The sequence below is a fragment of the Nonomuraea sp. NPDC050783 genome, assembly GCF_040802095.1.
Taxonomy (GTDB): domain Bacteria; phylum Actinomycetota; class Actinomycetes; order Streptosporangiales; family Streptosporangiaceae; genus Nonomuraea.
This window is the reverse complement of record NZ_JBFAHK010000001.1, coordinates 334,825-392,495: the sequence shown is the minus strand read 5'-3', so window position 1 is coordinate 392,495 and position 57,671 is coordinate 334,825. Positions and strand designations below refer to the sequence as shown.

Sequence of the window (57,671 nt, the reverse complement as noted above, 5' to 3'; positions counted from 1 at the left end):
CTGCACGCGGTGCGGGAACAGCGGCGGACGGGGCTCACGGAGGGACCGTATCTGGTAAGAGTGCGAGGCGCCACTATCTGAGCGCTCTTAACGAGCGTGTCGCCACAATTCGGACACCTGTCGCAGCCTTTCCACCCACATGCCCCGATGACGCCACCCCGCGCCACCTGCCGGGACGACGAACCGCCCGCCGCCAGGGGTACACAAAAGGATCACCAGAACGCTACCTTCCCGCCCGCCCGCCGCCCGCGCCGCCCGGCCCACGCGAGGATCACTCACGGAGCCGGCCCCGTCACCCGGAGATCCGGCGGCCGGTCCCTTTACACTTACTGGGTGACATCACAGCGCGGTCCCCGACGGCGCGATCGCCACGGCCGCGGGCTCCGCGGCCCGCTCGCCCCCTCCCACGTCCCCATGGCCCGATCGCGCAGCGAACGCTTCGACGACCTCGTCCTCGACGCCGTCGATCGCCTCCGCCCCCGCTGGGAGCGGCAGCTGTCGGCGGTGGAGTTCGCGGTGGAGGAGGTGCCGCCGCTGAGCGAGCTCGACGACGGGCCGCACCTGGGCTCCGACCCGATCCCCCTCGGACGCGCCGACGCGGCCGACGGCCGGCACCCGGCGTCGGTGGTCGTCTACCGCCGCCCGCTGGAGGCCCGGGCCCGCGACCGCGACACGCTGGGCGCGCTGGTCCACGACACGGTGGTGGAGCAGGTCGCCACCCTGCTCGGCCTCTCCCCCGAAACCGTCGACCCCGGCTACGACGACCGCCGCTGACCCCACGGGCCCGCCGCGGGCCCACCGATGAGTTCGCCCGCCTCCTCCCGTCTGCCTCCGTGAGAACCGACGACAGGAGGCCCGTGGTGGGCGAGCGAGTCAGCAGGGCGATCACCGGTGTCAGGACCGTCGGCGTTCCCGTCGCCGACCAGGAGCGCGCGATCGCGTTCTACGTGGGCGTGCTCGGCATGGAGAAGCGGCTGGACCTGCCACTCGGGCGGCTCGGCGGGCGGTGGATCGAGGTGGCGCCGGCGGGGGCGGGCACCACGATCGCGCTGGTGCCGGCGTCCCCCGGGGCGGGAGCCGGCGTGGAGACGGGGGTGCGGCTGAGCGCGGCGGACGCGGCGGCCCTGCACGAGGAGCTGGCCGCGCGCGGGGTCGAGGTGGGCGAGCTGCTGCGCTGGGAGGGCGTGCCGCCGATGTTCACCCTGCGCGACCCCGACGGCAACGCGCTCACCGTCGTGGAGTAGGCCGGCTCACGGCACGACCACGAGCGGCGTGTCCGTGAGCGGGGGCAGCAGGGTGAACGCGCGGGCCGGGGCCAGGGGCTGGACGGTGAGCAGCAGGCCGTCCTTCAGGCGCTCCTCCAGCACCCGGCTCCCGTACACCTCCCCGGCCACGGGCGTCACGACCACCGCGAAGTCGCCGCGTGCCTTCAGGCGGACCTCGCGGGTACGGCCGGCGGGCACGTCCACGTCGAAGGGCGGCTCGGCGGCGCCCTCGCCCGGCACCACCTGGACCCGCACCTTGCCCGGCGCGGCGCCCACGGCCGAGAGGACCAGGCGGGAGCCGGCGCCGTTGCGGGCCACCGCGCTGCCCAGTTCCAGGGACGGCGTGCCGGCGGTGAAGGCGGCGTCCTGGTGCTCGCCGGTGCCGGTCATGACCAGGCCGGCCACGACGGGCACGTCCGAGGTGAGGACGAGGGCCGCGGCGGAGGCGGCGAGGCCGGTGGTGACGTCCGCCGAGACGACGCCACCGGCCGGGACGTCCAGCGACTCGCGCCCGCGCATCGCGTACTCGGCGTCCTCGCTGACCGCCCGCACCTTCACCACCGCGTCCCGCTCGCCGGGCGCGGCGACGATGAGCTCGCGGAGCCCGCCGCCGCCCGGGATGCCGGGGACGACCACGCGGGTGGCGGGCGCGGCGGCGGCCGGCAGCCAGTCGACGCCGCCGGTCTCCAGGACGGCGCGGGCGGCGACGGCGACGCGGCCGAGGACCGTGGTGACGCTGACGGCCGCGATGTCGGCCGACGGCGCCAGGGTGCGCAGGTCGATCGCGCGCTGCTCGCCGGGCGCGATCTCCAGGCCCACGCCCTTGTCGCCGGAGACCGGGCCCTCGGGGGCGTGCACCTGGACGTCCACCAGGGCGGGGGCCTTGTCGGCGTTGGTGAGGCGCAGCACGACGCTCGCGCTCGCCGGGCCGGGGCCGAGCAGCCAGGTCGCGGGGGCCGGCTCGGTGCAGCGGACGCCGGCCAGGCCCCGGGCGGCGCCGCGGGCGGCCCGGGTGGTGTAGCCGGCCTCCAGCGCGCCGGGGCCGCCGGCCACGTACGGCTCGCCGCTCTTCATGGTCTCGTGGGACAGCGTGCCGGGCAGGTAGACGCCGACCTTCTCCCCTTTCGTCCCGGGGCAGACCGCGGTGACCGCCTCGACCGGGACCTTGCGCGGCGCGGCGGAGGCGGGGGCCGCGGAGGCCGCGGGGGCCGGGCGGGTGACCCAGGCGAGCCCGTACAGGGCCGCCAGCACCGCGACCACCACCGCGAGCAGGCCGAAGCGGTTGTCGATGAAGGCTCTCACGACGCCCTCGCCGTCCTCGCCGTCCTCGCCGCCCTCGCCGCCAGGAGGGGTTCGGCGGGGGCGGGCTCGGCGGGGAGGTCCTGCGGGCTCTCGCGCCTGCCGGGGGCGGCGAGGACCGTCATGACCAGCACCATCAGGCCCTGCGCCCACAACCACGGCTTGTGCAGGGCGCCCTCCGGCCGGGCGGGCACCCGGGTGACCGGCTCGGCCAGCCGCCACAGGCCGCCGGCGTCGGACAGGCTCAGGCGTTCCAGGGACGGCTGCGAGTCGAGCATCCTGGCCAGCCGGTCCTGGACGGGCGGCACCACGGCGACCATGGCGATGCCCTGCTGCGCCAGGGTGGCGGCGTCGCCGCCGCGCCCGCCGACCAGCCCCTGCGCGGCCGTGGCCACGCGAGCGGCGGCCTCGGCGGGCACGGGCAGCTCCGCCTCGCCGAGCAACGGCGTGCGGCCGTGCAGCACGGTGAACGCCGCCCCCTCGACCACGAGGGTGCGCTCGCCGTGCTGGGAGCGGGCGGCGGCGAGGGCGGGCAGCACGTCGGGCGCGTGCCCGGTCAGCGGGCCGCGTACGCCGGTGGCCACCCACCAGCCGGCGGCCAGCAGCGGCGTGCTGAAGGCCACCGCGACCACCGCCGTCGCCCCGAGCCTGCGCAGCCCGCCCGCCGCGCGCAGCCCGCTCAGGCGGTGGGCGGTGAGCGCGACGAGCACCACCAGCCCGGTGCCGGCGAACGCCAGCGGCACCCCGGGCCAGCCCCGCGCCCCCTCGACCGGGACGCGGCTGACCAGCAGCGCCACCAGCATCCCGTACAGGGCGACCCCCCACCCGACGGCGACGACCGTGCGCTGGCGGCGCATGAGCAGCGCGGCCAGCGCCGTCACCAGCAGGCCCGCGCTCACCCAGGGCGGCGGCAGGCCGGGCCCGCCGGGGCTGAGCGCGAGCAGCGACTCGGGCGCGAGCGAGGGGTCCACGAGGGCGGGGTCGTGCAGCCCGGCCTCCAGCAGGATCCTGCCCGGCTCCGCGACCACCGTGACCAGCCAGGGCAGCAGCAGCGCCACCGGCACGAGCAGCACGATCGCCACGGACGCGACCAGGCCGGGCCGCCGCCACAGCGCGAGCGCGACCCCGCCGAGCACCGCGACCATCGGGTACGTCAGCGGCACGAACGCCGTCCCCACGGCCAGCAGCAGCCCGAGGGCCCAGGCGGCGCGGCGGGCGCGGCGCGGCTCGGCGGACAGCACGCTCACGCCGAGCGAGGCGTAGACCGGCACCAGCACGAACACCACCGCCGTGCCCAGCCGCCCGGCCGCGATCGCGCCGGTCGCGACGGGCAGCAGCGCGTACGTCCCCGCCGCCCACGCCCGCGCCGGCACCGCCGGGACGACGTGCCGGGTGGCCAGGTACGCGGTCGCGCCGGCCAGCGGCACCGAGCCGAGCAGCAGCACCGACACGGCCAGCCAGGTCTTGCCGAGCGCCAGCGTGGACAGGGCCGCGACGACCGCCACGTAGGGCGGGGCCCAGGCGTCCGAGCCGAGCCCGGCGCCGTCGTGGAAACCCTCGGTGTAGAACGTCCAGAGGTCGCCCGCGCTCCCGGTCACCGGCACCAGCGCGCCCCCGCCGAGCCGGTCGCCGAGCAGCAGGGACCGCTCGGCGACCAGCGCGACGGCGGCCAGGGCGAGCATGAGGACGACGCCCGGCCGGGACAGGAAGCGCTTGACCGCGCCGCTGTCGTCCGGGGCGAGCGCGTGCTCGTCGTCCTCCTCCGGCGAGGCGGCGGCGTGGTGGTGGCGGCCGGTGGCCTCCATCGGGGTCTCGCCGGCGAGGAAGCTCTGGACCAGGTCGACGAGCCGCCGGTAGGCCGCACCCGGTGGCGTCATCAACCGCTTTATACGCTTGTATCCCTTCTTACGGCCATGCCGGCGTGCCCGCCGCGCCCGCGCCAGCCGCAGCGGGTGCACCAGCACCGACCCCATCGCGGCCAGCTCGTCCAGCGCGTTCGCCGGCTGCTTGCCGACGACGAACAGCAGCGTGCGGAGGGCCGAGCCGAGCACGTTCCGCAGCAGCGCCCAGAGCATCGCGCGGAAGGGCAGGTTCGCCATCACCACGAAGATCGCGTTACGCCGGTCGAGCCTGCGCGGGTGGTCGCCGCTCACCGTGATGCGCCGCCGGCGGCGGGCCGCCGCCTCGGCGTGCCAGGCCACGGCGGTGGTCGCGACCAGGACCTTGTGCCCGGCGTTGCGTACGCGCCAGCACAGGTCGAGGTCGTCGCGGAACAGCGGGAGGAACGGGTCCAGCCCGCCCGTCCGCTCCCACACGTCGCGGCGGACCAGCATCCCGGCCGTGGAGACCGACATGACCTCGCGGACCCCGTCGTGCTGCCCCTGGTCGAACTCGTGCGGCTCCAGCCCGGTGTCGCGGCGCCCGGTGCGGCCGACCGTCACGCCCACCTCCAGCAGGCGGCGGCGGTCGAGCCAGTCGCGCAGCTTGGGACCGATCACGGCGGCCTTGGGGTCCCGGGCGGCCGCGTCGAGCAGGGCCTCCAGCGCCCACCGGTCGGGGGCGCAGTCGTCGTGGAGCAGCCAGACCCACTCCTCGTGCCCGGCGTGCCCGGCGGAGGGGAGCCGGTCGAGCGCCTCGGCGACGGACTCGGCGAAGGCGGCCGAGCGGGGCTGGGAGATCACGTTGCCACGGCCGAGCGCCTGGGCGAGCAGGTCGGCCGAGCCGTCCCTGCTGCCGTTGTCGACGCCGATCACGCGGTCGGGCCTGCGGCTCTGGCTCGCCAGCGCCCGCAGCGTCTCCCCCAGCCATCGCCCGCCGTCGTGGGCGACGACGATCGCGGTGACGTAGGGACGGGACATGTGCAGGTGACTCCTGAGGGGGGTTGGTCAGGCGGGGCCACCATACATGTCGAAGTGGTCAGAAGATGCGAAAAAGGGCCACATGGTCGTCCCACGTGGCCCTTCCGCCTCCACCGTCAAACGGCTTGGCGCTTGATTCGCCTGCGCTCCCGCTCGGACAGCCCACCCCAGATGCCGAACCGCTCGTCGTGCTCAAGCGCGTACTCAAGGCACTCGGCCCGGACCTCGCACGATCGGCAGACCTTCTTGGCCTCTCGGGTGGAACCACCCTTCTCCGGGAAGAACGCCTCCGGATCGGTCTGCGCGCACAGCGCGCGTTCCTGCCAGCCAAGTTCTTCAGCGTCAAGCTGATCCTGTGCGATGACCGGATCGGTCACTGCACACCTCCCTGCCGCCCGCCCGCAATGGAGCCCCCCATGGACGCCTTCCTTAGTACCCACCCACGGGAAGGCGTAACAACATGGTTGTAATTACACGCGCGTGCGCTGTCCGGCGTCAAGCGGCATGCAGGTATCCGGGGAAAGACCAGATCTCGCCCCGGTGTGCTCGGCATGTGATGTTCTCGCCCGGACGAACCCCCCGCTTTCCTGGGCCCGGCCTAGGGTCGTTCAACCCGTCAGCGGTCCGAACCGTATCAGGGCGGGAAAGACGCCCGCCCGCGGCCCGCCTTCTCTCTATCCGTTCATTACCGGTCCGTTACCTGCGTGGCTCATTGGGGGTGTATATGGCGGTGGGGTGGATCGGGTCGTCGCCGGGGCGCGGCTGCTCGCTGTCGAGGGCGTCGCCCCGCACCGCGGCCCCCGGGTCCAGGCGCACCGTCGACTCGCCCTGGGCGTCGCTCCAGCCCGGCGCGGGCGGGGCGGGCGGCACGGGCGGGGCCTGGTGGGACGGCTGGTACGGGCGCGGCTCGTAGCCGCCCTGCTGGGGCTCGTACGGGCTCTGCGGCGGCTGCTGGGAGTGCTGGGGGTGCTGCGGGTGGCCGAACGGGTCGTCGTACGGGTGGGAGGTGCCCGCGGCGTAGTCCGGGACGCGCAGGTCCGGCGCGGTGCCCGCCGCCGACTGGTACGTCTCCGCCTGCTGGTAGGCGTCGAGGAGCTGCTGGGAGCGCGGGTCCACGGGCGGGTCGGGCTCCTGGTACGCCGGCGCGGGCGGGACCGGGGCGGCGGGGACGGGAGCGCCGGGGGCGGCGAACTCGGCGCCCGAGTAACCGGTGAACGGGGTGCCGCCGTGCTGCGGCTGGTCGAACGCGTTCTGGCCGTAGTAGGGCTGCTGCGGCGGCTGGGCGGGCTGGGCCGACGGCGGGAACGGGACGCTCGGGGAGGTGTCGCCCGTCGGGTAGGACTGGTCGGCGGGGGTGGCGAAGGGGTCCTGGGAGGCGTACGGGTTCGGGCTCGGGTGGCCGTAGAGGCTCGGCTGGCTGTCGGCCGGGACGTACGGGGCGGGCTGGTACTCGGCGGCCGGGGTGTTGTACTCCTGCGGCGCCGGAGTGGCGTAGTCCGGGGCCGGGGTGTGGTAGTCCGGGGCCGGGGCCGGGGTGTGGTAGTCCGGGAGGGCGGTCGGGGCGGCCGGGCGGTCCACGGTGGGGGTCGTGTCGGCGGGCGTGTAGGAGGCGTGCTGCCCGAACGGCTGCGGTTGCGGCGGGCTCTGGCCGAAGCCGGGGTTCGTGCCGTACCCGGTGTCCTGGCCGGCGCCGCCGAAGCCCTGCGACGGCGGCGCGTAGGGCGAGTCGGGCTGCCCGCCGCCGAAGCCCTGCTGGGGCTGGGCGTAGGCGGGCTGCTGGGGGTCGGCGTAGGCGGGCTGCGGGTCGGCGGGCGGGGTGTACTGGCCCGGCATCGCGTGCTGGCCCGACAGGGGCTGGGCCGCCGGGAGCCGGCCGGGGGCGGCGTGCTGGCCGGACGGCGGCTGCTGCCCGTAGGCCGGCAGGTGCTCGGTCTGGGCGGGCACCGACTGCTGGCCGGAGGGCGGCTGCTGGCCGTAGGCGGGCAGGTGCTCGGGCAGGGCGGGCAGGTGCTCGGGCACCGGCTGCTGGCCCGAGGGCGGCTGCTGGCCGTACGCGGCGGGCGCCGGCTGGTCCTGCGGGCCGTAGCCGGGGGCGGGCTGCTGGCCGGACGAGGGCTGGCCGGGAGGGGGCTGGGCGGGCGAGGGCTGGCCGGCCGGGGGCTGGCCGTAGGCGGGAGCGGGGCCGGGCTGGGGCTGGGGCTGGCCGAGCTGGGGGTGGTGGTAGACCTGCGCCACCGGCCGCGCGGGCAGCACCTGCGGGACGAGGTACACCAGCGCCACGGCGACCAGCGCCAGCCTGGGCGCGCCGAGCAGCACGAACTCCACGGTGTCCCGCGCCCCGTCCCCGGCGAACAGCCCGAGCAGCAGCGACAACATCCCGAACACCGCGGCGAGCAGCAGCCCGACCGCCGCCCCGTACGTGACCGGCCTGGCCTTGGCCGACGGCTCGCCGACCTTGGTGAGCAGCAGCACGGCCCCGAGCAGCAGGGCCGCCGTGACCGGACTGGTCAGGTCGAAGAAGGTGGAGGCCGCGCGACCAGTGAAGGTCGAGCCGGACGGGCCGATCAGCAGGTGACCGACCGCCAGCAGGACGCTCACCAGCCCGGAGACGAGCATGATCCAGGCGGCCGGCTCCCGCAGCCGCGCCACGTCAAGTTTGCTCATAAGTACCCCCATCGGACCCTTTGGCCCGAAGGGAGTTTGCCACATCGTCAAGTCAGGCGTCGGGCGTCCCACCAACCCCTTACATCTCAATTCGGCCTATACCAGCAAGTACGCGGTTGCAGCCGGTGAAAGTTCACTCCCCCGCCCGGGCTTGCCGGAGGCCGGTGAAAGACTGAGGCCCATGCACATCGTGTCACTCGCCGGCGGCATCGGCGGCGCCCGTTTCCTGCGCGGTCTGCGCGCGACCGAGCCGGACGCCACGATCACCGTGATCGGCAACACGGGGGACGACATCACGCTGTTCGGGCTGCGCGTCTGCCCCGACCTCGACACCGTCATGTACACCCTGGGCGGCGGCATCGACGAGGAGCAGGGCTGGGGCCGGGCCAAGGAGTCCCACGTCGTCAAGGAGGAGCTGGCCGCGTACGGCGTGGAGCCGCAGTGGTTCGGGCTCGGCGACCGCGACTTCGCCACCCACATCGTGCGCTCGCAGATGCTGGAGGCCGGCTACCCGCTCTCCCAGATCACCGAGGCGCTGTGCGCGCGCTGGCAGCCGGGCGTGCGGCTGCTGCCGATGACCGACGACCGCTGCGAGACGCACGTGGTGATCGAGGACGAGCGCGGCCGGCGCGCCGTGCACTTCCAGGAGTGGTGGGTGCGCCTGCGCGCCTCGGTGCCCGCCCAGTCGTTCGCCCTGGTGGGGGTCGACACCGCCCGGCCCGCGCCGGGCGTGCTCGACGCCATCGCGCAGGCCGACGTCGTGATCCTGCCGCCGTCCAACCCGGTGGTGAGCATCGGCACCATCCTCCAGGTCCCGGGCATCCGCGAGGCCCTGCTGCCCAAGACCGTGGTCGGCGTGTCGCCGATCATCGGCGGCGCGCCGGTGCGCGGCATGGCCGACGCCTGCCTGACGGCGATCGGCGTGGAGACGACCGCGCAGGCCGTCCTGGAGCTGTACGGCTCCGAGCTGATCGACGGCTGGCTGGTGGCCGAGGAGGACGCCGGGGTCGCCCTCGACGGCGTCCGGGTCGTGGCCCGGCCGATCCTCATGCACGACGCCGGGGCCGCCGCCGACATCGCCCGTACCGCCCTCGACCTGGCCCTGGAGCTGTCCCGATGAGCGTTTCCCGGCAGACCCCCTCCGTCTCCCGGCAGACCCCCTCCGTCGAGGTGATCCCCGTCCAGGGCATCGGCGAGGTCCGCCCGGGTGACGACGTGGCGGCCCTGCTGTCGGCGGCCCTGCCGTCGGCCGCCACGGACCGGGGCGCCCTGCGCGACGGCGACATCGTGGTCGTCACCTCCAAGATCGTGAGCAAGGCCGAGGGCCGCGTCCGCAGCGCCCCCGACCGCCGCCAGGCCATCGAGGACGAGACCGAGCGCGTGGTCGCCCGGCGCGGCGACACCGTGATCTCCCAGACCCGGCACGGCTTCGTCATGGCCGCGGCCGGCGTCGACGCCTCCAACACCGAGCCGGGCACCGTCCTGCTCCTGCCGGAGGACCCCGACGCCTCGGCCCGGCACATCCGGGCGGGCCTCGGCGCCCGGGCGGGCGCGCGGGTGGGCGTGATCGTCTCCGACACGTTCGGGCGGCCGTGGCGCCACGGGCTGACCGACGTGGCGATCGGCGCGGCCGGCGTGCGCCCCCTCGACGACTTCCGCGGCCGCTCCGACGCCTACGGCAACGAGCTGAGCGCGACTGTGACGGCCCTCGCCGACGAGATCGCCGCGGCGGCCGAGCTGGTCAAGGGCAAGCTCGACGGCGTGCCCGCGGCGATCGTGCGCGGGCTGGCCCACCTGGTGACCGACGAGGACGGGCCCGGCGTCGCGCCGCTGGTGCGCCCGGCCGACGAGGACCTCTTCCGCTACGGCTCGCGTGACGTCGTGTTCGCGCGCCGGACGATCAGGGAGTTCGCCGACCGGCCGGTCGATCCGCAGGCCGTGCGCAGGGCGGTGGCGGCGGGCATCGCCGCGCCCGCGCCGCACCACACGACGCCGTGGCGGTTCGTGCTGGTCGAGTCGGCCGAGACGCGGGTCAAGCTGCTCGACGCGATGCGCGAGGCGTGGATCGCCGACCTCCGGGGCGACGGGTTCGGCGAGGAGTCGATCGCCAGGCGGGTGCGGCGGGGCGACGTGCTGCGCAACGCGCCCTACCTGGTGGTGCCGTGCCTGGTGATGGAGGGTTCCCACACCTACCGCGACGAGCGGCGCAACGCGGCCGAGCGGGAGATGTTCGTGGTGGCGACCGGCGCGGGGGTGGAGAACTTCCTCGTCCAGCTCGCCGTCGAGGGGCTGGGGTCGGCGTGGGTGTCGTCCACGATGTTCTGCCGCCCGGTGGTGCGCGAGGTGCTCGACCTGCCCGGCTCCTGGGACCCGATGGGCTGCGTGGCCGTGGGGCACGCGGCCGCCCCGCCCCGCGACCGCGCCCCCCGCGACGCGGCCGACTTCATCCTGACGCGCTGATCGGCGGGCCGTACCGGCCCGCCCCGGCGGGCCCGTCCGCCCTGATCCGCTGACCGGGGGCTCCAACCCTGCGTCAGCAGAACCATTTACCGTTAGGAAAGTTTCCTTTACATTTGGACCATCCCCCCATGTGAAGGAGCGCTTTCATGAGAAGGATGCTCACGTTGGTCGCCGTGGCGGTGATCGCCACCGCCACCGTGGTCTTCAACACGGCCCCCGCCCTGGCCCACGGCTACGTCAACGCGCCGCCCAGCCGCCAGGCGAACTGCGCCGCGGGCAAGGTCCCCGACTGCGGGAACATCATCTACGAGCCGCAGAGCGTGGAGGGCCCCAAGGGGCTGCGCAGCTGCAACGCCGGCCTGCCGCAGTTCGCCCAGCTCAACGACGACAGCAAGCCGTGGCCGGTCGCCTCGGTGGGCACCACGGTGACCTTCACCTGGACGTTCACCGCCCGGCACGCGACGGCCAACTACGAGTACTACATCGGCAACACCCGGGTGGCCGTCTTCGACGGGGGCGGCAAGCAGCCCCCGGCCACCGTCTCCCACACCGTGAACCTGTCCGGCTACTCCGGCCGCCAGAAGGTCCTGGCGATCTGGAACATCTCCGACACCGCCAACGCCTTCTACTCCTGCATCGACCTGCAGGTCGGCGGCGGCGGCAACCCCGACCCCACCCCGACCGCGACCCCGACCCGCACGCCCACCCCCACCCCGACCGCCACGCCCACCACGAGCCCGTCGGGCACCTGGCGGGCCGGCGTCGCCTACTCCCCCGGCAACACGGTGACCTACAACGGCGTCACCTACCGCTGCCTCCAGGCCCACACCTCGCTCGCCGGCTGGGAGCCGCCGAACGTCCCGGCCCTCTGGCAGCGCGTCTGACCCCCTGACCGGGCAGGAGGGAGCGTCCCCGCCGCGGGGGCGCTCCCTCTCCGCGCGCGGGGGCTCCCGCGTCCGGCCTCCCGCGCCCGGCCTCCCGCGTCCGACCTCCCGCCCCCGGCCTCAGGCGGCGGGCTTGCAGGTGGGGTGGCACAGGCGGCGGGCGAGGGCGGCGAGGAAGACGTCGATGATCTCGTCCGGCCGCTGCGCCTCGTGCAGCGACCCGTTGGTGGCGGCCGTGATCTGGCCGAGCGCCGCGCGGTCCACCCCGCCGCCGAAGGCGATGACGACGATCTGCACCGGCCGGTCCGGCCGCCACTCGCGCCGCAGCGTGTCCACGAGCTGCGCGCGGCTCGTGCCCTTGCCGTCGTCCTTGCCCGCCGTGATGACCAGCAGCGAGTTGTTCATCTCCTCGCGGTACTCGCTGCTCACCCGGCGGAAGCCGCTCAGGATGGCGTCGTACAGCGAGCTGTCGCGGCCGGGGTGGGCCGTGACGGTGGAGGTGGCCTCGTCCAGGCGGCTGCGCCGGATGACCTGGCCGGTCTCCGGCTCGTTGATCGGCCCCAGCCCGACCAGCTCCCGGTAGCCCTTGATCCGGCCGAGCCCGTCGGCGAACTCCCACAGGCCCATGTGCGTGGAGTCGGGGAAGAGCCGGAGCCCGATCTTGGCCGCCTCCAGCGCCACCTGCACCCGGGTGCTGCCCTTCAGCGGCTCGGCCATGTGCCTGCTGGTGTCGGCGAGCACCAGGATGTTGGTGGGCGGGGCGAGCCGGCTCCAGGCCCGCAGCGCCTCGTCGATGTCCTGCGGGGTCACCGACGTACGCACCCGCGGCGGGGCGGCGGGGATCTGCGGCCCCGGCGAGATGGGCCCCCGCGTGCCGTCGCCCGACCGGAACCCGGCGCGGCGCACGATCTCCTGCGCCTGCGCGCCCTTCAGCCAGTCGGCGAACGCGGTGGACGCCTCGGCCACCGCCGGGTCGGTGGCGGTGACGACGTACGGGTAGTCGAGGTTGATCGTGCCCTCGCGCGGGTGCAGCGCCACGACCGGGTCGGACGAGGGCCGCAGGTTGTGGTTCCACACCGACTGCTCCGGGACGATGACCACCGGCCGCTGCCAGAACGTGCGGTCGTCCACCGCCGCCAGCATGCTGCGGTAGTCGGGCGCCGATCCGGCCTGCGCCCAGCGCACGAACGCGGTCAGCGCCTTGTCGGCCTCCGGCCCGGTGCCGACGACGTCCCGGGCGGCGGCCACGGTCGCGATGCCCGCCCCGGCCAGCGAGGGGTCGGGCACGCGGACGACGTCCGGCTCGCCGGCCGTGGGCGTCAGCCGCCCGCGCACCGTGGACGGGAACACCATCCGCCAGTTCATCTCGGTGCGCCCCACCGAGAAGCGCTGCGCCAGCGACGCCCGCGTGGCGAACACCAGCGGCGAGGTCGCCACCACGCTCTCCCCGGCCGGCAACGAGCTGGCCCCCTGCTGCCGGGCCAGCCGGATCCAGGCCGAGGAGTCGGCGATCCACCCGTCGGGCCGCTCGCGCAGCACGCCGGCCCGGTCGCCGATGAGCGTGCGCAGGACGGTGGCCGGCGGCTGCTCGGTCACCTGGACCAGCACGCACCGGCCGCCCACGGACGTCTTGGTGTCGTTGAAGCGCCCGGCCGCCTCCATCACGGCCGGCGCCACGTCCACCGCCGCCGCGACGCTGACCAGAACAGGCTCTCGTGTGGAGCACAGCGCACCGGCCCCGCCGAGCACGACCGTCAGCGCCCCGGCCATGATGGCCACGGCGGCGAGCCCCGCCAGCATGCCCCGTCGCAGCGCCTTCCTGCGCCGCTGCTCGGGGGAGAGCGCGGCGCGGTGCCGACCCAACCGCACGGGACGATTCTTCCAGGGTCCGCGGGGACCGGCGCAAGGCGTTGTTAGAACAAGTTACAACTGCACGGTCGGCAGTGCCCTGCGCACGCTGAGGCACACGCCGTCGCTGGCCGCCGAGGCCGCCAGCCGCTCCTCGGACGGCACGCCGTACCCGGTGGTGCGCTGCCGCACCGGCCGCCCGGTGACCTCGACCATCGCCCGCAGCTCGCTGATCGTCTTGTAGGAGCCGTTCTCCGAGCCGGCCATCCGGCTGATGGTCTCCTCCATGAGCGTGCCGCCGAGGTCGTTCACACCGCCCTGGAGCACCTGCCGGCACAGGTCGTCCTGGAGCTTCACCCAGGAGCACTGGATGTTGGCGATCGCGCCGTGCAGCAGGATCCTGGCCAGCGCGTGCACGGCGCGGTTCTCCCGCGCGGTGGGCCCGGGACGGGCGATGCCGGCCAGGTAGATCGGCGCGCTGGTGTGCACGAACGGCAGCAGCACGAACTCCGAGAACCCGCCGGTCTCCTCCTGGAGGCGGCGGATCAGCTTGATGTGCCTGACCCAGTGCAGGTGGTCGTCCACGTGGCCGTACATCATGGTGGACGTCGTCGGGATGCCGACCTTGTGGGCGGTGGTGACGACCTCGATCCACTCCTTCGTCGGCAGCTTGCCCTTGGTGAGCACCCAGCGCACGTCGTCGTCGAGGATCTCGGCCGCCGTGCCCGGCAACGAGTCCACCCCGGCCTCCTTGGCGGCCTCCAGCCACTCCCGGATCGACAGGTCCGTCCGGCTGGCGCCGTTGATCACCTCCATCGGCGAGAAGGCGTGCACGTGCATGTCCGGCGTGCGGGCCTTCACCGCCCTGGCGATGTCGAAGTACGCCGTCCCGGGCAGGTCGGGATGGATGCCGCCCTGCATGCACACCTCGGTCGCCCCGGCCTCCCACGCCTCCTGCGCCCGGTCGGCCACCTGCTCCAGGCTCAGCGTGTAGGCGTCGGCGTCGGTGCGGCGCTGCGCGAACGCGCAGAACCGGCAGCCGGTGTAGCAGACGTTGGTGAAGTTGATGTTCCGGTTGACGACGTAGGTCACGTCGTCGCCGGCCGCCTGCCTGCGCAGGTCGTCGGCGATGGCGGCCAGCTCCTCCAGGGCCTCGCCGTCCGCGCCGAGCAGCGTCACGGCCTCGCCGTCGGTGAGCCCCGCCGGGTCGGCCGCGGCGCGGCGCAGCGCCTGCCGCAGGTCGCCGGGGGTGGCCGGCACGGCGGCCCCCAGGCGGTCCTTCAGCGCCTCCCAGTCGCCGTAGACGTGGTCGAAGTCCGCGCGCCGGTCGGCCGCGCGCCCGGCGGTGTCCACCTCGACGTGCAGGTCCACCCGCCCGGCCGGGACGAAGCCGCCGTCCGGCTCCTGCCACGGGCGGCCCCGGAGCACGGCGTCCTCGCGGGCCAGCCCGGTCGCCGGGTCGGCGAGCGCGGCCACGTGGGCGGACAGGCGCGGGTCCAGCCAGGGCTCGCCGGCCAGCACGTACTCGGGGTAGATGGTCAGCCGCTCGCGCAGGGTGAAGCCCGCGCCGGCGGTGCGGCGGGCCAGCTCGTCGATCTGCGGCCAGGGCCGCTCGGGGTTGACGTGGTCGGGGGTGAGCGGCGACACGCCGCCCCAGTCGTCGATGCCGGCCCGGATCATCAGCCCGTACTCGGCGTCCACCAGGTTGGGCGGCGCCTGCAGGCGCGTCCTCGGGCCGAGCACCAGGCGGGCCACGGCGATGGTGGCGGCCAGCTCCTGGAGGTCGGCGTCGGGCATGCCGCGCATCGCCGTGTCCGGCTTGGCGCGGAAATTCTGGACGATGACCTCCTGGATCCCGCCGTACTCGCGGGCCACCCGGCGGATCGCGAAGATCGACTCGGCCCGGTCCCGGACGGTCTCCCCGATCCCGATGAGGATGCCGGTGGTGAACGGCACGTTGCTGCGCCCGGCGTCCTCCAGCACCCGCAGCCGCACCGCCGGGTCCTTGTCCGGCGAGCCGTAGTGGGGCTGCCCCTTCTCCTCGAACAACCGGCGCGACGTCGTCTCCAGCATCATCCCCATGGACGGCGCGACGGGCTTGAGCCGTTGCAGGTCCCGCCAGCCCAGCACCCCCGGGTTGAGGTGGGGCAGCAGCCCGGTCTCCTCCAGCACGCGGATCGCCATGGCGCGCACGTACGACAGCGTGTCGTCGTAGCCGTGGGCGTCCAGCCACTCGCGGGCCTGGTGCCAGCGGTCCTCGGGCCGGTCCCCCAGCGTGAACAGCGCTTCCTTGCACCCCGTCGCCGCGCCCTGCCGGGCGATCTCCAGCACCTCGTCCGGGCTGAGGAACGGCGCGTCCAGCTTGTGCGGCGCGGTGGCGAAGGTGCAGTAGCCGCACCGGTCCCGGCACAGCCGGGTCAGCGGGATGAAGACCTTCCTGCTGTAGGTGACGACCCCGGGCCGGCCGGCGGCCGCGAGGCCGGCGTCCCGGACGCGGGAGGCGTGGTCCAGAAGGGCGTCGAGGTGCTCGTCCCGCGCGTGCAGCAGCACGGTCGCCTCGGTGACGTCGAGGGTCTTGCCGTCGCGGGCACGGGCGAGAGCGCGGCGGAGCGCGGAATCGGTGACGAGATCCATACAGGCACAGTACGGCGCGCTGAGTTCGACACACGCACCCAGGGCCGGTCAAAACGCCCGATAGTCGCGAACCGGCATGCGCGGCCCCCGCGCGGGCGGCCGCAGCCCCGACAGCCACACCAGCACCGTCGCCCGGTGCCGATGCCCCTGGTAGGGCTCCAGCAGCCGCAACATGCCGGGGTCGTCGGTCTTCTCGCCGGTCAGCGCGTACCCCACGAGCTTGGCCAGGTGGAAGTCGCCCACGCTCACCGCGTCGGGGTCGCCGAACACGCGCTGGCGCACCTCGGCCGACGTCCACACCCCGATGCCGGGCAGGGCGCGCAGCAGCCGGTCGAGCTCCTGCGTGGTGCGGGCGGCCTCCAGCTTGGCGGCGTGCCAGGCGGCGGTGGCGATCGTACGGGCACGCACCGCCTCGGCGCCCGAGCGGTGCCAGTGCCAGGTGGGGATCTGCCGCCACACCGCCGGCTCCGGGACCACCCGCATGCCCTCGGGAGCCGGGCCGGGAGCGGCCTCGCCGTAGCGGCCCAGCAACCACCGCCAGGCCCGCCAGGCTTCCTGCCCCACCACCTTCTGCTCCAGCACGGCGGGCACCAGGGCCTCCATGACCCGGCCGGTGCGGCCGAGGCGCAGCCCGGGGTGGCGGCGCGCGGCGTCGGCCAGCACCTCGTGCCTGACCGTGAACCCGGACGGGTCGTCCTCGGCCCCGAGCAGCGCCGGCAGGGTCTCCAGCGCCCACTCCGCGCCGGGGCCCCACGCCTGCCCGTGCACCACGCCGTCCTCGACGCTCACGCGGAGCGTGCAGGGGCCGCCGGGAGCCCTGGAGGTGCGCCACACCGCGCCGTCAGGGGTGCGCCGCCAGGTGGGGTCGCCGCCGCCACGCAGGTGCGGCCGCAGCGCCAGCTCCACGTCGATCGGCCATCCGGGCGCCCACCTGCGCTCCATCACGGGACCGGGCGGCGGCTCAGACGTCGCTGGAGTAGCGCAGCGCCCGCTCGGGCAGCTCGACCCCGGGCCAGACGCGCACGCCGTGCTGCAACTCGTTGCCGGGACCGACGACGGCCCCGTCGCCGATCACCGCGTCGCGCACCACCGTGCCCGCGCAGACGCGCGCGCCCCTGCCCACCACGGAGTCGGTGACCAGCGCGCCCGCCTCGACCACGCAGTCGTCGCTCAGCACCGAGCCGGTCACCACGGCCCCGGCCCCGACGACCGCCCGCGCGCCGACCGCGGTGCCGCCCTCGACCTTGGCCGACGGCGACACGCTCGCCCCGGGCAGCGCCAGGTGCTCACCCGCCGGCCCCGGCATCGCCGGCGAGCGCAGCCGGCCCAGCACGAGGTCGCGCGAGCCCTGGACGTAGGCGGCGGGCGTGCCGACGTCGAGCCAGTAGGTGCGGGTGGCGTAGCCGAGCACCAGCTCGCCCGAGCCGATGAGCCCGGGGAAGGTCTGCCGCTCCACCGACACGACCTCGTCCTTCGGGATCGAGTCGATGACCGAGCGGGTGAAGACGTAGCAGCCGGCGTTGATGCGGTTGGTCACCGGCTCGGGGGTCTTCTCCAGGAAGGCGGTGACCCGCCCGCTGTCGTCGGTCGGCACGCAGCCGAACCGCGAGGGGTCGTCGACCTCCGTCAGATGGAGCGTTACAGCGGCCCCGCGCTCGCGGTGCAGGCGCACCTGCTCGCCGATGTCGTGCCCCGACAGGATGTCGCCGTTGAGGATGAGCACCGGATCGGACGGGCCCCCGCCGAGCGCCTCGGCGGCATTGCGGATCGCCCCGCCGGTGCCGAGCGGGGTCTCCTCCGTCATGTAGGTGAGCGAGAGCCCGAACGCCGCGCCGTCGCCGAAGGCCGGCTCGAACATGGACGCCTTGTAGGAGGTCGCGAAGACGATCCGGCGCACGCCGAACGATCGCGCACGGGCCAGCTGGTGCGCCAGGAACGGCACCCCGGCGGTGGGCAGCAGCGGCTTGGGCGTGCCCAGTGTCAGCGGACGCAGGCGCGTGCCCTGCCCCCCGACCAGGAGGATCGCCTCGAGGTCTGGCAAAGAGCTCTCCATCACTCCGTGAGGTTACCGAACTATTCGATGGCGCGTTGATAGGAGCTGAGGTGCGCCTCCGCCGAGGCGTCCCAGGTGAACTCCCGGGCTCTCGCCAGCCCGGCCTCCTGGAGCTGCTTCCTCCGCTCGGCGGAGGCGAGCAGTTGCCCGAGCGCCGTGGCGATGCTGTCTGCGTCCGGCTCAGTGTAGGCGACCGCGTCACCGCCGACCTCGGGCAGCGAGGTGCGGTAGGTGGTGAGCACGGGCGCGCCGCAGGCCATGGCCTCCAGCACCGGCAGCCCGAACCCCTCGCCGCGCGAGGGGAAGGCCACCACGAGCGCGCCGCCGAGGAAGCCCGGCAGGTCGGGGCCGTGCAGGTAGCCCGGCCTGATGACCCGGACCGTGGCCTCGACCTCGCGGCAGGCGGCGTCCACGTCGTCCTCGTGCACGCCGCCGCCGATGACCAGCGCGGGCGGCGTGTCCAGCGCCTGCACGGCCGCGGCGAACCCGCGGATGAGGTTGGGCACGTTCTTGCGCGGGTCGAGGTTGCCCAGGAAGGCCACGTACGGCTGCCCGTGCAGGCCGAGGCGCAGCGCGGCGCGGCGGATCTCGTCGTCGCTCGGCGGATGGAACTGGTCCAGGTCGACGCCGTGGTAGGCGACGTCGATACTGGTGGGATCGGCGGACAGCACGCGGACCAGCTCGTCCCTGGTCGCCTTGGACGGGACGATCACCCGCTTGGCGTGCCGCACGGCGGTGCGGGTGGCCGAGCGGAAGAACGACGCCCGCGGGCTGTCGCGGTCGGGCTCGGTGAACCAGGTCGCGTCGTGCACCGTCACGACGGTCGGCACCCCGGAGCCGAGCGGGATGGAGTAATAGGGCGCGTGGATCACGTCGGCGCCGGTCTGGCGGGCCAGCAGCGGCAGGCCGGTCTGCTCCCAGGCGAGCCTGGCCGCCCTGTTGGTGATCGACGCGGGCCCTGGGATCACGGTCGCGGAGGGCGCGAGGCTGCGGTAGCGCTCCGCCTCCGCGCGCTGGCAGGCGACGGCGACCTCGGCGCCGGCCCTGTCCAGGGCCACCACCAGCCCGTCCACGTATCGGGTCAACGCGCCACGGTCCGCGGGGACGGCCGCCGCGTCGACGAGCACACGAGGCATACGAAGATCTTCTCCCCTCAAGATCAACGTGGGACCGGACGTCCCCCTCTGAAGTTCAGCTTATGACCAACGTCCCCTGAATCGTGGGGCAAATCACACCGAGGAACGCCTTGCCGCGATTCCGGCCAGCCCGGCGCAGATGAGATCACCACAAATGATGACAATCCTGGACGAAAGTGCCACCGCGATGGCGGCCCCTCCGGCCACGTGCGGCGCCAGCACGGCGACCATGGCGACCTCTCGCACCCCCGCCCCCGCCGGGACCACGAACGTCAGGATCCCCAGGCACCACGACAGCGCGAACACCCCGATCGCGAACAGCAGCCCGCCCTGCGGCGCGACGAAGTACAGGTGCACCCCGTAGGCGATCCAGCCGGCCAGCGCCCAGCCGAGCGCGGCGAGCATGCCGCGCCGGGTGAGCGGCCGCTCCAGCGGCTCCCGCTTGAGCCTGCGCAGCCCGAACCCGATCACCGCGTTGATCACCTTGGGCTCCAGCAGGACCAGCAGCACCGGCAGGGCCAGCAGCAGCCAGCCGTAGCGGTGCCAGCCCAGCGTGCCCAGCGTCACCAGCAGGCCGGTGGCGAGCTGGATCGGCATCATCAGGAAGAACGCCGCCGCGCTGCGCGAGCGGGGCACGCCGAGGTCGCGGCCCATCTCCATCTGCGCCAGCACCGGCCAGAGCGCGCCCGGGATGTACTTGCCGAGCTGCCCCACGAAGAACACCTTGGCCGCGGGCCGCAGCGGCAGCGGCGAGCCCAGGTCGGCCAGCAGCGTGCGCCAGGTGAGCATGGCCCCGAGCAGCGCGGCCACCACGGCCGCCAGCGACCCGGCCAGGGCGGGCACCGACAGCCGGGCGAACCCGGCCACCACGTCGTCCCACTGCCTCGCCACCGCCCATCCGCCGAACCCGAGCGCGACCAGCAGGAAGACGATCCGGACCAGCCCGCGGGCACGCCGCGGCCGCCCGGCCGCCCGCCCGGCGGTCACGGCGGTCTCCTCGGCGGTCTTCCCCGCAACCTCTCCCGCAGTCTCCCCCGCGGTCCCTCCGGCGGTCCCCCCGGCGGTCCCCCCGGCGGTCACAGCGGGCGGACCCGCTCGGGCGGCTGCGGCAGCGCCGCGCCCACCGGCCGCGCCGGCCGCTTGGTCGCCACCCACAGGTAGGTCGGCACCACCGGCAGCAGCAGCCGCAGCACCTCGCGCGGCGCCCGCGACAGCACGGCCCTGACCACCCGCCCGAGCACGCCGGGGAACAGCTCCCCTCCGGCGAACCTGGTCGGCGTGGCCAGCACCGGGAAGGTGTAGTCCCAGACGTGGAAGGCCCGCAACATCCGGCGCAGCCCGCGCCGGGTCCTGAAGCGCTCGTAGTAGTGGTCGGCCCGGCCGAAGGCGCGTACGTAGTAGTCGGCCAGCGCGGGCGGCAGGTAGGACAGGAACGGCAGCTTGTAGTGCGGCTCCATCACCCCCAGCCGGTTGCCCAGCCCCAGGTAGAGCACGCCGTCGTCGGACAGCACGCGGTGCATCTCGGCCACCACGGCGTCGGGGTCGACCACGTGCTCGTAGATGTGGTTGAACACCAGCACGTCCACCGAGCCGTCGGGGAACGGCAGCGCGGTGCCGTCGCCGCACACGAACGCCACCCGGCCGCCGAACCGGTCGGCCGCCCTGCGCAGCCCCGGCACGTCGATGTCGACGCCCAGCGTGTGCTTGGCGCCGGCCTGGGCCAGCTCGTCGGCGATGAACCCGGCCGAGCAGCCGATGTCGGCCACGGTCAGCCCGCCGAGCGGCCCGCGGAAGTGCTCCAGCACGGCGATGATCTTCGCCGCCTTCCGCCGCCGCTTGCCCTCGTCGAGCATGGCGGACTGGATCTCCGAGTATTCGAGCTGCGCGACGCGTTGCTTCCCCACGGGGCCCCACAGTACCCACCTTCCGGCGGGCATGACGTCGAACACCTGATCCCTGGCCTTACCAGGCGCGACCCGCGTAGCCTGAGCCAATGCTGCGACGGCTGCTGCGCATCGTCCTCGCCCTGGTCGCCCTCGGCTTCCTCGGCTACAGCCTGGCCCGCAACTGGCACGACACCACCGCGGCGCTGGCCGCGCTGTCGCCGTGGGCGGTGCTCGGGTCGTTCCTCGCGGTGATGCTCGGCCAGTTCCTCATGCTGGTGGCCTGGCGGGAGATCATGGCGGGGCTGGGCACGCGGCTGCCGCTGCGGGTCGCCGGGCGGATCATGTTCGTGGGGCAGCTCGGCAAGTACATCCCGGGCGCGGTGTGGGCGTACGCGGCCATGATGGACCTCGGCCGCGACCACGGCAGCCCGCCGCGGCGCACGTTCGCCACGATCTCGCTCGGCCTGGTGATCAACCTCGGCGTGGCGATCTCGGTCGCCGCGGCCACGCTGGGCTCGCTGGAGGCGGTCCGCCAGGCGTGGTACCTCGTGCTGCTGGTGCCGGTGATCATCGTGTGCCTGCACCCGAAGGTGTTGTCCTGGGGGCTCAACCTGGCGCTGCGCCTGGCGCGGCGCGAGCCGCTGGAGAGCGTGCTGCCCGGCAGGACCGTGGTCGTCGCGGTGGCCTGGACGGTGCTCGGCTGGCTCGTCTACGGCGTGCACATCTGGCTGCTCACCGGCCGGGGCGACCTCTACCTGGCGGGCACCGGGGCGTACGCGTTCGCCTGGGCGACCGGCATCCTCACCGTCGTGGTGCCGGCCGGGGTCGGCATCAGGGAGGGCGCGCTGGTGCTCGTGCTCGGGCCGGTCATCGGCACCGCGCCGGCGCTGGCGGTGGCCGTCGTGTCGCGGCTGGCGTTCACGCTGGCCGACGCCGCGCTCGCCGGGATCTCGTTCCTGCTCGGCCGTCACGCGCCGGCGAGCAGCGCCCCCGCGTACGCCGACCAGAACGGCTCGGGATCGACCGCCTTGACCCCCGAGCGCAACCTCTCCGGCTCGCCGGAGGCGTAGAAACGCTCGATCGCCGCGCGCAGCGCGCCGGCGTCGCCCGGCTCGACGAGCAGGCCGTCCACGCCGTCGGTGACGTGGTCGGCGAGCGCGCCCACCCGGGTGGCGATCACCGGGACGCCGTGCTCGTGCGCCAGCCACACGTTCTGGCTGGCCGTGGCGCTGCGGTAGGGCAGCACGAGCGCGTCGGCGGCGGCGAACAGCCGCGGCACCTCCTCGGCCGGCACGTAGCCGGGCCGCAACTCCACCCGGTCGCCGAGGCCCAGCTCGGCGACCAGCGCCTCGGTCTCCTCCAGCCCGCCCCAGAACTCCCCGGCGACGGTCAGCGAGACCCCCTCGGGCAGCGCGCGCAGCAGCAGGTCGAGCCCCTTGTAGGGGCGCACCATGCCGAAGAACAACAGCCGCCGGTGCACCTCGGCGGCCCGCTCGCCGGCCCCGGTCACGGGCAGGTGCGGCGGCAGGCCGGCCACCCGGACCGGCGTGCGGGCCAGCCCCCGGGCCAGCCCGGCCTGCTCCTCGGAGTGGGCGAGCACCGCGTCCACCCGCTTGAGCAGGGCTCTCATCAGCGGCTGGTCGTAGGGCTTGCGCTCGTGCGGCAGCACGTTGTGGCAGAGCGCGACCGTGCGCGCCCGGCGGCCGAGGCCGTACAGGATGCCCAGGTAGGGCGGGACCTGCACCGGGCTCAGCACGGCCAGCACCACCAGGTCGGCCGAGCGCAGCCGCCGCCCGGCGGCCACCCACCCGCCGGGGCGGCGCCAGTCGAGGCGGCGGGCGGTGCGCGGGTAGGGCTCGCCCTCCGGCACGGAGATCGTCTGCTGCCCCGGGTAGAGGAACGACGGGTACTGCGCCCGCCAGGACTCGATCACCACGTCGTGCCCCAGCGCGGCCAGGCGGTGCGCCAGCTCGGTGGTGTGCTGCGCCCCGCCCCCCTTGTACGGGTACGTCGGCCCGATGATCGCGATGCGCACGCCTACTCCCCCCGCGAGCGCACGATCAGGTCGGCCAGCAGCGCCACCGACCCGATCAGCATGCCCGACAGGAAGATCATGACGGTGTTCAGCGGGAAGTAGAACGGGTGCTTGACCATGTCCCAGACGCCCTTGACGAACCCGATGCCCACCAGCCACAACGCGGGCGGCATGAGCACCTTGAGCGGGTTGAAGTACATGATCATCCGCAGCACCTGCAGGATGTAGCGGTAGGCGTCGGAGACGAAGCTGAACTTCGACTTGCCCGCCCGCTTGGCGTACTCGGTGGGCAGGTAGTAGATGTCGTGCTGGTTCATCAGGAACGACAGGGTGATCGTCGTGACGCACGAGAACCCGGGGGGCAGCAGCCGCAGGTAGGGCTTGGCCACCGACTTGCGGAAGGCGCGCAGCCCCGAGTTGAGGTCGGGGATCTTCTGTCCGGCCAGCACCTCGGCCACCTTGCGGATCACCCACTTGGCCGGCACGCGCAGCAGCTTGTGCGAGCCCTCCTCGCTGGTGCGCGCCCCGACCACCTGGTCGATGGTCGGGTCCTTGTCGAGGATCTGCACCAGCTCGGGGATGCGCTCGTTGGCGTAGGACATGTCGGCGTCGGTCCAGACGACGATCTCGCCCCTGGCCTCCTGCGTGCCGATGCGCCGCACGGTGCCGGAGCCGCCGTTGCGGTGGAAGGCGCGGATGCGCAGGTGCGGGTAGGAGGGCGCCGCCTCCTGGAGCCTGGCCAGCGTCCGGTCGGTCGAGCAGTCGTCCACGGCGACCAGCTCGTAGGTGTAGCCGCTGGAGTCCATGGCCCGGGTGATGCGCTCCACCTCGTCGATGACATGGTTCTGCTCGTTGTAGCAGGGCAGGACGATGGTGACGTACGGCGCTTCTTCCACGGCGGGTCCACTCTTCGGGCTCTCGGGCGTGCTCACAGGGATCGAGGTTACTGTGCCCGCCTGGGAGAAGCGCGCACATCGGCTCAGCCGGGCACCCGGGCTCAGGCGGGCACCCCGGGCTCAGGCGGGCAGGGCCATCCACACGTTCATGGTCAGCGACCAGGTGCCGTTCGGCGGGTCCACGAGCGAGCGCTCGTCCTGGGGGACGGAGAGCCCGAGGACGTGCACCGGCGTCCCGTACCTGGCGACCTGGTCGCCGTCGGCGGCCAGCACGACCGGCACCCGGCCGGCCGCCCGTACCCGCGCCGCGAGCCGCCACGTGTCGTCGTCGCGGGCGACGTCCGCGCCCGGCGGAACGCGTACCTTCGCCGTCGGCACGCCGCACGTGCCGCGCACGACCTGCGTGAACCGGTCGCCGGTGACCCGCTCCACGATCAGCGCCGACGCCCGCCTCGGCAGGCGCGCGCACATCGCCGCGACGGCCGCCGCCTCTCCCCGCTCGACCGGGGTGAACGCGGTGCCGATCGAGGTCACGGCGGGCGGCACCAGCACGGCCAGGACCGCCACCGCCGCCACCCAGCGCCGCCCGCCGGCCCGCCCGCGCAGCCGCTCCAGCCCGTACGCGGCCAGCACGACCAGCCCCGGGATCACCACCGGGACCAGGCGGCGGGCGGCCCACGGATGGTCGGGGGTGATCTCGGGCCGCAGCAGCGTGGTGACGGTGGTCCAGCCGATCACCGCGAGCGGCGCGAGCCAGGCGAACGGCGTGCCGTCACGCAGCAGCCGCCGCGTCAGCAGCGCCGCCGCGGCCGTGGCCAGCACGAGCGCGGGCAGGCCGAGGTACCAGGCGACCCAGTGCAGGGAGTTCTCGAAGTACAGGCGGGTGCCGTCCACCGGCAGGACGTTGGCCCGCTGGATGGCCTCGATCATCTCGAACGTGCGCCGGTCGTCGGCGGTGACCGGGGTGCGGGTGACGGTCTGGAACCACGGGCGGGCGTACAGGGCGGCCATGAGCGCCACCACCAGCCCCGCCCCCGCCGCCGGCGCCCACCCCGGCAGCCGGACGCGGGCCAGCAGCGGGGCGGCGGCCGTGCCGGCCGCCGTGAGCACGAGCACGGCGGCGCACACGGCCAGCAGCGGCCGCACCGAGCCGGACAGGTAGTCCAGGTAGGACCGGGCCAGCAGGTACGCCGCCAGCAGCCCGAGCCCCGCCCCGGCCACCAGCCCGGCCAGCAGCGGCGGCCCCAGCGCGCCCTCCCGCCGCCCGGCGCGCCGCATCGCGATCAGCAGCCCGGCGAACGCCAGCACCGGCAGCGCGTCCCGCAACGCGTCGATCCTGACGAGCACGGCCAGCCCGAGCACCAGCCCGGCCAGCGCCCCTCTGATCCACCCGGACCCTCCAGGGGCCGCCCGCTCCGGCGCGTGGTGGGCCAGCGCGTCGTGGGCCAGCGCCAACCCGCCGAACAGCAGGATCAGCGACGGGATCTCGCTGAACGTCGTCCGCGAGGTGTACAGGACCGGCAGGCAGACCGCGAACGCCGCCGCCGCGACCGGCACCCAGCGCGCCCCCGCCAGCCGCGCCGCCACCCCGGCCACGGTGAGCACCGCGAGCGCCCCCAGCACGGCGGGCACCACGAACGGCGCCCCCAGCCAGTGCCCGGCGGCGAACACCATCGGCGCGCCCGGCATGAACTGCGGCTCCACCCCTCCGCCCACCGCGTAGAACCCGACGCTGTCGAAGACCAGGGCCGGGTCCGCCCCGCCGAACGCCTCGGCGTTCACGCCGATCGGCAGCGAGCCGTGGCGGGCGATCCAGGTGGCGTACTGGGCGTAGGTCGCCGGGTCGCGCCGGACGGCGACCTGCTCGCTGTGCAGGACGGCGTTGAACACCCCCGAGGCCACGGCGATCCCGAGCACCGCCACGACCTGCCACCACGCCGCCCCCGGCGCCTCGTCCGGCTGCCCGCCCGGTTGCCCGCCCGGCCGTCCTGCCGGCCGCCGGAGCCCGGCCCAGCACAGCAGGGCGGCGGCGGGCACGCCGAGCAGCAGCGCGGGCACCGGCGCGAACCGGCCGAGCAGCAGCAGCGGCAGCCCCGCCAGCAGCCAGCCGGCCACGGCGAGCGCGGGCGCGGCCGAGAGCGCGGCGAGCACCCGGCCGGGGAGGAGACGTTCCATCGGTGAGTGAGCGTATCCGGTCACGCGGCCAGGAACCGGTACCGTACGCACGTGCCGGAGAAGCGACGCGACCGGGAGGGTCGGGGGTGGCGGCGGGTGCCGCGCGATCTGGGGCCCCGGGTGCGGCGGCACCGCTGGTTCCTGGCGGTGCTCGCGCTCGGCACGCTGCTGCGCGCCCTGGCCGTGCTCGGTTACCGCCCCGCCCTGTGGTTCCCCGACACCTACACCTACGTCGTCACCGTCTTCAGGCCGCGCCCCGACCTGGTCCGCCCCGCCGGCTACTCGATGTTCCTCAAGCTGCTGGAGCCGCTGCACTCCTTCGCCGCGGTGACGGCGGTCCAGCACCTGATGGGCCTGGCCGCCGGCGTGCTGGTCTACCGGGCGGCCCGGCGCGCGCCGCGCTGGGCGGCGACGCTGGCCGCGGTGCCCGTGCTGCTCGACGCCTACCAGGTCGAGCTGGAGCACCTGCTGGTGTCGGACACGTTGTTCATGTTCCTGGTGGTCTGCGCCGTCGCGCTGTGCGCCACCCGCAGGACCGGCACGGTCGCCGCCGTCGGCCTGCTGCTCGCCGCCGCCACGCTGACCAGGACCGTCGGCCAGCCGCTCATCGTGGTCCTCGCGGCCTGGTTCGTGCTGCGCGGGCGGTTCCGGAGCGCCGGGGTGCTCGTGGCGGCGGCGCTGGTGCCGGTGCTCGCCTACGGGGCCTGGTTCTACGCCACGTACCAGCGGGTCGGCCTGGTCGGCGCGAACGGCGTCTTCCTGTACGCCCGCACGATGTCGTTCGCCGACTGCGCGAAGATGGACCCGCCACCGGACCTGCGGGTCCTGTGCGACCCGCGCCCGCCGGAGCAGCGGCCGCCCTCGCAGGAGTACATCTGGGCCAAGGACGCCCCGATCGTGCGGCTGCCGGGCATCACGTTCACCAAGGAGACCGACGACCTGGCCGCCCGCTTCGCGACGCGGGCGATCACGAGCCAGCCGCTCGACTACGCCGCCTCGGTCCTGGCCGAGCTGGGCCGCACGTTCCGCTGGGACCGGCCGGTCTATCCCGACCACGAGATCTACGGCTACTACGAGTTCCCCGTCACCCCTCCGGACCCGCCTGGACGCTATCCCGCACAGGTCGGCGCGGAATATGCGAAGCTCTATGAGCGGGGTGCGATCGGTACGGAGATCGTCGAGCCCTACGCCGGATGGCTGAGGGCCTACCAGAGCATGGCGCGGCTGCCCGGCCCGCTGCTCCTGGCGGCTCTCCTGGTGCCGCCCGTGGCGGCCGTCAGGCGCAGGCTCGCGGCGAGGCGCCTGACGGGAGTCCCGCACTGGGCGGTGCCCTGGGCGGCGGCCGTTGTGCTGTTGCTCACACCGGCCGCGGCGGCGGAGTTCGACTACCGGTACGTCCTGCCGGCCGTGCCCCTGGCCTGCCTCGCCGCGGCCTTGGGCATCCGTCCTGACCTGCGGGAAGGGCTCGGGAAGCAAGAAAGAGTTCAGAGATGATATTCCACCTGATGTCCGGCCCTGAGTATGCTTTCCGGCGGAAACATCACGCCCGGGTCACGGTCGGTTCCGGCGGTCGTAGCACCGGGCACTTCGAACGTGACCTAGTCTCGTGGCGCGGAACGACCAAGCCGGCGCGCGAGCGCGAGGAACGAGGCTAGGGGGCGTATGAGTGACTACAGGGTCGTGCCGGTAGTCGACACCGCGCAGGGCCGTCGATCGGCCCCCACCCAGCCCGGCAGCAGGATGGCCCGCAGGGCGGCGGCCGCGGCGGCGCCGCCTCCCCCGCCCGACGACCGCCCGCCGCGCGGGCACCGGGGCGGCGGCGGGGGCGGCCAGAAGAAGATGAGGGCCCTGGCGTGGGTCAGCATCGGCCTCACCACCGTCATGGTCGCGGGCTCGCTGACCGCCTACACCATGCTCCGCGACGCCGTCGGCAACATCACCCAGAAGAGCGTCAAAGAGGACATCATCAACCCCCGTCCCCCGGACACGGGCGCGCTCAACGTGCTGCTCGTCGGCTCCGACACGCGGGCGGGCGCGGGCAACGCGAAGTACGGCCAGCAGCTCGCCAGGCAGGCCGACGCGGGCGGCAAGCGTACCGACACGATCATCCTCATGCACATCTCGCCCAACCGCGACAAGGCCCGGCTGATCAGCTTCCCGCGCGACTCGATGGTGCAGATCCCCAAGTGCAAGAACGAGGCCACCAAACAGGAGATGGCGCCGCGCCGTGACATGATCAACTCGGCGTACAACACGGGCGGCGTCGCCTGCACGATCTCCACCATCGAGACCCTCACCGGCATCCGCGTCAACCACTTCGTCGAGGTCGACTTCAGCGGCTTCAAGAACATCGTGGACGCGCTCGGCGGCATCGAGATCTGCCTGCGCACCGCCGTCAACGACAGGGCCAGCAAGCTGGTCCTGCCGGCCGGCCGCAGCCTGCTCAACGGCGAGAAGGCGCTCGGCTACGTGCGCCTGCGCCACTACGGCGACGGCAGCGACATCCAGCGCATCCGCCGCCAGCAGATCTTCCTCAGCAAGGTCGTCGCCAAGGCCACCAGCAGCGAGCTGCTCACCGACGTCGGCAAGCTCAAGGACTTCATCTCCGCCGCGGCCGGCTCGGTCACCATGGACCCCGAGCTCGCCAACGACCCCGAGCAGCTCATCGAGATCGCGATGAGCGCCAAGCAGCTCACGGCGGGCGGCGTGCAGTTCACCACCATCCCGTGGGCGCCCGACCCGCAGGACAAGAACCGCGTGGTGTGGAAGGAGCCGGACGCCACCAAGCTGTTCACCTCGATCAAGACCGACACCGAGGTCGCCACCCCGGCCCCGTCGGCCAGCGCCGGCACCACCGCCAAGCCGAAGGTGACGATCAAGCCGGAGCAGGTGAAGGTCCAGGTGCTCAACGGCACCAAGACCGTGGGCAAGGCCCGCGAGGTCGCCGACCAGCTCGCCGAGCAGGGCTTCACCGTCGTGGGCGTAGGCAACTACGAGGCCCCCGGCGGCGCCGGCCTGGCCAGGAGCGAGGTCCACTACGCCAAGACGGCGGCCACGGCCCCCGACCACGCCGCCACGCTGGCGGGCGCGGTGCTGCCCAAGCCGGTCACGGAGGCGGGGCGGGTCAAGGCGACCAACCCGACGGCGTACACCGCCACCACCACGACCACCGTCACCGCCGGAGCCGCGGCCGCGCCGAAGGGCACGCCGGTGATCCAGCTCGTGGTGGGCGAGGACTTCGACTCGGTCAAGGTGACCAAGCTGCCCGACAGCGTCAAGAACAGCACCATCACCGCGGCCGACCAGAAGAACGTGTGCACATGAGCTGAGGCTCCAAGTTCCCTGTGTAAGCGGCTGTTCCGAACGGCTGTCGGAGACAGGAGCCGTACGGGCGGGATAGTCTGTTGCGGGTCGGCGGCGCAGCGCGACACCGGACCGTTACCAGGTTTTCACGTCTCGTCGGCGTCGTGTCCCCCGGTCCCTAGCGAAGCTGAGCGACTCCCTCGTGTCTGACACCAGATTCTCCCCACCGGTCTCGACCCCCGGGGGCCAGGCGGCTCCGGGCGAGGAAGGCGGCCCCGCCAACACCGGCGCGCGGTGGCCGCTGCCGGAGGAGACGTTCTGGAGCCAGCACACCGACCCCCACGGCCCGAGCACCCCCGCGCCCACCCCCCAGGGCCCGGGCTCCCCCACCGCTTACCGGGGCGCTCCCCCCGGGCACCCGGGCGTCCCTCCCTCTCGCCCGGGCGGCCCCGCGACTCATCCGGGCGGGGCCGGGGGTGCGGCGGGTGAGCGGGTGGCGCAGGCCGAAGGGCAGCCGCAGCCGCAGTCCCAGCCGGAGCCGGAGGCCGAGCGTCCGCGCCGCCGCCGCGACCCGTTCCTCGACAACGTCAAGTTCGTCCTGATCGCGCTCGTGGTCGTGGGCCACTCCCTGGTGCCCACGCTCGACGCCGACAGCTCGCGCGCCCTCTACATCTTCATCTACACCTTCCACATGCCGCTGTTCGTCCTGATCAGCGGCTACCTGTCCAGGAACTTCTGGAACTCCAACGCCAAGACCAACAAGCTGGTCGACACGTTCCTGGTCCCGTACGTGATCGTCGAGGTCGGCTACGCCGCGCTGCGCACGGTGCTCGGCCACAAGTGGAGCCTGACGATCATCGACCCGGCCTGGCTCAACTGGTACCTGCTGGCGCTGCTGTTCTGGCGGTTGTCCACACCGGTGTGGAAGCGGATGAAGTACCCCGTCCCGGTGGCGATCGCGATCTACCTGTTCGCCGGGTTCTCCCAGATCTCGGGCGACTTCAGCATGGACCGCTTCTTCGGCCTCATGCCGTTCTTCGTCATCGGCCTGGTCATGCAGCCCGAGCACTTCGAGATGCTCGACCGGCGCTGGATCAAGATCCTGGCGGTCCTCACGGTCCTCGGCGCGGCCGCCGTGGCGATCTTCATCGCGCCCCGGGCCAAGCTCGCCCCCTTCTACTACAAGAACAGCTACCAGGACCTCGACCTGTCCTGGTACATGGGCATCGGCCTGCGCGCCGCCCTGCTGATCTGCGCGCTGGCGATGTGCTTCGCCGTGCTGGCGCTGGTGCCGCGGGGCGAGACGTGGTTCTCCGACCTCGGCACCCGCACGCTCTACTGCTACCTGCTGCACGGCATCCCGGTGCTCGTCGCCAAGGAGATGGGCTGGCTGGAGTTCCCGTGGTTGTTCGGGCCGCTCGGCGTGGCGGCCATCGCGTCCAGTTGCTTCGCCCTGGCGATCGTCCTGTGCCTGCCGCAGACCCGGACGGTCTTCAAGTGGGTGCTGGAGCCGCGCCTGACCTGGCTCTATCGGCGCCCCTCCGGAAGTTAAGCGATCGTTCCCCCCGCATTAACGCCTCCGCCCCGGTGGGCGCGGAGCATCGACACATGCGCGCATGTGTCGCCACGACCGTCCACCATCCCGAGGACGCCCGGATCATGCACCGGCAGATCCGGGCGCTGCTCGACGCGGGCCACGAGGTGACCTACGTGGCCCCGTTCACCTACTACAACGTGACCCCGGTGATGGGCCTCGACGCGGTGGACGTGGCGCGCCGCGCCGCCCGCGGCAAGGCCCGCGCGGCTCTCAGGCGCGGCCTGCGGGACGCAGACCTGCTGATCGTCCACGACCACCGGCTGCTGCGCGTGCTGCCCCACCGGCACCCTCCGGTCGTCTGGGACGTGCGCGAGCGGGTCCCGGCCCGGCTGCTCGCCCGCGCCGGGCGCCGGCACGAGGTCGTCACCTCGGCGGTCGTGCCCGAGGCCACGTTCGTCGCGGCCGAGCCGCCCCCGCCCGGCGACACCCGGATCGTGCACCTCGGCCGCCTGGCCGCCGACCGGGGCGTGAACGAGCTGATCGGCCTGGCCGAACGGCTGGCGCCGCACGGCGTCCGGCTCGACCTGATCGGCCCGGCCGAGCGCGAGGTGCGTCCGCTGCTGCGCGACGCCCAGCGGGTGGGCCTGCTTGACTGGTTCGGCTACGTGCCGCTCCGCCACGCCCTGCGCATGGCCGAGGGCGCGCTGGCCGGGCTGTCGCTCGCGGACGCCACGGTCCCGTGGGCACCGACGAAGATCATGGATTACATGGGCCGCGGCCTGCCGGTCATCACCACGCCCCGGGGCGCGGCGCTGGTGGAGGGCGCCGGCTGCGGCCTGGTGGTGCCGCTGGACGTGGACGCGGTGCTGGACGCCGTCCTGGACCTCAAGGAGGACCCGGCCCGCCGGGCCGAGCTGGGCGCGCTGGGCCACGCCGAGGCCCGCCTGCGCCACCACTGGCCCGACCACGCGGCGGGCTTCGTGCGCCGCGCCGAGTCGTGGGCCGGTCTCCCCGCCGCCCACGCCCTGGCGGTGTGAGCGAGAGCGCGAAGCGGGGGCGTGAAGAAGGGGCGTGAGGTAGGCATCAAGGGCGCGGCGGGAATGGCGGGGCGGCGTGGGGGTTGATGTACTGGGGCCATGGCATCGCATCTGATCCAGGGCCGGACGGTCGAGTTCCCCGTCCGGGTGAGGGACGCCCAGGTGGCCAGCGCCTTCTACCCGGTTCGGGCCGACGCCGCCCGGGCGGTGATCGCGTACTCCGGCCTCGACGTGGCCGAGGCGTTGCCCGGCAAGGCCGTCTGCGTGCTGATGTTCGTGGACTACCGCGACGGCGACCTCGACACCTATCACGAGTTCGGCATGGCGTTCCTGATCCGCCCGCCCGGCCGGACGGGCCCGGGCGGGCCGGCCGACCTGCGGCAGGCGGGGGTGTTCATCCACTGGCTGCCGGTGGACCAGGGGTTCACGCTGGAGGCCGGGCGCACGCTGTGGGGGTTCCCGAAGGAGCTGGCCGACATCGAGCTGCGGCTCGGCTCGCCCTACAAGCGGTGCGTGCTGCGCAAGGACGGCCGGCTCGTGCTCGACATGCTGGTCAAGCCCGGCGTGCCGGTGCCGGGCGCGACCGTGATGGCGCCCATGGACGCCTACACGCACCGCGACGGCGTCACCCGGCGGGTGCCCTGGTCCGTACGGGCCCGCGGCGCGCGGGCGCGGCCCGGCGGAGCGCTCATCCGTCTGGGCAACCATCCCATCGCCAAGGAGCTGAGCGAGCTGGGGCTGCCCAAGCGGGCGCTGTTCAGCACGACGATCGGGCACGCCGAGATGGCCTTCGGCGAGTCCTCGCGGATCTGAGGCCGGCCGGTCAGACGATCGGCGGGCGGCCGAGCTTGACCATGCGCCACGCGGTGCGCCAGGCCATCGGCCGGCGCTCGCCAGCCGGGGTGCGCAGCCCCTCGGCGAAGCCGCCGAACCACGACTTGATCGCGCCCGGCGAGCGGCGCTCCCTGATGAGCGTGAGCACGACCCAGTTGGTCAGGTAGAGCGCCGCCAGCGGCCAGGGCAGGTTGCGGCGGGCCAGCCAGACCCGGTTGCGGGCGTTGAGCCGGTAGAACTCGGCATGCCTGGTCGGCGGCACCTGGGGGTGGTACATCACCGTCTCGGCGTCGTACTCGATGCGGTAGCCCTCGCCCAGCAGCCGCCAGGCCAGGTCGGTCTCCTCGTGGGCGTAGAAGAACCGCTCGGGCAGCCCGCCCACCTGGAGGAAGGCCGAGCGCCTGATGGCCGAGGCGCCGCCGAGGAACGTGGTGACCGGCGAGGAGCGCTGCGGATCGCCGGCCCGCAGCCTGGGGACGTGACGCCGCTGGCCGATGCCGCCGTCGGGGTCCATGACGCGGAAGGAGATCACCGCGAGGTCGGGCTCGGTGGCGAAGCGGTCGCGCACGTGGGCGACGACCTTCTGGCTGGCGTACCAGCCGTCGTCGTCGAGGAACAGCACGACGTCGCCCGAGCACTCCTCCACGCCGCGGTTACGGCCGGCGGGGATGCCGGTGTTCTGGTCGAGCCGGATCGATTTGACGACCGCGGACGACCCCTCGGGTGGCGTCGCCGACACCTCGGGCACGTCGGCGCCATTGCCTACGATCACCACCTCGACGTCGCCGTCGATCTGGTTGAGCGCGGACTCGACCGCCCGGTTCAGCTCCGCGACCCGGTTGCCCATGGTGAGGATGACGCACGAGATCTTCAACGAATCACTGTCCTGACGCGTTGAGAACACGGGCGGAGCATTCTTTCATGATCACCGAGTCTGGTCGCATTGTCCTGAATCTAGGGTGAGCTAAGCGTATCGGAACCGGGGATGAACCCCCACCGAACCGCGGACGTCCGATCAGTACGACGGACGAGGCGGCCTTCCGGTTCCGACATCCGATCACGCCAGCCGCCTCGACGCGATGATGCTGACCAAATGCAGGACGACCTGTAGGCAAGCCGCGACGAAACACGCCACCACCAGCACCCGGGTGGCCACGAGGTCACCCCGCACCGCGTCGATCACGGCCGTGGCGAGCGCCAGCAGCGACAGCTCGATCGGCTGCACGATGCGGTGGAACTTGGTGGCGGAAAGAATCTTGCGCCCCAGCCCCAGCAGCCCCGAGCGGAACTGCGCCACGCCGCTCTCGCCCGCGGCCGGCAGCCCGCCCTTGGCCCGCGCCACCTCGACCAGGTCGGTCTCGGCCTTGATGAGGATCGCGCCGAGCGCGGCGGCCACCCCCAGCACGGTGTACCAGTCGGGCAGCACCGCCGAGGCCCGCCAGCCCAGCCCGGCCAGCACCGCCGCCTCGGCGAAGTACGCGCCCACGCGGTCGAGGTAGACGCCGACCAGCGAGGTGCGGCCGGTCCAGCGGGCCAGCTCCCCGTCGGAGCAGTCGAGCAGCAGGTAGACCTGCACCAGCAGGGCGGCGGCCACGGCGGCCCAGAGCCCGGGGAGGGCGAGCACGAACCCGGCCAGCACCCCGGCCACCGTCATCACCCAGGTGAGCTGGTTGGGCGTGACGGGGGTCTTGGTCATGAGCCAGGTGACGTAGATCGACAGGCGGCGCATGTAGAGCACGCCCGCCCAGTGCTCGCCGTTCCTGCGCTCCAGGTGGCCGGGGGGCTGCGCGACCCGCCGCAGCTCAGCTACCGAAGGCCCGGACATAGTCCCCCACCCGCTCGCGGATCTCGGTGTCCTGCATGCGGAGGTGCTCCAGGATCGTGTAACGGCCGGGACGGGTGGCCGGCGCCAGCGCCACGGCCTCGGCGAACTGCTCGGCGCTCAGCCCGATGTCGGCCGGCACGACCGGCAGCTCGTGCCGGCGCAGGCAATCGACGACCTGCCTGGCGCGGGCCTCGTCCTCGCGGAGGAAGAAGCAGAAGGCGGCACCGATGCCGGCGAGCTCGCCGTGGTTGGAGGTGCCGGGGAAGAGCTGATCCACGGCATGAAGGATCTCATGATCCCCGCCACTCGCGGGCCGCGAGGACCCGGCGATCACCATGGACATGCCCGACAGGATCAGGGACTCGGCCAGCACGGTCAGGAACGCGTCGGACTCCACGCCGTCGGTGCGGCCCACCAGCGCCTCGGCGGCGGTGCGCGCCATCGAGCAGGCCAGCCCGTCGATGGGCTCGCCGCGCTCGACGTTGCCGAGCTGCCAGTCCTCGATGGCCGACAGGTTGCTCACCACGTCGCCGATGCCGGCGCGGACCAGCGTCCGCGGCGCGGCGTGCACGAAGTCGAGGTCGACCAGGATGGCCAGCGGCATCGGCACGCCGAAGGAGCCCTTGCCGCCCTCGTAGACGAGGGAGGCGGTGGGCGAGCAGATGCCGTCGTGGGAGAGGTTGGTGGCCACCGCGACCATCGGGATGCCCGCCAGCGAGGCGGCGTACTTGGTGGCGTCGATGGTCTTGCCGCCGCCCACGCCGACCACGACCTCGTAGGCGCTCTTGCGCAGGTCGGCGCCGAGCGTGACGGCCGCGTCGACCGTCCCGTCGGACACCCGGAACACCTCGGCCTCGTCGAGCTGCGGTGAGATCAGGCTCTCGATGTGGTCGCCCTGCCCGGGGCCGACGGCCACGGCGACCCGGCCGGAGGTCGCCACCCGGCTGTCGGCCAGCAGAGCGCCCAGCTCCGCCACGGCGCCCCGCCTGACCTGCATGGTCAGCGGCGCCGGCAGCATCCTCGCCAGAAGCGGCATGCCCGCCTCCTCAGTAACGCACGGCTATGGTGCGGGCCTTGGCCAGGTCGTCGTGGTTGTCCACCTCGACCCAGTCGACCTCGCCGATGGGCGCGGCGTGGATGGTCTCGCCGCGCTCGACCATCTCCTGGTAACCGTCCTCGTAGTAGAGCTGCGGGTCGCGCTCGAACGTGGCCTTCAGCGCGTCGGCCAGGCGCTCGGCGGCGCCCGGCCGGATGAGCGTGGCGCCGATGTACTCGCCGTACGCCTCGGCCGGGTCCATGAGCTTGGTGATGCGCCGCAGCGCGCCGGCCTCGTCGAGCGTGACCTTCATCTCCTCGTCGGCGAGCTTCTTGACGTCGTCGACGGCGAGCAGGATGTCGCTGGTCGCGGGGGCGGACAGAAGCGTCTTCTCGACCGAGACCGGGTGGACGGTGTCGCCGTTGACCAGCAGCGCGCCCTGCGCGAAGTAGTCACGGGCGCACCACAGGGAGTAGGCGTTGTTCCACTCCTCGGCCTTGTCGTTGTGCACCAGGGTGAGCTTGACGCCGTACTTCTCCTCGAAGGCGTCCTTGCGCTCGTGCACGGCCTGCGCCGCGTAGCCGACGACGATCACGATCTCCCGCAGGCCCACCTCCGCCAGGTTGCGCAGCGAGATGTCCATGATCGTGGTCTCGCCGTCGACCGGCACGAGCGCCTTGGGCAGCGTGTCGGTGTACGGCCGCAGGCGTCGTCCGGCCCCAGCGGCCAGCACCATTCCCAGCAACGTGCACTCCTCAGTCGGGCATCACTACATGTGCGCCAAAGGTTAGTTGCCTTTGGCCCCTCCGCGGGTAATCCGGCGTTAGTCTTGCGTTCCCATACCGGACGCATCCACCCCGGACCGGGGCGCGGCGAGCCAGCAGGTGAGGCTCTCCCAGCCGAACAACCCCCACAGGTAGAGCGCGAGCAGCGCGTAGCCGAAGGTCAGCGGCCCCATGAGCGCGACCAGCGAGACGACCATCATCCGCCCGTCCCAGCCGAGGCCCAGCGTCGCCAGCCAGGACGGCGGGTAGACGCGCTGCCGCAGCCGGTAGACGAGATCGTAGTGGTGGAAGGCCAGCGCCCCGAGCAGCGCGAAGATGATCACCGGATGCAGCCCGTGGGCGAACCCGACGGCGGCGACGAAGGCGTACTCGATCACCCGCAGGATCGGCGGCACCAGCCAGTCGAGGCGGCCGTCGTGCGGGTGGGTGCTGCCGGGCCCGGCCAGCAGCAGCGTGACGGCGGGCGCGAACACCGCCAGCCCGTCGGTGCCCGCCACCCCGAGCAGCAGCAGCACGCCGGTGACGAACGTGCCGGCCAGCACCGGCGGCAGCGGCGGGAGCTGCCCGGCCACGAGCAGGCCCATGGCGCGCGAGAGCGGCCCGTCGTCGCGGTAGGCCACCACCGCGCTGCGGGGAACGGGAGCCAGGTGCACGGGCCGCACCACCGGAGCCGTCATCGCGCCCACCCCCATCGCACCGACCCCCATCCCACCGACCCCCACCGCACCGACCCCCATCGCACCGACCCCCATCGCACCGGCCTCATCGCACCGACCTCGCCATTCTTCCGAGAAGCTGGTAGGCCGCCGCCACGCCGCCCCAGCACAGCAGCGCCACGAACGTGGTCCGCGCCCCCCACCCTGCGGCGGTGACGCAGATCAGCGCGGTCCGCTCGCCGATCGGCAGCACGACCATCCGCTTGAGCCGGCGCGCGGCCGGCAGGCGCTCCACCCGCCGGGCGAGCGCGATCAGTCCCTTCGGCGCGGCGGCGTCGGCCGACTCCTCCAGAGAGCGGGCCCGCGGCCCGGCAGCGGCCGGCGCCCCGGCGAAGGAGTGGTCGAGCGCGTGCCGGACGACCTGGAGGATCATCGCGGCCACGGCCAGGGGCCAGATGCCCGGGTCGGCGGCGCCGAAGGCCAGGCCCACGTAGACGGCGTACTCCTTCAGCCGGTCGGCCATGCCGTCCACCCACGCGCCGAGCGGCGAGAACGTGCGGGTGTAGCGGGCGAGCTGGCCGTCCAGGCAGTCCAGCGCGAACGACAGGTAGAACAGCGCCGCCCCGAGCAGCCGCCCGCCCGGCGTGCCCGCCGAGAACCACACCGCCGCGAGCGCGGCCAGGCCGACCGAGACGCCGGTGACGGTGTTGGGCGTGAGCCCGAGCCGGGCGGCCGGCTTGATCAGGTGGCGCGTCCAGGTGGAGACGAAGAAGGTGGCGAAGAAGCCGTCGTCGTCCTTGACCGAGGTGTCCAGCCGGACGCGGTCCTCGTCCACCTCGGCCAGCCGTTCGACGGCCACGTCGGCGGCGTGCTGGCCGACGACCCGGTCGGCGTGCAGCGGCCCGAGCGGGGCCGCGCGCACCTTCACGCCGCTGCGGACCAGCCCGACCAGCAGCAGGTCCACCGCCTCGACGGGGGTGACCGGCCCGAGCTTGCCGGTGTCGGCCAGCTCGGCCAGCTCCTCGGCGACCTCGGCGAGCGTGGTCAGGTCGGGCTCGGCGGCCTGCAGCAGGCCGCGGAAGGTGGCGTTGGCCTCGGGCACGATGTGGAACGAGCTGCCCGCCGCGACGACCGCGCCGCTCTCGACCCGGACCGGCGGCCGCAGCGGCCCCGCGGTCGCCTCCAGGGAGACCAGCGCGCCGGTGTCGTGGGCGGGATGCTCCAGCAGCAGCGCCAGGGCCTCGGTGTGGGCCACGAGATCGGCGGGCAGCACGGCGACCGCGCCCCCGGCCGTCCTGGCGATCTTCGCGACACCCCGGAGGTCGGCCCCGAGGCCGCCACCCGGCGTCAGCACCTGCACGTCGCGAACGGGCAGCACGCCGAGCTGCCCGTCGAGCCGGTCGAGCAACGTGCCCTCGGGGCAGGCCAGCCTGCCGGCCGGGGTGGTGGCCAGCAGCACGACCGCCGGAGCCGTGGTGCCGCGGGTGGTCAAGGAGTCGGGCAACGAGTCGGGCAAGGCGCAGGTCTCCTACCGGTCGGGCGGGACTGCGTGGACTGGGGGTTCGTAGCCTCAGCGTAGCGACCGGCCACCGCGATATCACGGACCAGGACCGTTACGCTCGCGGTGCCTTCACACGGGTACCGGCGGTCGACCCATCCTCGGCGATCGCCTGAACGCCCGGCTCTCCCACGTTGCCGTGCACAAGATCCACCCCGACACCCTGGCCGTCACCGGGCCTGCCTACAACCCAGCCAACGTCAACCGGGACTTCAAGGCCCTGCTGGAGCGTGCAGGCCTGCGCAAGCTCCGCTTTCATGACCTGAGACATTCATGCGCCTCGCTCCTGCTGGACCAGGGCGTGGACCTCGTCGTGATCAAAGAGCTGCTCGGCCACGCCCACATCTCGATCACCGCCGACACCTACGCCCACGTCCGGCTCCGCCTCCAACGCGACGCCATCGAACGCATGGGAGACGCCCTCGACGACCCCGAACCGTAGCCGTCAGAAAACGATCACGACTGCCGTAGCCGTCAACTTAGCCGTCAAAGACTCCGAAGTCCACCAGAATTCGATCGAGAGAAGCAGGATTCAATCATATGCCCGACATGAATTTGTATACCTTGACCCGCTTACGGAGGTTGGCGACTCAGAACGGATTCCTACCGGCCGCCACCAGGGCGGCCCCGCCCCGGGCGTTCCATTGGGGTCGAACAATGCTCCGTCCTACGACCAGGGCCCACATTCAGACATACACACCGCACCATTCTCTTAAAGGTTTTACCCACGCCGACTGAGGAGCGGATTGACCTTTTCGAAACGTTCGGCTAATTCATGGGTAGAATGGCTGTCATCCAGACAACCGAGAGCTATATTAATGCCCGACACTAGGCTCCGAATTCCGATAGCATCCGGACCATCGAACCCCAATAATAATATTCAAGGATGACACAAGAGAGGAGTTTTTGCTTTAGATAGTTTTTTTAGGATCGAAATCGTTTCGGTTTGATTCAAACGGCTGAGCATCCCCCCATTCCCAATACGCAAATCCCGATCGAACGATTTGACCAGCCGCCCCCAAGAGGAGATTTGCGTCCACGCCTGGCGGAATATCAATTACAACATGCCGATCACCGCTCCACTCGGATAGGAAATTGTTTTCCTTGATTAACGAGAGGATTTTCTTTTTTGAAGAAAGATCAACAGGCGAAGTCAGTAGAAGGCGAAGAGTCCGATGGCCAGAGAGTCGAACAACTTCCTTGACATATATGCCATCAGAGGTTAGTTTAACCTCATCAAAAAGGCTCATTCCATAAACGCGAAACGGAATGCAGCTAACTTGATACGTATCGACCCCAATTGGCTTCAGCCAAACTTGCTCAACGAGACCTTGAAAGCCAAACGGCCCAAGATCGACTCTCGCGATATAGTTACCTTTTGCCATCAGGGCGGGATTTTCGTGAGTTATGAATCTCAACTCCGACAAACTTTCACCCTCCGCCATAAATGAGATCTGCGACAAATACTAGCATCGGTCCTCCGCCAGTCCTGGCGGAGGACCGATGCTATAACTCTAGTACGTGTTGTGCCAGCCCTGGATCATCCATTGGGGCCAGTGCGGTGGTGGCCACGGTCCCGCATAGTTCGGCGGTGGCGTCTTCGGTGCAACCCGATCTCGCTTCGAACTGTTGCAGCGCGTGCAGATTGGGACGGTGTTGCTATCAGTCAAGTCCCCACCCTGACTTCTCGGGAAAACGTGATCAATAGCGTTGGCGGGATTGGTCCGACAGTATGCACATAACGGCGTTACGCTTCCCAGAGAGGCGCCAACCCCAACGTCGTAATCCGCCAACATAGAGGCCGGAATTTTCTCACCAGCACCAGGGCCTCCGCTTGATCCACATGGGATGTCGTATATCGGCTCACCATTAGGTCCATGTCCCGAAGGGTTCGGCCTCGCATTATGGACGAGGACAGCCTGGTCCCCGACTACCACATGGTAGGTGTGCAGTTCGTCAACGGTCAGGTTGTGAACGCGCCGGCTGACGGTCCATGATCGGACAGCCGTGACCTGGATGTATGTGCCGGCAGAGGTCTGTAGCCACATGCCCGGCTGCAGGTGGCTGGCATTGACCCACTCGTGCAGGGCAGGCAACCAGAAGGGGTGGTTGTGGGTTGCGGTGATATCATCGATCGCGCTGCCCTCTGCGCCGTCAATGTCCACCATGATCTTCACGAGCCGTTTGACGTCCTCGCTGGTGATCAAAGCCGTGACAGGTCTGGCCTCCGTGCGCCTGGTCTCCGGGTCGGCCGCGACTACCTTGTCACCGATCTTGATGTCTTCGATGGCCTTCGTGCTTCCGTCGCCCATGAGTACCTTCGTCCCTGAGACGAAGCTGTTGGGAGGGTCGCACGAGTTGATCGTGATCCCAATCGGTGACGGTGGCGGATCGTCGAGATAGAGGTTGGGAACAGCCCCCTCCGGATCCGCTGCAAACGCATCGCCAACGCAGATACCGGCTTGCACCTTAGCCTCATCGCAAAAGGTGAGCCCATCTCCGGACCCGGTCGGTTCCTTCACCGGCTCATAATCGTCAAGAACGCCGCCGGGAGAGAAGGTGGCGCTATCTGAAGCGTCGGTGTAATAAACACAGGGCTGGCCGGGCTTACATCCACGGACGACTTCCCCGCTGATGCTGCCCTTGACGGTAGCCTCTACCGCTACGCGCGGCTTGGTCTCTTTGCCGCACTTCTTCTTGCAAGAGGAGGGCTCTCCGCACTTCTTCTTGCAAGGAGAGGGCGGCGGTGGCGGAGGAGTAGGGCTGCACCGCGTCCTGCAGCGCGATGGTGGCCGAGGGCCAGATTTTTCGTACGCGGCGCCGTTGTAAGTCGTGTTCGGCTGCCTGCCTGGATCGAAATTCCTTACTCTTGTCGGCTTCGGCTCTTGCGCAAGCCCGATCGCCAGGACGAGAACTCCCCCCCTCGAGAAAGCCTTAATAAGGCGCGACAGTTGTCCAGCTGTCGGCTTTTTTGTGGTTGTGGTTGGCTTCGCTGTCGGAGCGGGCTTTGCGGCGGGCGGGTGGTAGGTTTTCGTTCCCCCGGGGGGCTCATAGGGAATGTAGTGGCCTGAAGGGTCTGTATTTAGGAGTGGGCTGCCGTTTGCATAGGTGTAGCGGTTGGTTTGGACAGATGGGATCGGTGTCAGCGTCCAGGTATCGCGGCTGGTGAAGGCGCCGGTACTGGGTTGGTACCAGCGGGCGTGCATGTTGACGGTGCCGGTGTCCGGGTCGGTGTACTCGCTCTGGTAGCCGAGGGCAGGCTTGGTGCCGGTCTGGGCGGTGATCTCGCCGTACGGGTTGTAGGCGGTGGTGCTGGACAGCGCGGTGCCGGAGAAGGTGCCGATCAGGTCGTCGTGCAGGTCGGTGAGCGCGCCGGCGGCGGGGGCGGTGCCTTCCTTGGTGCTGACCAGGGTGCCGTAGGGATCGCGGCCGTAGCGGGCCTGAATGGCGCCGGCGGCGTCGGTGATGGCCACGATGTCGTTGTCGAGGCCGGCGTACAGGAAGCGTTGCTGGGCACCGCCGGACTTCTGGCGGGTGGCCATGCGGTCGAAGGCGTCGTAGGTGTAGGCGGTCTCGCCGTCGTTGATCAGGCGGTCGAAGGCGTCGAAGGTCAGGTGCCGGGTGGTGCCGTTCTTCGTCTGGGAGGCCAGGGTGCCGCGCGGGGTGTAGGTGTAGGTGCTGCCGTCGCCTTCGGTGAGGCGGTTGCGTTCGTCGTAGACGTAGGTCTTGTTGCCGGCCTTGGTGCGGTTGCCGGAGTCGTCCCACTCGTAGGCGGTGGTGGTGCCGTCCGGGCCGGTCCAGGAGGTCAGGCGGCCGGCGTGGTCGTAGCCGTAGGTGTTGTCGCCCGCGCCGGCCAGGCCCTCGGTCTTCTTGGAGGTGAGGTTGTCGTCCTTGTCCCACCCGTAAGTGATCTTGGCGAGTTGGCCGCCGCTGCTGTTCTTCAGCGTGTGGGTGGCCGGCCGGTCCAGCGCGTCGTAGGTGTAGACCTGGGTGTTGACCGGGTTGGTCGAGGTGATGGTGGCCAGCCGGTCGGCCTTGTCGTAGTCGTAGGTGTTGGTGCGGCCGCTGACCGGGTCGGTGAGGGTCCTGAGCCGGTCGGCCGCGTCCCAGGTGTAGGTGGTGGTGCCGGTCGCGTCCACGCGCTGCGTGGGGTTGCCCACCGCGTCGTACGCGAACGTGCTGGCGGGCGCGGACGGAGAGGACAGCTTGATGAGCAGGCCGCGGTCGTTGTACTCCAGGCTCTGATCGCCGACCGTGGTGGCGCGGTCGGCCAGGTCGTAGCGGTAGGTCTTGTCGGCGGCGACGATGCCGGCCCCGGAGCCGCTGATCGCGGTGACCCGGTCGAGCGCGTCGTAGGTGCGGTCCAGCCGGACGCCGCCGGGCTGGACGAGCGCGGTCTCGTTGCCGGAGGCGTCGTAGACGTGCGTCCAAGTACGGTCGGCCAGGTCCGGGTGCGCGGTGGTGGCCGGCTCGGTGAGGGTTTCGATCAGGCCGAGGCTGTTGTAACCGGTCCAGGTGGCGTTGCCGCGGCCGTCGGTGACGCGGGTACGAGCGCCGGCGGCGTCGTAACCGAAGCTGGTGGTGATGGACTTGCCGGTCGCCACCGGTTCGACGAGCTCGGTCAGCATGCCGGTCGCGTCGTAGCTGCGGCGGGTGACGTGGCCTTCACCGGAGGTGTAGCGGACGGCGTTGCCCGCCGCGTCGTAACCGAGACCCACCGCGCGAACGGTGGCACCGGTTTTGTCCAGGCTGGTGACGCTGGTGAGCCGTCCGGCCAGGTCGTAGGCGCCTGTCAGGGCGTTGCCGAGCGCGTTGGTCACCTTGAGGGGCCGGCCTGCCAGGTCGTAGTCGTAGCTGGTGGTGTTGCCGGCCGGGCTGGTCTCGGTCCTGATCTGCCCGTCGGCGTTGAGGGCGTAGCCGGTGGTCTTGTCGCCCGGCAGGACCTTCTTGGTGAGGTAGCCGGCGTCGTTGTACTCGTAGGTGGTGACGTAGGCGACGCTGGTGGGCTTGCGTTCGATGACGGTCTGGGTGATCTGCCGGCCGAGACCGTCATACGTGGCCTGGGTACGGGCGCCGGTCGGGTCGATGCCGGCCAGTTCCTCACCGAGCAGGTCGTATTCGGAGATCCACTGACCGGCGGGCTGGCCGGGCGCGGCGGGTGGGTCGGTGACCCGGACCGGGTTGTCGAGCGCGTCGTACTCGATGCTGGTGGCGTTACCACGCGGGTCGGTGGTCTTGATCAGGCGGCCGGCGTCGTCATAGGCCCAGCTCACCTTCGGGGTGACCGTGGTCCCGCCGGGCGGGGTGTAGGGCATGGCGGTCAACGAGGTGCGGCGGCCGTTGCGGTCGAAGCCGGAGGTGGCCGACCGGCCCTCCGGGTCGACCACGTGGGTCTGCCGGCCGGCGGTGTCGTAGCCGATCCGGCTGACCGGACGGCCGGTGGTGGCGGTGCCGGCCTTTTCGATCCGCACGCTGGGCGCCTTCATCTCGACCAGCCGGCCCAGGGTGTCGTAGCGATGGGTGGTGGTGTAGTCGGCGGCGGTGGCGCCGCCGGCGTTGCCGCGCGGATCGGTGATCGCGGTGACCAGACCGCGGTCATCGACCGTCCAGGTGGTGGTCAGATCCTCGTCGCCGTTCTCCGTCGTCTGGCGGGTGACGATGCCGGCCGGGTTGTACTCGTAGCTGGTGGTCTCGGTGCGGCTGCTGCCCGCCCCGGTCCGGGTCTCCTTGGTCACCTGGTCGTTGGCGTCGTACGCGTAGGTGGCCTTGCGCTTGAGGGTGGCGGTGTCGAACGTGGCGGAGGTGAGACGGTCGGCGGCGTCGTAGACGTATGCACTGGTCACCGTGCTGCCGATGGTCGGCCCGGGGGTGACGAGCTTGACGGGGTTGCCTGCCGCGTCGTAGGTGTGCTCCTCCAGCACCACGTCCCGCGGGCTGTTGTTGATCTTGTTCAGCTGAACGTCATCGGCGATGACTTGGAACAGCGAGTCGTCGGCATAGTAGGTGTAGGAGGTCTTGCGCTGCATCGCGTCGATGCGCGCGGCGAGCCGGCCGGCCGGGTCGTAGGAGAACGACTCAAGAGTGATCTCCTTGGCCGGCCGGGGGTTGACCGGGCTGCCGGTCCAGTTCTTCAGCGTGGTGGTGGCCAGTTCGCCGCGCTTGGTGTAGGTGTAGCCGAACACCGAACCCAGCTCGTCGGTCAGGGTGGCCTGCAACCCGAGCGTGTTCCAGGTGGTGCGCACCACTCCGCCCTCGGCGTCGGTGCTGGTCTCCTGCAGGCCGTGGGCGTCGTAGGTGTAGCTGGTGGTGCGCTCGGCGTCGCCGCCGGTCAGGTCGGTGACGGTCTCGGACAGCTGGTTGCCGTCGGCGTCATAGGCGTAGGTCGTCCTGGCGGTGTGGGTGACGTCGGTGATCTCGTTCTTCACCCCGGGCGCGGTCACGGTCAGCAATCGGCCGACAGCGTCGTAGGTGTAGGAGGTCGTCACTCCATTCGGCTCGGCATCCGACACCTGCGTCTGGCCGGTCCGGCGGCCCAGCGTGTCATAGCCGTACTTGGTCACCAAGCCGGCCGGATCGGTCTGCTCGGCCAGGTCACCGGCGGCGGTGTAGGCGTAGGCGGTGGCGTTGCCCTTGAAGTCCGTGTTGGTCTTGACCAGCCCGGGTGGGGTGGTGCCGCCGCCGGTCGCGGGCTCGGTGCCGTCGGTGTAGACGGTGGTGGCCGAGCGGCCGTTGGGGAAGTCGAGCGTGGCCGGGGTGGTCTGCTTGGTCTGCTCGCCGAAGGCGTTGTACTCGTAGCCGACGGCGTAGGTGTTGTCGGTCTCGGAGGCCGAGCGGCCGTCGCGGACCTTGGTGATGCGGTCGTTGCGCGGGTCGAACTCGTTGGCGCTGTTGACGTGGTAGCTGTACCACCACCGGTTGAACAGGGCCTCCGGCGGTAACTGGAACAGGCAGGAGAAGAACTCGATGGTGCCGGGGAGCGGATCCTCGCACTGGGCGGTGAGCAGCATGTTGCCGCGTTTGTCGAAGACGCGCTCGGTGTAGACCCCGTTGGGGTCTTGCATCCAGTTGGGGTAGCCGCCGGCGTCGTAGTCGTAGCTGGTCTTCTTGCCGAGCTGGTCGGTGCGGGCGGTGGTGCGGTAGCCGCGCCAGGCGTCGTGTTCGGTGCTGATCTCGTTGCCGCCGGGGTCGAGAACGGTCACCTTGGTCGCGCCGGTGGTGACGTCGACCGGCGTCGGCTCGCTCAGCTTCCACGTGCCGCCGTGCTGGTCGGTGTGGGTCTTCAGCCTGTCCTTGGCCGGGTCGTAGGTGTTGTTCGCCCACACCCGCCCGGACGGCAAAGTGATCTTCTCCAGCAGGTGCGGAGCGGCCACCCGCGCCTGGAAATGCTCGCCCACCTCGCCCGCGGTCAGCGGCCGGTCATACAACGCCACCTCGTCGACCTGACCGACGAACCCCCACCAGGTCGGAGGCCAGATCGAGCCGGGGGGCTTGCTGGCCGGCCAGCCGGTGGTGGTGATGCCGTTGCCGACGGTCACCCCGGCGAGCCAGTTGTTGCTGATGGCGCCGGTGCGGGTGCCGAGCGCGGCCCCGTCCAGGTACAGGGTCTGGCTGGTGCCCGAGCCCGAGAGCACCACGTGATGCCACTGGCCATTGGTGACCGTGGTGGAGGAGGTGATCGGCGAGATCACCGCATCACCGCTGGAGCCGAGGATGCGGAACTGCCCGCGTAGTTTGCCGTCGGTGCCCACGTACAGCATCTGCGTGCCACCGCCGTCATCGTCGCTGGCGTAGGTCAGGATGCCGGAGGTCGTCGTTTTGAACCACAGCTCCAGCGACAGCTGGTCGCTCAACCGGGCGATGGCCTTGTCCGGCAGATACAAGGACGCCTGGCCGTCGAAGCCGGCCGCGGTGTCCGCCGACCCCGCCAGCGCGCCCGGCTGCTCCAGATCCACGTTGTCATAGCCGGCCAGGCCGGCGCCCCAGCCCAGACTGCGGGCCTCGGTGGTCGGCCCCGGCGCGCACAGCTCCGGATAGACGGTGCAGTAGTCCGGCGGCGGCGAGGAGGGGTCGTCCACGGCGGCGGGCTCGCCCAGCCGCCAATACCCCACCGGCTCGTCGTCCTCCACCAGCCCGCGATACAGCGAGCCGGTGGTGTAGCCGTAGGTGGTGCAGTTCGGCGCCGGATTCGGGTTGCACGCGCTCAGCAGCTTGTCGCCGTCATAGCTGTAGGTCCACCGTCGCGGCGCGCCGTCCACCGGATCGGTCGACACGCTGGTGACATGAGTGCCGCTCCAGCCGAACGTCAGCGACCGGCCGCCCATCGCGGTGGCCTTGGCCAGCTTGCCGTCGGTGCCGTAGGTGAGCTCCATGGCCCGGCCACGGGCGTCCACGATCTTCGTCAACCGGCCCTGGGCGTTGAAGTGATAGACGGTGGAGGACTTGTCCATCAGCTTCCAGCCGCCGCCGGAGAGCGCCGCCAGCGTGGCGTGCATGCCCGGCGGCGGCTGGAAACCGCCGCCGCCCTTGGGTGCGAACCGCCGCCGGCGCCCATCCGGGTAGGTCACCAGCAGCGCCGTACTCGGCTCGACCTCGATCTTCATGTCGAACCGGGTGGACCAGCCCGCCCCGAACAATCCGTCCCGGCGGGCGTCCAGGCTGTTGTAGGAACGCACCACCGACAGCGCCGGCCCCGCGGTCGCCACCGAGGCGTCCTCGACCGTGCTGGTGTAGTTGCCCGACAGCGTCTGAAACTCCTGTCCGGCGGCGTCCCGGCTGGCCAGCTGCGAGCCGATGACCGGCTGGCGCGCGCCGGTCACGAACGTCCGATACACCGACTCGACCTCGGCGCCGGACGGATCGCTGACCACGACCTTCCACGCGTAGGTCGTGCCCCACTTCAGCTGCCCGGCCGGCACCTTCCAGCTGTTGACCCCGGCGGGCAGGACATCGGAGTAGACGGGCCAGATGGTGGTGCCGTTCTCCTCGTACGGGTAACACCAGAAGTCATACGGCAACTGCTCCTCATCCTGGCCCGCCGGCTCCTGGCACACGGTGAAGGCGTACTGCAACTCCGAAGCATCGCCGGTGGCATGCGCCACCAGCGTCGGAGAGACCGATCCGACCTGGGCACCGTCCAGCGGCCACATGTCGTCGATGTCGCTCAGCGCCGCCGCTTCCCGGGCTTCGGCACGAGCCGCTCCCGAGGGCAGCCGCCGCTCACCCGCCTGCTGCCCTTGCCGCATCCGCTGCGAGCGCGGGCGCGCGTCGGGCAGCAGCGCGCCCTTGGGCAGTTTGAACGTGCCCTTGGCCGCCTTCGCCTTCACCGGCGAGGCAGCGCGGGTCGCGGAGGAGGGCACCAGCGTCGGCCGGTCGACCGCGGTGCCCGTCTGCTGCTGCGGGATGTCCCCCAGGGTGACCGCACCGGCCGGCGTCGCAAGGGTGTGCTGCTCGGCCAGCGCGGGCCCGGCGGCCAGGCCGAGCAATCCCGGGAGCAACGCGGCCAGGATCGACATTGTCGCCAAAGGCGAACGAACCCATGCCGAATAGCGGCGCATACGCCGTCACACTCCGACCACAACGAGGACATCCGCGCCACGCGGATGCCGGACGTCACTCCACCCCACCCGGCAGAAACAAGGCGCGTTCCGACTCGTGCGGCTCAGAGCAGCTGACCAAACGGGCAAAGCGTAACTTCGCCCTGATCAAGCGACAAGATCCAATTCAGCTACCAAACCGGTACGGAATGTCGCTTACCGAACAGTCGCCTCAATCCGCGCCAAGGTCGCTAGTTCAGCCTTATAAGCGGACATTTCTCCAGTCCGTTGCATCACGTCGGTGCACGCTCGGCCCGGAAGCCCCATAGGCCGGCTCCTCGCACCGAGCTCGGCCGGAGCTGCCCTACGCTCGCGGTATGGGTTCACGGGTGGTTGGTGTGCTTCTGGCGGGTGGGGTGGGGCAGCGGGTCGGGCTGGCGTTGCCCAAGCAGTTGGCCGAGGTGGCGGGGAGGACGATTCTGGAGCACTCGCTGGCGGTCTTCGAGGGGGCGCCGGAGGTCGACGAGATCGTGGTGCTGATGACGCCGGGTCACACCGACCGGGTACGCGAGATCGTGGAGCGGGGCGGCCACCGCAAGGTCGGCAGGATCGTGGAGGGGGGCGCGAGCCGTACCGAGAGCACGTGGCGGGCCCTGCAGGCGCTGGGCGAGGAGGAGTGCGACGTGTTGCTGCACGACGCCGTACGGCCGCTCCTGGAGCCGCGGATCATCACCGAGTGCGTCAAGGCCCTGCGCGTCCACCAGGCCGTCAACGTGGCCATCCCGAGCTCCGACACGGTCTTCGTGGCGGCCCCCGGGCCGGACGGCGAGGTCGTCGGCGAGGTGCTGGACCGCGCGCGGCTGCGGCGCAGCCAGACGCCGCAGTGCTTCAAGCTGTCGGTGATCAGGGAGGCGTACGAGCGGGCGCTGGCCGATCCGGAGTTCGCCGGCCGCCCGGCCACCGACGACGTCGGGGTGGTGCTGCGTTACCTGCCGGAGGTGCCGGTCCACCTGGTGGAGGGCAGCGAGCGCAACATCAAGGTCACCCATCCGGCCGATCTGCGGATCGCCGAGCTGCTGTTCGAGCTGGCCGCGGAGAGCTAGCCGCGGAGAGCTGGCCGCGGAGAGCCAGCCCGAGCAAAAGGGTGATCAGGGGACGAAGGGTGTCACGTGGATGCCTCTTGACCTGACGCTTGTTACCGTGCGATCACATGAGGAGACTCGTCGTGATCGCGGTGCTGCTGGGCTGCTGCCTCGTGCTGCTGGGGTCGGCGCTGTGGCCGGCGCCGCTGGTGTTCGGCGTGGCGGCAGTGGCCTCGTACGCCGCCGAGTACGCCGCCCCCCGCCTGGCCAGGCGCGCGGTCGAGGTGCTCGCCCGGGTGCACCTCGGGGCCACGATGCGCTTCGCGGCCCGCGAGACGGCGGCGCTGCTGCTGGTGGCGCGGACCGGCGGGACGGATTCGGGATGGTTCGTGGCGCTGGCGGCGGGGATGTTCGGCATCCACGGGATGCGGGCCGCGCACAGCGGCCTCGCCCTGCGGCTCAGGCAGACGCTCGCGCACCTGCCGGTCACCACCCGCAACCTCGACGTGTCGGCGCTGCGCCTGCCGAAGCCGGCGCCGGGCTGGCTGCGCGACCCGCGCGGGACGCGCTTCCTCTACCTGGACGCGCTGCCGGTGCTGGGCGCCGTGTGGGGCGCGGCGGTGGCCTGCCGGGGCGCGGCCGTGGCGCTCGCGCTGGGCGCGGCCGGGACGCTGGCGCTCCTGCCGTACGTGCGGCGCGTCCGCCCGCTCGCCGACCACGCCCGCGTCCTGGAGGTCGTCGGCGAGCGGGTGGCGGCCTACCGCCCCGAGGTCATCCTGTACTTCTCCGGCGCGACGGCCGCCGCCTACCAGGCCCGGATGTGGCTGCCGGTGCTGGAGCGCATCGACCGGCGGGCCATCGTGGTGCTGCGCGAGCGCGGCATGGCCCGGCACCTGGAGCCGTCGTCGTTGCCGATGGTGTGCATCCCGTCGGCGGCCGACCTGATGAGCTTCCGCGCCCTGTTCAGCGCCAAGCTCTGCCTGTACGTCTCCAACGTCGGCCGCAACGTCCACATGCTGCGCATCCCGACGCTGCGCAGCGCCTTCCTCAACCACGGCGACAGCGACAAGGAAGCCTCGTTCAACCCGTTCTCCCGGGTCTACGACGAGGTGTGGGTGGCCGGGCCGGCCGGCAGGGAGCGCTACCGGCGCGCCAAGGTCGGCGTCCGGGACGAGAACATCCACGAGGTCGGCCGCCCCCAGTTGCAGGGCATCTCCACCGAGGGGCCCGGCCTGCCGTACCGGACCGTGCTGTACGCCCCCACCTGGGAGGGCTGGAACGACGACCTGTTCCACACGTCGCTGATGACGATGGGCCCGCGCATCGTGCGGGCCCTGCTCGACCACGACCCGCCGCTGCGGGTGATCTACAAGCCGCACCCGCTGACCGGGCACCGCGACCGGGCCGCCCTGCGGGCGCACCGCAGGATCGTCGCCATGATCGAGGCGGTCGAGCTGGCCAGGTCGAAGGCGCGGCACCCGTCGCGGCCGCAGGAGGCGGGGACGCCCGTCCGGCACCTCGTCGTCACCGGCCCGGAGCCGCACCTGTACGCCTGCTTCAACCAGTGCGACCTGCTGATCAGCGACATCTCCAGCGTGGTCACCGACTTCCTGGCCAGCGAGAAGCCGTACGCGGTGACGAACGTCGCGGGCCTGCCCCCGCACGCCTTCCACGAGCGTTACCCGAGCACCGAGGCGGGCGTGCTGCTGGACGAGAGCCTGGCCGGCCTCGCGGAGCTCCTGGACGGGGAGGACACCCTGGCCGGGGCGCGGATCAAGCTGAGGAGCCACCTGCTCGGGCCGGAGTACCCGGACGCGATGACCCGCTTCAACGCGGCCGTCGAGCGGGTCATCGCCGGGTCATGATCTGGGCGGGCGGGCGAGTTTGCGCGGGCTGGTGAGGAAGCCCCAGCCCCAGGAGCAGTGCATGGTGGCGTACACCAGGGGCAGCCGCAGCCGGGCGGGGAGGGGCAGGTGGCTGCCGGTCAGCGCCGAGCCGGCGACGATCGCGACGGCGTACCCGCCGGGGACGATCAGCCCCCACGGGAGGAACGGCGAGACCACCAGCCCCAGGATCATGGCCAGCACCGCGGCGGGCGGGGCGAGGTAGCGCAGGTTGATCGTGCCCTCGTGGGTGCGCGAGACCACCCGCCGCCAGCGGCCGTAGTGGAAGTACTGCTTGGCGAGGGCCTTGACGTTGGGCCGCGGCCGGTAGGAGACCCGCATGCGCGGCTGGAACCACACCAGGCCGCCGCTCTGGCGGATGCGGTGGTTCATCTCCCAGTCCTGGGCGCGCTGGAAGTGCTCGTCGTAGCCGCCCACCCGGTCGAGCGCCGAACGGCGGAAGACGCCGAGGTAGACGGTGTCGGCGGGGCCCGCCGTGCCGCCCACGTGGAAGGCGGCGGCGCCCACGCCGATCTTGGAGGTCATGGCGCAGGCCACGGCCTGCTCGAAGGGGCTGACGCCCTCCGCCGCCATGACCCCGCCGACGTTGTCGGCGCCGGTCTCGGCGAGGGTCTCGACCGCGATGCGCAGGTAGTCGGGGGGCAGCATGGCGTGCCCGTCGACCCTGGCGACGATGCCGTTGCGGGAGGCGGCGATCGCGGCGTTGAGCGCGTTGGGGGTGCGGCCGGTCGGGTTGGGCACCACGGTGACCCGGCGGTCGGACGCGGCGATGGCGTCGGCGACCTCCTGGGTGCGGTCGTGGGAGGGGCCCACCGCGAGCACGACCTCGATCTCACCGGGGTAGTGCTGCGCGAGGACCATGTCCACGGCCTCACGGAGGTGCCGCTCCTCGTTGAGGACCGGCATGATGACGGAGATGGGGGGCCAGGCGCGCGTCTCCGCGGGCGCGTGCGGCGAGTCGGGGAACTGCTTCATGGCGGGGCTCACGCTACTGTACCGGCGAGGGAGTCGGGCAATCGAAGGCCCGATCCTCACGGTGACATGAGGGAGACGTGATGCGCGACCCGGGCGTGGAGGAGGACGCCGGAGTGCTCGTGGGCGGGGACGCCTACGGAGGCGTCAGGCTTCCGCCCAGCCGGGCGCGCAGGCCGTTCAGACGCAGCGCCAGGGCGCGCCGGCGCAACGTGCTGCTGGCCGGGTTCCTGTCCACGTGCGTGCTGGTCACCACGGGCGTGGTGTGGGCGACCCCGCGCCAGATCGGCACCGTGGACGCCGGCGTGACCGCCCCGGCGGCGCGCGGCGGCGCCGAGAACATCCTGCTCGTGGGCGTGGACAAACGCGACGACCTCAGCCGCCAGCAGCAGAACCGCCTCAAGCTGGGCCGCGAGGTGGGCCAGCGCACCGACACCATGATGGTCATCCACCTGTCGGAGGACCACCGCAAGGTCACCGTGGTGAGCCTGCCGCGCGACACCTGGACGGCGATCCCCGGCAAGGGCGACCACAAGATCAACTCTGCTTACCAGTACGGCGGCCCGCGGCTGGCCAAGCAGACCGTCGAGGCGGCCACCGGGCTGCAGATCAACCGCTACATCGAGGTCAACATCCTCGGCTTCATCGACGTGGTCGACTCCCTCGGCGGCGTCACCGTCTGCACGCCCGTACCGATCAACGACCAGAAGATCGCGCTCAACCTGCCCGCCGGCACCCACCAGCTCGACGGCGTGCAGGCCCTCATGTACGCCCGCACCCGCGCCACCGCCCGCTCCGACCTCGACCGCATCGACCGCCAGCAGCAGGTCATCTCGGCCCTGCTCAACCGGGCGCTGAGCGCCGAGACGCTGAGCAACCCGGCCAAGCTGGCCTCCTTCGTCAACTCCACCCTGAGCACGGTCAAGGTGGACCCGGACGACGGGCTGGTGGACCTCGCCACGCAGATGCGCGACGTCTCGCTGCAGGACGTGCAGTTCGTGGACGTGCCGCTGGCCAACGTCGACTTCCGCGCCCCCACGGGCGAGTCGGCGGTGCTGTGGGACAAGCAGGCGGCCAAGGACCTGTTCTCGAGGATCGACGCCGACCAGGATCTCACCAAGCCCACGCCCACGGCCGCCGCCACGCCCTCGGCCAAGTCCTCCGCCCCCGCGCCGGGCGACATCACGCTCACGGTCAAGAACGGCACGCTCATCACCGGTCTCGGCGCGCGGACGAAGAGCGGGCTCGTCGCGTACGGCTTCAAGGTCCCGGACGAGCCGGGCAACACCGCGAAGAAGGACTACAAGAAGACCGTCGTCCGTTATCCGAAGGGGCAGGAGGCCGCGGCGCGCGTGGTGGCCGCCGCCGTCCCCGGCTCCGAGCTGAAGGAGGCGGACGTGAAGGGCGTCGAAGTGATCATCGGCAGCGACCAGCCGAAAATCGCGAAGCAGAAGTCGCCCTCCGTTCCGTCTGCCGAACCTCGTGTTACACCCACCACCAAAACGGCAATGCAGAACATATGTAAGAAATAGGCATATCTTTCTCCATGTCGGGCAGGTGAGAGCGCATGGTGGTCAGGTATTGGCGGGAGGACCCCTGCACTGTTCTGCACATCGTCGGCGACCTCGACGTGGCCGCCGCTCCCCGGCTGAGAGCCGAGCTGGAGCAGGCCATCGCCGAAGCCGATCCCCCTAACCTCGTGCTGGACCTCACGGAGGTGCCGTTCTGCGACTCCGTCGGGCTGGGCGTGCTGGTCGCCACGCTCAACCAGATCCAGCACATGCGCGGGCGCCTGATCCTGGTGCTCGCGTCCGGAATGATCAAGCATCTGCTGACGATCACTAATCTCGACCGGCATTTCGAGATCAGCGAGTCGATCGACGATGCCCGATCGGCGCTCGGCGCCGCAGCGTGAGCTCGGCACCGGGACATTAAGCTCAGCACCGTGACATAAGTACGCCGAGGCGGCATAAAACGTTTGCGGCGCGCGCTGCACGAACATGGCATGTTCGTGCGGGCGCGCCTCACCGGCTCGGCCAGGCGAGGAGCCCCTACGGAGGTGTGGAGGCTTTCACGGTGTTCGAGCAGTTCCCCGAACCCGGACGGTCACAGCTCGCCGCCGCCCGTGACGAGGGCAGGACGCGGCCCGAGTGGTGCTTCGCCGCGGGCCAGGCCCGCCTGGCGTACTGGGCGCCCTTCCCCGGCGCCCCGCCGGCGATCATCTGGCAGTTCGACCCCGGCCCCGACCCCGTGGCCGCCGCCCGCCTGCTGCGCCGCAGCCTGCGCGCGATGGGACTGAGCAAGATCATCTGCGACATCGCCCTCCAGCCCGGCCTCACGCCGGACCCGGACCGCGCGGTCGAGCACGAGGCGCTGACGCTGGCCGGGTTCGTCATGGCGGTCGAGCGGCTGGCGCTCGAATGGACGGCCGGCACCGACCTGCCGCCCGACCCGGGGCGGCTGACGTACCGGCCGGCCCGCCGGCTGCCCGCCGCCGAGGTGATCGACCTGCTCGTGCGCATCTCCGTGGGCTCGCTCGACTACGACACCCGCCTGGAGGTCGCCCGCTCGGGCGCGGCCGCCGAGGCCCGCTGGATGTACGACGACCTGACCGGCCGCAGGGGCAAGCCCAACTGGTTCGTCATCGGCTACCTGGACGACATCCCCGTGGGCCTGGTCGCCCCCGACGACTACTCCATCGCCTACATCGGCGTCGTCCCCGAGCACCGGGGCCGCCGCTACGTGGACGACCTGCTGGCCCGGGGCACCCGCACGCTCGCCGAAGCCGGTCTGCCGCGCATCGCCGCCGCCACGGACGTGGACAACTTCCCCTCCGCCAACGCCTTCCTGCGTGCTGGATACTCGGTGGTCGGCCGGGTGTTCCGCTACTACTGGAGGAAGCCGTGAGACTTGGCGTGATGTTCGACCGTGGCCTGCCGCCCGAGCGGCTCGTCCCGTTCGCGAAGGCGCTGGACGATCTGGGCGGGCCGTCCGGCGTGGACGACCTGTGGGTGGTCGAGGACCTCGGCTGGGCCGGCGGCGTCTCCTCGGCCGCCACCGCGCTCGCCGTCACCACCCGCCTGCGCGTCGGCATCGGCATCGCCCCCGCGCCCCTGCGCAACCCGATGCTGCTGGCCATGGAGCTGGGCAACCTGGCCCGCCTGCACCCCGGGCGGCTGGCGGCCGGGATCGGGCACGGCGTGCGGGAGTGGATGGAGCAGGCCGGCGCCGCGCCCGCCTCGCCGCTGGCGCTGCTGGAGGAGACGATCACGTCCGTACGGGCCCTGCTGCGGGGCGAGACGGTCACCCTGGACGGCCGGGCCGTCCGGCTGGACGGGGTGTCGCTCGTGCACCCGCCCGCCGCCGCCCCGCCGGTGCTGGCCGGGGTGAAGGGCCCGAGGTCGCTGGCGCTGTCGGGACGGGTGGCGCAGGGCACGATCCTGCCCGAGGGGGTCGGGCCCGCCCAGCTCGCCGAGATGCGCGGGCTGATCGGGGCCGAGGGCGAGCACGAGGTGGTGATGTTCACCTTCCTCGGCGTGAACCTCGGCGCGGGCGCCGTCGAGGTCGATCGCGAGCTGATCGCGGGACAGGCGGCGTTCCTGGGGGTGGCGCCGGAGGACGTGGTGATGGCCACCGGGACGGCCGAGGAGGCCGCCGCCGAGGTCAAGGCGCTGGCGGCGGCGGGAGCCGACACCGTGGTGCTGCGGCCGCTGGACCTCGCGGACCCGCTCTCCCACGTCAAGGCCCTCCTGTCGGCCTTGTGACCCCTCCGCTCAGCCGGTGGGCGGGGCGGGCGGATGGGCCGAACGGCCGATGGAGGTCGGTCGGATGGCCGATGGGCGGCCCGCCGCCCTCGGCCACGATCGTCCCCATGACCACGACGACGCGAAGCACAGCAAGAGCCGCATTATCGGCAGGCGCGGTGGCGGTGGCGCTGGCCCTGGCCACGGCCGGTTGCGGCGGCCTGGACCTGGACGCCAAGGAGATCCACGCCACCCGGTCGTTCCCCGCGGCGGGCGCCGACCTGAAGATCGTCTCCTCGCTGGGCGGCGTCCGCGTCCTGCCCGGCACGGCGGGCGCCGTCCAGGTCGAGCGCTGGGTCCGCGGCAAGGCCGCCGACGAGGGCAACGCCACCTGGTCCCTGAACGACGGCGTCCTGCGGCTCGGCGCGGACTGCGGCGTGGTCTTCGGCGACTGCGGCGCCCGCTACCACGTCAAGGTGCCGCCCGGCGTCCACGTGTCGGTCGAGGCCCCGGACGGCGTGATCCTCAAGGACCTCGCGCAGGACGTGGACGCCGTCTCGCGGGAGCGCATCGAGGTCTCCGGCGCCTCGGGCCGGCTCCGCCTGCGCAGCGACGGCCCGATCACCGGCACCGGCCTGAGGTCGGCGGCCGTCCGCTGCCGCACCCAGGACGGCTCGATCGACCTCGCCTTCGCCACCGCCCCGGCCGACCTGGACCTCCAGTCCACCGACGGCCGGGTGACGGCGACCGTGCCGAAGGGCGCGTACCGGGTGACGGCCCGCAGCCAGGACGGCTCCGTCACCTCGGCCGTCAAGGACGACCCCAGGGCCGCCGCCACGATCGTCGCCCGCAGCGGCACGGGCGACGTCCGCGTACGGGCCCGCTGACGGCCGGGGTCACTCCCAGACGGCGGCGTACTTGCCGTCCTCGGCGTTCACCTGCACCGGATACAGCCCCTTGGCCTGGAGCTGGCCGAACCGGGCCTGGTAGCCGGCCGCGCTCATGTCGATGTAGTGGGCCCAGGACTTGAGCCCGTCCTTGCGCCACACCGCCGCGTACGTCCCGTCCGGCGCCACGGCGACCTTGACCGGCCGGAAGCCCTTCTTCTGCCTGGCGTAGAACTCCGCCTCGTGCTGCTCGCGGCCCTTGCCGTAGGTGTAGTGCCAGGCCCCGCCGGGGTTCGTGCTCCACACGGCCACGTAGCGGACGTCGTCCGGCGTGCCGTAGGCGTCCACGGAGGTCAGCGCCAGGCCCATTCCGGCTGCGTAGGTGTTGGCCGCGGCGAACTGGCCGCCCGTCAGCCCGTGCCGGGCGTAGATCTTCCCGGTCTTCTTCTCGAAGACGGCCGTGAACACCGCCGACCCGGCCGGGCCGGTCGCGGAGACGGACACCGGCTGCGCGCCCTCCTTCAGGGCCGCTTCAAAGCGCTTCTGGTAGCCGGCGGTCGACATGCCCTGCCAGATCCCCCACTGCGCCGATCCGCCCTTGACCCAGACGGCGGCGTACCGCTCCCCGTCCGAAACGTTTACCGTGATCGGCCGGTAGCCCTGGGCCTTGAGCCGGCGTACCTTCTCGGCACTCTGGGCGGCGCTCACGTTGTGATAGGCCACGAAGGCGGGCGCCGCCTGTGCGCTCGCCGCCGCCGGAGCCGCCGCCACCGCGGTCGCGGCGAGCGCGGACGTGACGACAGCGATCTTTCTCGTGGTCCGCATGACCCTCCCCTGCAGGATTCTTGACGTGTCCGGAGAACGGGAACGACCTTAACAGCCGTTC

General features: G+C 72.1%; 44 protein-coding genes (1 of these 44 running past the window's edge). 19 read left to right on the top strand and 25 right to left on the bottom strand.

Annotated features, from left to right (window positions below; all coding sequences use genetic code 11):
* Positions 1 to 38: the 5' end (the start) of a DUF3499 domain-containing protein gene (locus AB0H75_RS01810; RefSeq protein ID WP_367788260.1), read on the bottom strand. It extends 331 nt beyond the left edge of the window; only the first 38 of its 369 coding nucleotides appear in the window; it begins with the start codon at positions 36 to 38; its stop codon lies off the left edge, out of view.
* 376 nt (positions 39 to 414) lie between these two features.
* Between AB0H75_RS01810 and AB0H75_RS01805 the strand changes: the two genes are divergently transcribed.
* Together AB0H75_RS01805 and AB0H75_RS01800 are read left to right on the top strand one after the other, a co-directional pair.
* Entirely contained in the window at positions 415 to 774 is a 360-nt protein-coding gene (locus AB0H75_RS01805; RefSeq protein WP_367788258.1) for a metallopeptidase family protein, read from the top strand.
* Between the two features lie 86 nt (positions 775 to 860).
* Positions 861 to 1,244: a VOC family protein gene (locus AB0H75_RS01800; RefSeq protein WP_367788256.1), complete on the top strand. Its 384-nt coding sequence runs from the start codon at positions 861 to 863 to the stop codon at positions 1,242 to 1,244.
* 6 nt (positions 1,245 to 1,250) lie between these two features.
* Here the strand turns inward: AB0H75_RS01800 and AB0H75_RS01795 are convergent, their stop codons facing one another.
* From AB0H75_RS01795 to AB0H75_RS01780, 4 genes are all read right to left on the bottom strand, one after another.
* Positions 1,251 to 2,567, bottom strand: a complete 1,317-nt coding sequence (locus tag AB0H75_RS01795) for a DUF5719 family protein (protein ID WP_367788254.1) — start codon at positions 2,565 to 2,567, stop codon at positions 1,251 to 1,253.
* Positions 2,564 to 5,422 (bottom strand): glycosyltransferase, encoded by a 2,859-nt coding sequence (locus tag AB0H75_RS01790; RefSeq protein ID WP_367788252.1) that lies wholly within the window; start codon positions 5,420 to 5,422, stop codon positions 2,564 to 2,566. The genes AB0H75_RS01795 and AB0H75_RS01790 overlap by 4 nt, the downstream gene beginning before the upstream one ends.
* Positions 5,423 to 5,538: 116 nt before the next feature.
* A complete protein-coding gene (locus AB0H75_RS01785) occupies positions 5,539 to 5,799 on the bottom strand; it encodes a WhiB family transcriptional regulator (protein WP_020546325.1) in 261 nt (86 codons plus the stop codon).
* 319 nt (positions 5,800 to 6,118) lie between these two features.
* The gene (locus AB0H75_RS01780; protein WP_367788250.1) at positions 6,119 to 8,086 is read right to left on the bottom strand and encodes a hypothetical protein; all 1,968 of its coding nucleotides are present in this window, start codon (positions 8,084 to 8,086) and stop codon (positions 6,119 to 6,121) included.
* A 181-nt stretch (positions 8,087 to 8,267) separates the two neighbouring features.
* Between AB0H75_RS01780 and cofD the strand changes: the two genes are divergently transcribed.
* From cofD to AB0H75_RS01765, 3 genes are all read left to right on the top strand, one after another.
* The gene (gene cofD / locus AB0H75_RS01775; RefSeq protein ID WP_367788248.1) at positions 8,268 to 9,206 is read left to right on the top strand and encodes a 2-phospho-L-lactate transferase; all 939 of its coding nucleotides are present in this window, start codon (positions 8,268 to 8,270) and stop codon (positions 9,204 to 9,206) included.
* Entirely contained in the window at positions 9,203 to 10,546 is a 1,344-nt protein-coding gene (locus AB0H75_RS01770) for a coenzyme F420-0:L-glutamate ligase (protein ID WP_367788246.1), read from the top strand. Before cofD ends, AB0H75_RS01770 begins: the two co-directional genes overlap by 4 nt.
* A 146-nt stretch (positions 10,547 to 10,692) precedes the next feature.
* Positions 10,693 to 11,430, top strand: a complete 738-nt coding sequence (locus tag AB0H75_RS01765) for a lytic polysaccharide monooxygenase (RefSeq protein ID WP_367788244.1) — start codon at positions 10,693 to 10,695, stop codon at positions 11,428 to 11,430.
* Positions 11,431 to 11,550: 120 nt separating this feature from the next.
* Here the strand turns inward: AB0H75_RS01765 and AB0H75_RS01760 are convergent, their stop codons facing one another.
* The 7 genes from AB0H75_RS01760 to AB0H75_RS01730 all read right to left on the bottom strand — a co-directional run bounded on the left by AB0H75_RS01760 (position 11,551) and on the right by AB0H75_RS01730 (position 21,005).
* Positions 11,551 to 13,299: a substrate-binding and VWA domain-containing protein gene (locus AB0H75_RS01760; protein ID WP_367788243.1), complete on the bottom strand. Its 1,749-nt coding sequence runs from the start codon at positions 13,297 to 13,299 to the stop codon at positions 11,551 to 11,553.
* Positions 13,300 to 13,353: 54 nt separating this feature from the next.
* The gene (locus tag AB0H75_RS01755; RefSeq protein ID WP_367788242.1) at positions 13,354 to 15,912 is read right to left on the bottom strand and encodes a bifunctional FO biosynthesis protein CofGH; all 2,559 of its coding nucleotides are present in this window, start codon (positions 15,910 to 15,912) and stop codon (positions 13,354 to 13,356) included.
* A gap of 48 nt (positions 15,913 to 15,960) precedes the next feature.
* Positions 15,961 to 16,854: a DNA-3-methyladenine glycosylase gene (locus AB0H75_RS01750; RefSeq protein ID WP_367788241.1), complete on the bottom strand. Its 894-nt coding sequence runs from the start codon at positions 16,852 to 16,854 to the stop codon at positions 15,961 to 15,963.
* Positions 16,855 to 16,873: 19 nt separating this feature from the next.
* Complete coding sequence (locus AB0H75_RS01745) at positions 16,874 to 17,965, bottom strand: sugar phosphate nucleotidyltransferase (protein WP_367788239.1); 1,092 nt, start codon at positions 17,963 to 17,965, stop codon at positions 16,874 to 16,876.
* Between the two features lie 20 nt (positions 17,966 to 17,985).
* Positions 17,986 to 19,101: a glycosyltransferase family 4 protein gene (locus tag AB0H75_RS01740; protein WP_367788237.1), complete on the bottom strand. Its 1,116-nt coding sequence runs from the start codon at positions 19,099 to 19,101 to the stop codon at positions 17,986 to 17,988.
* A gap of 93 nt (positions 19,102 to 19,194) precedes the next feature.
* Positions 19,195 to 20,088, bottom strand: coding sequence for a lysylphosphatidylglycerol synthase domain-containing protein (locus AB0H75_RS01735; protein ID WP_367788235.1), 894 nt, complete (start codon positions 20,086 to 20,088; stop codon positions 19,195 to 19,197).
* Positions 20,089 to 20,177: 89 nt separating this feature from the next.
* The gene (locus AB0H75_RS01730) at positions 20,178 to 21,005 is read right to left on the bottom strand and encodes a methyltransferase domain-containing protein (RefSeq protein ID WP_367788233.1); all 828 of its coding nucleotides are present in this window, start codon (positions 21,003 to 21,005) and stop codon (positions 20,178 to 20,180) included.
* A gap of 89 nt (positions 21,006 to 21,094) precedes the next feature.
* Here AB0H75_RS01730 and AB0H75_RS01725 point away from each other — a divergent pair, with 89 nt between their 5' ends.
* Positions 21,095 to 22,057 (top strand): lysylphosphatidylglycerol synthase domain-containing protein, encoded by a 963-nt coding sequence (locus AB0H75_RS01725; protein ID WP_367788232.1) that lies wholly within the window; start codon positions 21,095 to 21,097, stop codon positions 22,055 to 22,057.
* Here the strand turns inward: AB0H75_RS01725 and AB0H75_RS01720 are convergent.
* The 3 genes from AB0H75_RS01720 to AB0H75_RS01710 all read right to left on the bottom strand — a co-directional run bounded on the left by AB0H75_RS01720 (position 21,955) and on the right by AB0H75_RS01710 (position 26,093).
* Positions 21,955 to 23,022, bottom strand: coding sequence for a glycosyltransferase family 4 protein (locus AB0H75_RS01720; RefSeq protein ID WP_367788230.1), 1,068 nt, complete (start codon positions 23,020 to 23,022; stop codon positions 21,955 to 21,957). The genes AB0H75_RS01725 and AB0H75_RS01720 overlap by 103 nt on opposite strands.
* 2 nt (positions 23,023 to 23,024) lie before the next feature.
* A complete protein-coding gene (locus tag AB0H75_RS01715) occupies positions 23,025 to 23,918 on the bottom strand; it encodes a glycosyltransferase family 2 protein (protein ID WP_367788228.1) in 894 nt (297 codons plus the stop codon).
* A gap of 120 nt (positions 23,919 to 24,038) precedes the next feature.
* Positions 24,039 to 26,093: a hypothetical protein gene (locus tag AB0H75_RS01710; protein ID WP_367788226.1), complete on the bottom strand. Its 2,055-nt coding sequence runs from the start codon at positions 26,091 to 26,093 to the stop codon at positions 24,039 to 24,041.
* 51 nt (positions 26,094 to 26,144) lie between these two features.
* On the opposite strand from AB0H75_RS01710, the gene AB0H75_RS01705 reads away from it, so the two are divergent.
* The 5 genes from AB0H75_RS01705 (at position 26,145) to AB0H75_RS01685 (ending at position 32,783) form a co-directional block, all read left to right on the top strand.
* Entirely contained in the window at positions 26,145 to 27,587 is a 1,443-nt protein-coding gene (locus AB0H75_RS01705; protein ID WP_367788224.1) for a hypothetical protein, read from the top strand.
* A 168-nt stretch (positions 27,588 to 27,755) separates the two neighbouring features.
* Positions 27,756 to 29,417: an LCP family protein gene (locus tag AB0H75_RS01700; protein WP_367788222.1), complete on the top strand. Its 1,662-nt coding sequence runs from the start codon at positions 27,756 to 27,758 to the stop codon at positions 29,415 to 29,417.
* A gap of 181 nt (positions 29,418 to 29,598) precedes the next feature.
* Positions 29,599 to 30,948 (top strand): acyltransferase family protein, encoded by a 1,350-nt coding sequence (locus AB0H75_RS01695; RefSeq protein ID WP_367788220.1) that lies wholly within the window; start codon positions 29,599 to 29,601, stop codon positions 30,946 to 30,948.
* 56 nt (positions 30,949 to 31,004) lie between these two features.
* Positions 31,005 to 31,970, top strand: coding sequence for a glycosyltransferase (locus tag AB0H75_RS01690; protein ID WP_367788219.1), 966 nt, complete (start codon positions 31,005 to 31,007; stop codon positions 31,968 to 31,970).
* A gap of 99 nt (positions 31,971 to 32,069) precedes the next feature.
* The gene (locus tag AB0H75_RS01685) at positions 32,070 to 32,783 is read left to right on the top strand and encodes an acetoacetate decarboxylase family protein (RefSeq protein WP_367788218.1); all 714 of its coding nucleotides are present in this window, start codon (positions 32,070 to 32,072) and stop codon (positions 32,781 to 32,783) included.
* A 10-nt stretch (positions 32,784 to 32,793) separates the two neighbouring features.
* Here the strand turns inward: AB0H75_RS01685 and AB0H75_RS01680 are convergent, their stop codons facing one another.
* The 6 genes from AB0H75_RS01680 to AB0H75_RS01655 form a co-directional block, all read right to left on the bottom strand.
* On the bottom strand, positions 32,794 to 33,678 hold the full coding sequence (locus tag AB0H75_RS01680) for a glycosyltransferase family 2 protein (protein ID WP_367788217.1): 885 nt from the start codon (positions 33,676 to 33,678) through the stop codon (positions 32,794 to 32,796).
* Between the two features lie 183 nt (positions 33,679 to 33,861).
* Positions 33,862 to 34,629 (bottom strand): CDP-alcohol phosphatidyltransferase family protein, encoded by a 768-nt coding sequence (locus tag AB0H75_RS01675; RefSeq protein ID WP_367788216.1) that lies wholly within the window; start codon positions 34,627 to 34,629, stop codon positions 33,862 to 33,864.
* On the bottom strand, positions 34,607 to 35,647 hold the full coding sequence (locus AB0H75_RS01670) for an iron-containing alcohol dehydrogenase family protein (protein ID WP_367790463.1): 1,041 nt from the start codon (positions 35,645 to 35,647) through the stop codon (positions 34,607 to 34,609). Before AB0H75_RS01670 ends, AB0H75_RS01675 begins: the two co-directional genes overlap by 23 nt.
* Before the next feature lie 28 nt (positions 35,648 to 35,675).
* Positions 35,676 to 36,410, bottom strand: coding sequence for a sugar phosphate nucleotidyltransferase (locus AB0H75_RS01665; protein ID WP_367788214.1), 735 nt, complete (start codon positions 36,408 to 36,410; stop codon positions 35,676 to 35,678).
* 78 nt (positions 36,411 to 36,488) lie between these two features.
* Complete coding sequence (locus AB0H75_RS01660) at positions 36,489 to 37,127, bottom strand: DUF5941 domain-containing protein (RefSeq protein ID WP_367788212.1); 639 nt, start codon at positions 37,125 to 37,127, stop codon at positions 36,489 to 36,491.
* Positions 37,128 to 37,212: 85 nt separating this feature from the next.
* The gene (locus AB0H75_RS01655; protein ID WP_367788210.1) at positions 37,213 to 38,622 is read right to left on the bottom strand and encodes a CDP-alcohol phosphatidyltransferase family protein; all 1,410 of its coding nucleotides are present in this window, start codon (positions 38,620 to 38,622) and stop codon (positions 37,213 to 37,215) included.
* A gap of 181 nt (positions 38,623 to 38,803) precedes the next feature.
* Here AB0H75_RS01655 and AB0H75_RS01650 point away from each other — a divergent pair, with 181 nt between their 5' ends.
* Complete coding sequence (locus tag AB0H75_RS01650; protein ID WP_367788208.1) at positions 38,804 to 39,106, top strand: tyrosine-type recombinase/integrase; 303 nt, start codon at positions 38,804 to 38,806, stop codon at positions 39,104 to 39,106.
* A 469-nt stretch (positions 39,107 to 39,575) separates the two neighbouring features.
* Here AB0H75_RS01650 and AB0H75_RS01645 read toward each other — a convergent pair whose 3' ends face one another.
* Positions 39,576 to 40,049, bottom strand: a complete 474-nt coding sequence (locus tag AB0H75_RS01645) for a DUF4265 domain-containing protein (protein ID WP_367788206.1) — start codon at positions 40,047 to 40,049, stop codon at positions 39,576 to 39,578.
* Positions 40,050 to 40,178: 129 nt separating this feature from the next.
* Complete coding sequence (locus tag AB0H75_RS01640) at positions 40,179 to 48,176, bottom strand: RHS repeat-associated core domain-containing protein (RefSeq protein ID WP_367788204.1); 7,998 nt, start codon at positions 48,174 to 48,176, stop codon at positions 40,179 to 40,181.
* A 410-nt stretch (positions 48,177 to 48,586) separates the two neighbouring features.
* Between AB0H75_RS01640 and AB0H75_RS01635 the strand changes: the two genes are divergently transcribed.
* Together AB0H75_RS01635 and AB0H75_RS01630 are read left to right on the top strand one after the other, a co-directional pair.
* Complete coding sequence (locus AB0H75_RS01635; RefSeq protein WP_367788202.1) at positions 48,587 to 49,300, top strand: 2-C-methyl-D-erythritol 4-phosphate cytidylyltransferase; 714 nt, start codon at positions 48,587 to 48,589, stop codon at positions 49,298 to 49,300.
* A 107-nt stretch (positions 49,301 to 49,407) separates the two neighbouring features.
* Positions 49,408 to 51,144 (top strand): CDP-glycerol glycerophosphotransferase family protein, encoded by a 1,737-nt coding sequence (locus AB0H75_RS01630; RefSeq protein ID WP_367788200.1) that lies wholly within the window; start codon positions 49,408 to 49,410, stop codon positions 51,142 to 51,144.
* Here AB0H75_RS01630 and AB0H75_RS01625 read toward each other — a convergent pair.
* On the bottom strand, positions 51,139 to 52,158 hold the full coding sequence (locus tag AB0H75_RS01625; RefSeq protein WP_367790460.1) for a glycosyltransferase family 2 protein: 1,020 nt from the start codon (positions 52,156 to 52,158) through the stop codon (positions 51,139 to 51,141). The two genes, AB0H75_RS01630 and AB0H75_RS01625, sit on opposite strands and share 6 nt — an antisense overlap.
* Before the next feature lie 80 nt (positions 52,159 to 52,238).
* On the opposite strand from AB0H75_RS01625, the gene AB0H75_RS01620 reads away from it, so the two are divergent.
* The 5 genes from AB0H75_RS01620 (at position 52,239) to AB0H75_RS01600 (ending at position 56,785) form a co-directional block, all read left to right on the top strand.
* Positions 52,239 to 53,687, top strand: a complete 1,449-nt coding sequence (locus tag AB0H75_RS01620; RefSeq protein WP_367788198.1) for an LCP family protein — start codon at positions 52,239 to 52,241, stop codon at positions 53,685 to 53,687.
* Between the two features lie 35 nt (positions 53,688 to 53,722).
* Positions 53,723 to 54,070 carry an STAS domain-containing protein gene (locus tag AB0H75_RS01615; protein ID WP_367788196.1) on the top strand — a complete coding sequence of 116 codons (348 nt, stop codon included), beginning with the start codon at positions 53,723 to 53,725 and terminating at the stop codon, positions 54,068 to 54,070.
* 146 nt (positions 54,071 to 54,216) lie between these two features.
* The gene (locus AB0H75_RS01610) at positions 54,217 to 55,062 is read left to right on the top strand and encodes a GNAT family N-acetyltransferase (RefSeq protein WP_367788194.1); all 846 of its coding nucleotides are present in this window, start codon (positions 54,217 to 54,219) and stop codon (positions 55,060 to 55,062) included.
* On the top strand, positions 55,059 to 55,919 hold the full coding sequence (locus AB0H75_RS01605) for an LLM class flavin-dependent oxidoreductase (RefSeq protein WP_367788192.1): 861 nt from the start codon (positions 55,059 to 55,061) through the stop codon (positions 55,917 to 55,919). The genes AB0H75_RS01610 and AB0H75_RS01605 overlap by 4 nt, the downstream gene beginning before the upstream one ends.
* Before the next feature lie 107 nt (positions 55,920 to 56,026).
* Positions 56,027 to 56,785, top strand: a complete 759-nt coding sequence (locus tag AB0H75_RS01600; protein WP_367788190.1) for a DUF4097 family beta strand repeat-containing protein — start codon at positions 56,027 to 56,029, stop codon at positions 56,783 to 56,785.
* Positions 56,786 to 56,794: 9 nt separating this feature from the next.
* Here AB0H75_RS01600 and AB0H75_RS01595 read toward each other — a convergent pair whose 3' ends face one another.
* Positions 56,795 to 57,610 carry a hypothetical protein gene (locus tag AB0H75_RS01595; RefSeq protein WP_367788189.1) on the bottom strand — a complete coding sequence of 272 codons (816 nt, stop codon included), beginning with the start codon at positions 57,608 to 57,610 and terminating at the stop codon, positions 56,795 to 56,797.
* Between the last annotated feature and the right edge of the window lie 61 nt (positions 57,611 to 57,671).

Coding starts and splice junctions, on each gene's coding strand:
- AB0H75_RS01805 (WP_367788258.1), top strand. CDS start 415: ATGGCCCGATCGCGCAGCGAACGCTTCGACGACCTCGTCCTCGACGCC.
- AB0H75_RS01790 (WP_367788252.1), bottom strand. CDS start 5,422: ATGTCCCGTCCCTACGTCACCGCGATCGTCGTCGCCCACGACGGCGGG.
- AB0H75_RS01780 (WP_367788250.1), bottom strand. CDS start 8,086: ATGAGCAAACTTGACGTGGCGCGGCTGCGGGAGCCGGCCGCCTGGATC.
- cofD (WP_367788248.1), top strand. CDS start 8,268: ATGCACATCGTGTCACTCGCCGGCGGCATCGGCGGCGCCCGTTTCCTG.
- AB0H75_RS01770 (WP_367788246.1), top strand. CDS start 9,203: ATGAGCGTTTCCCGGCAGACCCCCTCCGTCTCCCGGCAGACCCCCTCC.
- AB0H75_RS01765 (WP_367788244.1), top strand. CDS start 10,693: ATGAGAAGGATGCTCACGTTGGTCGCCGTGGCGGTGATCGCCACCGCC.
- AB0H75_RS01755 (WP_367788242.1), bottom strand. CDS start 15,912: ATGGATCTCGTCACCGATTCCGCGCTCCGCCGCGCTCTCGCCCGTGCC.
- AB0H75_RS01750 (WP_367788241.1), bottom strand. CDS start 16,854: ATGGAGCGCAGGTGGGCGCCCGGATGGCCGATCGACGTGGAGCTGGCG.
- AB0H75_RS01745 (WP_367788239.1), bottom strand. CDS start 17,965: ATGGAGAGCTCTTTGCCAGACCTCGAGGCGATCCTCCTGGTCGGGGGG.
- AB0H75_RS01740 (WP_367788237.1), bottom strand. CDS start 19,101: ATGCCTCGTGTGCTCGTCGACGCGGCGGCCGTCCCCGCGGACCGTGGC.
- AB0H75_RS01725 (WP_367788232.1), top strand. CDS start 21,095: ATGCTGCGACGGCTGCTGCGCATCGTCCTCGCCCTGGTCGCCCTCGGC.
- AB0H75_RS01710 (WP_367788226.1), bottom strand. CDS start 26,093: ATGGAACGTCTCCTCCCCGGCCGGGTGCTCGCCGCGCTCTCGGCCGCG.
- AB0H75_RS01700 (WP_367788222.1), top strand. CDS start 27,756: ATGAGTGACTACAGGGTCGTGCCGGTAGTCGACACCGCGCAGGGCCGT.
- AB0H75_RS01690 (WP_367788219.1), top strand. CDS start 31,005: ATGCGCGCATGTGTCGCCACGACCGTCCACCATCCCGAGGACGCCCGG.
- AB0H75_RS01685 (WP_367788218.1), top strand. CDS start 32,070: ATGGCATCGCATCTGATCCAGGGCCGGACGGTCGAGTTCCCCGTCCGG.
- AB0H75_RS01675 (WP_367788216.1), bottom strand. CDS start 34,629: ATGTCCGGGCCTTCGGTAGCTGAGCTGCGGCGGGTCGCGCAGCCCCCC.
- AB0H75_RS01670 (WP_367790463.1), bottom strand. CDS start 35,647: ATGCTGCCGGCGCCGCTGACCATGCAGGTCAGGCGGGGCGCCGTGGCG.
- AB0H75_RS01660 (WP_367788212.1), bottom strand. CDS start 37,127: ATGACGGCTCCGGTGGTGCGGCCCGTGCACCTGGCTCCCGTTCCCCGC.
- AB0H75_RS01645 (WP_367788206.1), bottom strand. CDS start 40,049: ATGGCAAAAGGTAACTATATCGCGAGAGTCGATCTTGGGCCGTTTGGC.
- AB0H75_RS01640 (WP_367788204.1), bottom strand. CDS start 48,176: ATGTCGATCCTGGCCGCGTTGCTCCCGGGATTGCTCGGCCTGGCCGCC.
- AB0H75_RS01630 (WP_367788200.1), top strand. CDS start 49,408: ATGAGGAGACTCGTCGTGATCGCGGTGCTGCTGGGCTGCTGCCTCGTG.
- AB0H75_RS01625 (WP_367790460.1), bottom strand. CDS start 52,158: ATGAAGCAGTTCCCCGACTCGCCGCACGCGCCCGCGGAGACGCGCGCC.
- AB0H75_RS01620 (WP_367788198.1), top strand. CDS start 52,239: ATGCGCGACCCGGGCGTGGAGGAGGACGCCGGAGTGCTCGTGGGCGGG.
- AB0H75_RS01615 (WP_367788196.1), top strand. CDS start 53,723: ATGGTGGTCAGGTATTGGCGGGAGGACCCCTGCACTGTTCTGCACATC.
- AB0H75_RS01600 (WP_367788190.1), top strand. CDS start 56,027: ATGACCACGACGACGCGAAGCACAGCAAGAGCCGCATTATCGGCAGGC.
- AB0H75_RS01595 (WP_367788189.1), bottom strand. CDS start 57,610: ATGCGGACCACGAGAAAGATCGCTGTCGTCACGTCCGCGCTCGCCGCG.